We start from the raw sequence: 57,671 nt of genomic DNA, 5'->3' as shown, positions 1-57,671 counted from the left end.
AGCTCTTTAAATGCCTGTATTGAATGAATGTATGTATATTGAAGACATTAAGAACCTCTAACCTTAAAAGTAATCTTGGAAAATATTAGAAATTTACATGTTAAGCGCATGTATTAAGAAAGCCTAACTCGATTTCATCGAGTAAGGCTTTCTATATATAAAAAAAAGAACCTTTGACAAGGTTCTTTTTTACATAAAGTCAATATAGCAATCTATATTATAGTTTAGCAACGTTTGCAGCTTGAGGACCGCGGTCGCCTTCAACTACTTCAAATTCAACTGATTGACCTTCTTCTAATGATTTGTATCCTTCTTGGTTAATTGCTGAGAAGTGTACGAACACGTCGTTTTCTCCTTCAACTTCGATAAAACCAAAACCTTTTTCGGCGTTAAACCATTTTACTGTACCTTGTTTCATAACTGTGAAACCTCCAAGACTAATATTCATTCAATATGCGTTATTCGCATATTACAAAAAATACAATTTCACAGTTTAAGTCTGTTAGTACAATATTCTTTGCAATATGGAATAAAACTATTGCTTGACTAACAGTATAAAGCAATTTAAATAAAATTGCAATACAAATCTGAATAAACTGTTTATTCAACAATAGGTAATTTATAATATACTTCATTATTATATAAAACAATAAAACTATAGAATATTTGTAAATCTTCATCGCAATCTTCACAAAATCCTAAATCGCAATTATTATAAAAAGCATGAATATTATATTTACCAACTAAATAATTATCATAATCTTTTTTACATTTTAAAATGATTGATTGGTATTGGCTTAACATCTCGTTATATGTCTCAAAATTATGTTGTTCTACGATATGATCAGTCCAGTCACTAAATAACCACCAGCCTTCATAATCAGCCCGAATTTTTGCAACTGTCCACATTTTCTTTCACCCTTTCATAGTCAGCTCAAAAATATTTTCAAAACATTTAAATATTATGTTCAAAATTTTAAGCTTAATAGAACAAGTTGATTATACTTATGTATGTCTTCATACATTCACTCTAAATAAAATCCCCCACGTTTATAAATAGATATGAATAAAACTAGTTATATACTTTATATAATTTAATTAGAGTCGCACAATTTGTCTATGAGTAATATTTTAACTAGATAATATACAAAATCAAGTTATCTGACTCATACTTTTGACCTATATACATCAGTTGCTCAAACGTAAATATTAGTTTTGTGGCCTAAAATTTCGTATAATACTAATAAGAGGTGATAATATGCAGTGCAAACATGTTAAAGTATTTGGAATGGTGCAAGGTGTAGGTTTCCGATACTATACACAGAAGATAGCTAGAAAGTATAATATTGTGGGCACAGTTGAGAATATTGATAATTATGTTGATATTTATGCGCAAGGAAATGAAAAAGCATTAACTTCATTTTTAAATGCAGTTATAGACGGTGCGTCACCTGCCTCGCATGTTGAAGATTATACTATAGAAGAATTAAATATTGATGAAACATTAAAGGATTTTAAAACTATATAAAGGAAGATGAAGTTTGAGATATACTATTTCACGTATTTTTGGGACAATTATAGCTTTTCCAGTAGCAGTTATCGCATGGTTTACTAGTGTTTTTGCTCTAGATATTTATGTTATATTTGATTTTCTTATTTCTGCGGTAACGTTTTTGGCAATTTACTTCCCTACTCAACGTTTAACTTCTAGAAAATATTTAAATGAAATTGGTCTGTCACGTCGTGATTATCATTTTGTAAATAGCCAGTTAAATAATGCACAAGATAAGATTAGAAGAATTTTGAAAACATTTGTAAATGTGAGATCTATTAAAGATTTTAAACAAGTGAATGAAATATACCGAATTTCTCGTGCAATTTATTTTGCAGTGAAACAACAACCGGGTTCATTTTTTAAAGTAGAAGGTTTCTTCTATTCACATATTGATAATGCATTGAATTTAATTGAAGCATATACAAGATTGTCTAAGTCACCTAAAAAATCTAAAGAAGAAAAACAAAAATTAGAACAAACAAGAATTACTTTAGACGAAGTGAAAAGAACTTTAGTTGCTGACTTGAAGAGAATTAATAACGAAGACTATAGCCAGTTAGATATAGAGATGGAATTAAACAAAATGGAACAGAAAAGAAATAAATAACATAGAATTAAGAATGGAGAGAAATTGAATGGCTAAAGAACAAGATTTTTTAAGTTCACATCCATTGGACAAATATATTGATGAACAGTCAGCTAATCAAAATGAAATAATCAATAATAAAACACAATATACTCAAGAGGAACAACAAAAAATCGATAAGTTGAGTGAACAAATAAAGCCAATGGATAATGATGGTTTACTGAATTATGGTACACAAGCACAATCAAATATGTCGCAGTTCTCACACCGTATTTTAAATGAAGTTAACACTACAGATGTTGGGCCTGTCGGTGAATCTCTGAATGGTTTAATGAGTAAATTAAAATCAGTTAATCCAGAAGAACTTAATCCAGAAAATCAATCTAAGTTGAAACGCATATTTAAACGCACGAAAGCATCTGTTAATGAAATATTTTCGAAAATGCAGTCTGTAGGTTCTCAGATTGATCGCATTTCTATTGAGTTAGATAAGCATAAAAATAACTTAAAAAAAGATATAGACATGTTAGATGAATTATACAATATGAATAAAGATTATTTTGAAGAATTGTCTTTATATATTGAAGCAGCTAAAAAGAAACAGCATGCCCTACAACAGACTGAAGTGCCTAAACTTAGAACACAAGCAAAAGCGACAGGTAATCAAATGGATGTGCAAGCCGCATCTGATATGGAACAATTTATAGATCGTTTAGATAAACGTATTTACGATTTGCAGTTATCAAGACAAATTGCAATTCAAACAGCGCCTCAAATACGTATGATTCAAAATGTAAACCAAGCTCTTGCTGAAAAAATTCAAAGTTCAATTTTAACGAGTATACCGTTATGGAAAAACCAAATGTCTATTGCGTTAACATTGATGAGACAACGTAATGCTGTATCTGCTCAAAAGGCCGTTACAGATACTACGAATGACTTACTATTAAAAAACTCTGAATTATTAAAACAAAATGCATTAGAAACAGCTACTGAAAATGAACGTGGTGTCGTTGATATCGAGACACTAAAAACAACACAAAATGATATTATCGAAACAATTGAACAGACACTTCAAATACAAGAACAAGGCCGTACTAAACGTAAGCAAGCAGAAACAGAATTAAATCAACTTGAATCAGAATTACAAAATCAATTGTTAGATATGAAAGATAATAAATAAGATTTTTATTAACAAAAAAAGTAGATGGAATTGGGCCAGAAAATCAAAATTAGATTTCTTCCCCATGCCCATCTACTTTTTCTATATGCATTAAAAAATACCATTCTATTAGATTAAACCAATAGAATGGTATTTTAATTTTGAGATTAGAGATTTTATTCTAATCTCCCTATTTAATGCTTACTATCTTCTGTATGTTGAGTTGTTGATTTTTTAATTAAATTATCTGTATCGTCAACTGTGTCTGTAGATTGAGTCGTTACTATATTTTGTTCAACAGCAAGTTTGTGAGCAATTTTCGGTGCTGTCCAAACGACAGGGAGCATTATAATCGATATAGGTACTGCCGTTACGATTATAAAGGACTGTATTGCGCTAATACTGCCCTCGCCAATATTAATAAGAATAATTGAGATTACACCCATAATGGCAACCCAGAATAATCTGATGATTTTAGGTGGGTCTCCCTCGCCGGTAACTGACATAGAAATTGAATATGACATTGTATCGGCAGTTGTTATCACAAATATAAGCGTCAAAATGAGTAAAGCTATAACTAGTACGTTGCCTAAAGGTAATTGTGTAGCAATTGAGATAACTGCTGCAGGTAAACCATTTTCAGATAAAGGATCGCTAATTGAACCGTTATTTTTAGATTCATAAAACAAGCCACTTCCACCTAGAATAGAAAACCAAAAGTGAGAAACCACAGCTGCTACGACTGAAACAAGTATGAAGATTTCTCTAATTGTACGCCCTTTTGATACACGGGCAACTAACATAGCCATCAAAGGACCATAGCCTATGAACCAACCAAAGAAGAAAAGCATCCATGCGCCAGCCCATTGATTATCACCTCTAAAGGTACTGATTTCTAAGAAATTAGTGATGTATGTTCCGTAAGAAGAAATAAATGTATCAATAATAAAGCCACCAGGGCCTATTAATAATATAAAGACGGCAAGCGCTATTGCTAACCATATATTTAGTTTGCTAAGAAACTGTATACCTTTATCTATTCCTGTAGTTGCAGATATAGATACTATGACCATAAGTCCTGCAACAGATAAGACTTGAGTAATAATGTTATCTGGAATACCAAAAATACTATGTAACCAGTAACTAAATTGAAAACCGAAAAATCCAATTGTTCCAATTGTTCCAGCTACTGCTCCTAAAATACAAAAGACATCTATCATTGAGCCTGTCTTTGTATGTTCAATCTTTTCACCAAATACTGGGTATAAAATTGTTCTTGGACGCATTTTCATCCCTTTATTATAATGTGCATACATGATTATAATGCCACTTACAGCACCGTAAACCGCCCATGCTGTAAAGCCCCATGATGTGAAACTTTGGGCCATTGCTGCGGGTATAGCTGCTGTACTACTATCTTTGATACTTGAATCCATAGTTGGTGGCACATCAATAAAATAATACATAGGTTCAGCAGCAGCCCAAAATATAGCGCCTGCGCCTAATCCTGATGTAATCACAATTGCTGCCCATCTGAAGTAACTCATTTCAGGTTTAGAAGCATTTCCGAGTCTCACACGGCCATACTTTGAAAAAGCTAAAACAGCACCTACTGCAAATGTTGCTAGCAATAAAACTTGCCAAAATGCACCAAAATATGAAATTGAAAGTTCAAATCCTTTTTGCACGAAATCCGAAGTTGCTGTAGTAAATAGTGATGACATAATTACAAATAATACAAGTACGCCACCGCTAATAAGAAACACTGGCCAATCTAGTTTATCTTTCCAATAAGAAAATTTAATGTTATTCTACTCCTCTTTTTAGTTTCTCTCTATTTTTCTTTATATTAAGTCTTTTATAATAAATAGTTAGCTTTTTCAATACTTATTGAAATGCTTACGAATATCATTGAATATTGTTTTAGAATTCAAGATTATAAGTATGAAAATGAAATCTCACGCTATAGCAAATGGTGTTTTTGTGAATATGAATACGTGTATTTACCATCTTTAATAAAAAATATGTAAGTCTATTTATGATAGTGACAAGAGACTTACTATAGTCACTGACGAAACACTTGAAGTTAAGATTATAGCCCACTTCTTCTTAGTAATCAATTGGACTTTGCAAAATTGTTATAATTTTTAAGATTAAATAATTATATATTAATCATGCACTTGGAAAATTCACCATCTTAAAAAATGATTTTTTGAATTAAATTAAGGTTCCAACACCAAAATAAAAGTTTTACACATAAAAAATCCCTTCAAAGTAGTCACTTAAAAAAGTGATTACTTTGAAGGGGTTGATCATTACAAAAATGTTGCATTTAAATATTGAGCAGTATCTACTTAAATGAACTTTTTAATCTTTTTCGTAAACGATAGGCTTTTGATTTTTAACCATGGTAGCTACAATATAACCTATAATTGTAGTTACTATAGCAATTGGGAACCATTCTAATGAATAGTCTTTTAAAGGTAAGCTATCAATAAAGCTCATTTTTATCCAGCCTTGTGTGTGTACTACACTTAATATTGAAACAATAGAAACAATCGCAACTGGAATTTGTTGTGCAATTGGCTTAGTTGGTACAAAACGTGCAATCAATATCAGCAATACTGAAGTGATTGCTACTGGATATACAATGCTAAGTACTGGTACAGACATTGAAATTACTGAATTTAGACCTTGGTTTGCTAATATAAAACTAATTAGAGTAAAACCAATTACATACATTTTATAAGAAATTTTCGGTAAAATTCTATGGAAATATTCTGACACTGAAACGATTAAACCACATGCAGTAGTTAAACACGCAAGTGCAACAATAATGCCTAATAAATATTTACCAAAAGTTCCAAAACCTACATCTGCCATTGTAGTTAATAAGTATGTGCCTATGTTTTGATCTTTTGCTGTTAAACTAGCAATTTTTTCTTGTGATACATCCATGTGATTCCCTATAAAACCTAGAGAAATATAGATGAACATTAAGGCAATTGCAGCGATTAGACCAGCTAGCAATGTTTGCTTGAATATCTTATTCGCGTTTGTAACGCCTGTCGCTTTCACAGCATTAACTACAATCATTGAAAAGGCAATTGCTGCAATAGCGTCCATCGTCAAGTAACCATTCGTAAAACCTTGTGAAAATCCAGCAAAGCCAGAAGTAAACGCTTCGGCAGATTGACTTGGAGCATTACCACCAAAATCTACAAATCCTTTAATGATCATTGCTAAAATAGTAACAAGTAGTAATGGTGTTAACAATGAGCCGATACGATTAATCATTTTACTAGGGTTGATACATAAATATAATACAATTAAGAAATAAATAACTGTAAATATAAATAATGCTAAACTACTATTTGTTTGTGCAATCGGTGTAACAGTCATCTCAAATGATGTTGATGCTGTACGTGGAATTGCAAATAACGGACCTATTGTTAAGTATATAATTACTAAGAATACTACTGAAAACTTCGGTGAAATTTTATTTAATGAACCGATGTAGCCTTGTTTATCTAACGCTCCCACGACAACGCCTAACAACGGTAATCCGATTCCAGTTAATGCAAATGCTAAAATGGATGGCCAGAAATATTCCCCACTATCTAAACCTAAATTAGGTGGGAATATAAGGTTGCCAGCGCCAAAGAACATTGCAAACAATGTGAAACCTATAATCCATGTATTTTTATTCATATGACGTTCTCCTTTTAATCCAATAAAATAATATTACCTATTCTATCACGTTTAATTAGATGCCGTCTATATAAATTTCAGAATATTTAAATATATAGCGATTTATTTAAAAAAATTAGTCTAGCTAAAATGATTTTAATAAAAGTTTTTTCAATAATGGTGACAAATGACTTGGCAAATTTTCTACGCCTTCTACAAAGATTGCATACTGACCATAAATATTATGAATCGTTTGTTCAATGTCTTCTGTAATAGGTTCCTGACTTAAAAATACATTGAATACTTCAATTCCCATTTTTCTAGCGGTTTCAACAGCTTCATAAGTGTCTAAAATACCATCTTGACTATAATTATATGCTGAAGGTTCACCATCTGAAAATACAATTAGAAAGCGTTGGTTATGCGAACGACGCATTAATCGTTCACTCCCTATTCTAATTGCTACGCCATCTCTATTATCATCTTGAGGCTCTAATGCCATAATTCTAGGTCCATCTTTTTCTAAGGTTGAGCGGTCGTATGAAATGATTTCGTCAATAATATTAGGTTGATTTGCATCATCAGCATCGAACGCGTCTTCGTTAAATGCAAGTATCTCATGTTTAACATTTAATGATTTTAAAGTTTCATGGAATAGAACAACACCCTTGATGGTTTCTTCCATCTTATCTTGCATACTTGCAGATGCATCAACTAACAATGTAAAAGTAGCATCAAAGGATTGACTTAAATCTTGTTTCTTATAAAATAACTTATATTGATCATCAATAAACCAATTAAGTAGATTTTTCTGTAATCTTCCTTTAGTTAAATTACGACGTTCATCTTGATATTCTCTATCAATTGTTTTCTTAATAATTTGAATTAAATCTTTTGTTTCAAACTGAACCTCAGATTCAACGTTATGATAATCATTGATATATTGTGGTTCAATGTCTGGGATATTCCATTTAATCTCTACATTTTGATTGATACCTTTGAGTGCGAACGCTTGATTATGACCGACAGAACCACCTTCGTCATCTTCAACATTATCAGTAGATCCTTTGCCCTTTTTTGTTTGCATATCAGTCATATCATCGCTCGCATCGCCTTCACGTGCGGTGTCATTATCTCCCATGACATCACTATTTTCACCTTCATGCAATTCCATTTCTAAATAAGCGCCACCTTCAGACGCACTATCTTGATTATTAGATTCCATTTCTTCACTTACAACTTCTTCATCGTTTTGTTCATCAGACTGTCCATCTGAGTTACTTGCATCAGTTCTCGTTAAATCCTCAAAATTAAGTTCTTGTATTGCTTCATAAACTTTTTTCGGTAAATGATAATATTCATTCAACATATCTTCTTTTAAAATACCATCAATTTGATACATGATACGTTCTGCTAAATACATGTTATCTTCAGACGTTTCATTATAGAAGAAATTAGGTAAATATTGATACATATGATTTAAAACATCATCAATTTGAGGGTGTATTTGTGGTACATCATAAAAGTTTTCTGTTAAAAAAGATGCTTCTAGATATAAAAAAAGTAAGTCTGTAAAGGTTGTTTTAGTTTTATAAACTTTGATTTGTGTCTGAGTATAGTTCAATCTGACTTCATTACGCATTTGAATTATAGGTTTTGTAGATGGACGTAATTGTACTATGGTATTTAATACACGTTTGTCTTCTAATAATTTGAAAAGTTGTTGGAAGAATTTAGGATGTTGAAACTCACGATTATGAATGACTTCATTAACAATCTTTTCATCCATCATTTGATAGCCATAAGTAGCAAGTAATACATCTGATTTTAATCCAGTTGATTCTATTTCTTTGCTTCTATGTGACCAAAATGAACTTGTAATTAGCGTATGGTTGATAGGATCATAATATGGAAATTTTTGAATCTTAACATGTGCTTGTTCATTTTTCAGTAAAAGACGAGCTAAATCTTGTAGCATCATGACTTGCTTTGCATCAAGCTGTTCGTCATTAAATTTTATAAAACGATCACTCATGGTTATCCCTCACTAAAAGTTTAATTCTACTGCGTTTTTAATTGCTTGTTGTTCACGTTCATCTTCTAATTTATCTATAATCGTACGTTGTATCGCACGTTCTATTGGCATGATGGTTGCTAAATCACTCAAATCGATTAGTGCTCGAATACTTGCTGCTTCTTCAGAAATTTGACCTTGTTTTGTCATTGTTCTCAAATCTTCATTGAATTTTATAATGCTTTGGATAACAGCATCGTCTTTTAACTGACTTTGATTTTTAATAACGTCACTTAAAATATCACCATCAATATAATCTACTTCAATAACAACGAAACGGTTTTTTAATGCTTCATTCATAGGTAATGTACCAATGTATCCTACGTTTATTGCTGCAATAACATTAAAACCTGGTGCCGCACTTACAACTTCCCCGGTAAATGGATTTGTTAATTTTCTTCGATAGTCTAATACACCATTTAGTATTGGAAGCGTTTCTGGTTTCGCCATATTAATCTCATCGATATAAAGAATATTTCCTTCTTTCATAGCTTGTATGACAGGTCCGTCTATAAAGACAATTTCCTGTGATCCATTTTCATTTGTTTGTATTGTTTTAAATCCTAATAAACTTTCTGCATCTAAATCGACGGAACAGTTAATTTGGTGCATTGGTCTATTTAAAGTTTCACTTAATGTTTCAGCGAGTTTCGTTTTACCAGAACCTGTTGGTCCTTTTAACAGTATATTTTTATTTAATTGCATTAATGATTTGGCATCATTAAAAACAGTTTCATCTCTATTAATATATTGTGCGTTTGTCATTTTTAAATGTCTCCTTTGGCATTTACATGTTTGTCTGATAATTGTTAAAAACCATTAAAAATAGACTGGGACAAGAATACATTATCATATTTTGCCCTAGTCTATTTTTAATAAGAAAATATATAAACTCACAATCTATTGTGAGTAATTGTTCGTTGCTTTCATGGTTCAATACGATATATTTAAAATATTATACTTCTTTAAAATACTCTTTATAATATCCGCCAACTAGACCAGAGTTATCGATGATTTGATAATATTCTTCGGTTTCATTAATAACGTTATATTGCTTTCCTACTGTTAGCATATCAGATACCGTGAATTTTTTCGCTTCCGCATGTTCAACTTCGACTTTTTTAATAGGTGTATTTGTTTTCCAAGTTTCATGTAACATAATTATAAAAACCTCTCTTTATTGTTTTATTTCTAAAGTTAAAATAAATGTGATGCCGCTTTTTTCACTAATTCTTAAAGAACGTTCACCATCTTGATCTAATGTTTGATAAGGAATCCCAATGACTTCAAGTTGTTGTAATGCATTTTGAAAATGTGCTTTTGATTCAGTAGCAAATTCAATTTGTTCAACTATACCATGTTCAGGCATTTTAACTTCATCTTTTGCAGCATAGATATGTAGCTCGCCACCTAGCCCACCGTCTCCAATACGAAATACTTGTACTTTGTAATCGGCATCGTCTGTTGGTACGTATTCAGCAAAATGTATGAGTCCAAAAACTTTAGTTAAAATAGATTGCGTTAATATGAGTTCATTAACTTTCAATATGACAGGTCCTAAACCTTGGATTTGGTGTAACGGATTTACAGTACTTTCAAATGATGGCATACCTAATGGTGCTCCAGTATTATGTTCGTTTGAGTAAATATTAAAAGTTTGATCATTTTGGTCTTTAAAATCAAAATATTTATGACCATTTAAATCTGTAATTCCACCATGGTTAATGTGTTGATTATCTAATACTGATTTATACTCATCCAGACCTTCATCACTTGGTACGCGCAAACCAATATTATCTATATGATTATTATTGTTAATATAGTTAGGTATTTCTACGAAATGTATACGTGTACCAGAATTAAGTTCAGCATCTCCAAAACGTAGCGCTTGCCCTTTGTTTGTCACATTGAGTCCGAGTATATCTTTAAATAAAGTTTTAGTTTTTTCTAAATCATTTGTCCCTGTAGTAACACTTCTAAGACCATTCATTATATTAACCCCTCTATTCATATCTTTTCAACTAATTATAACTTACTTTAAGTATTATTTGTATGATGAATAATGGTTTTACAAAATTATAACGATTATACATTGGACGAATTAAGAAAATGTATTAAAATGTATCTATATCGTGATTTATTATTGTTCATGACAAATTTGAAAATAGATTTATTGAATTAGAAGGAGGTTTTAAAATGTTAACAGTATGGGTTGTATTTGGTATCACTGTGCTTATAGCAGTGTATTCTGGAATTACTTTCTTTTCAAATATAAATAATAAAGCAAAGCAAAAAAATGCTAATGCTAAAAGTGTTAAGAAAAATAATATCTATGGCGTAGTTTTCTTAGTATTTTTAATTCTAGCTATTATTGAGCTTTTTGTGTATATAGCTTAATAAATTTACATTTTTTAAGACATGTAAATTTAATCGAGATTATTGGAGTTAAAATTTAAAATAACATGTAGTTGTTATACTTGAATAATAAAGCCATAGTAAAATTTAAAAGGTTTGGGATAAAATTATCTCATGCTCTATTAGGAAGCCCAAATCTATTAGAAAAACTGATAGATTTGGGCTTCCTATTTAATTTTTAATGATAGTAAAGCGTCTACTTGTTTTCGTATAACTAAACCCTTTTTGTATTAACAACATTTACTTATCTTATTGCCTATTGAAAAAATAATTGATCATTTGAAAAAATATAACTATATATATAAAAGAATGGATGCATAACATTATAAAGTCTAGGTTAAATATATGAATGGAATCCTTATTTAATAGATATAAAATACTGCTTATAGGTGGAAGAGTCCATAATATCCATTGCAAAAATGAAAATTGTTCTATTAATAAATCCTTGGTAAGTGTAACAATTATGATAAGTATTGTAAGAAGCCAATTAAAGTTTTTACTAGCAATTTTTGTATTTGTTACAAAAGAACCTAATAATATCCCAAATAAACCCATTAATATATGTGTGATTAAACCTATGGAAATTAAATTTAATGTAACATCTTTATTAAAAACATGGATTAATAATGGATAGGATAGTGAAAGTAGTATTAATAAACAGCTAACTAGAAAAAGATATAAAACTTTAAGTTTTAAATAATTGTTTTTAGATCTTAATTGGATATATAAAATATAGCGTTCGTTAATAGTATCGTGCTTGAAATTAATAATTGTAAGCCAAGTCATTATAAGAAATAGTACAATTGATGTGGAACCATAACTAGATAATACAGGGACATCTTTATAGATATAGATGCTTATTAGACATAATAAGTAAATAAAAATAGGTGGTATAAAAATATAAGATTTTAAAAACTTTAAATTTTCATATTTTAAAAAAGTAAGTAGCATATTATAAGTCCTTTACTTCTATAATTTCATAATTATAATCTATTAAATTTTGTATAACTAAGTTAGATTTTGATTTATATACTTGTATCGCTAACTTATTGTCGCTAATTTTTATTGTAGAAACTATAGAATCTTCATTATTTGCCATAATTAAGTTGTTGTGATTTTGTTTATGGCTTTGCACAATAATTAATTTCTGCGTATCTTGCTTAGAGATGGATTTAAATGTGTAATTATCTAAATTGAGTATATGAGTGACTACAGTATTTTCAAAATTGTAATCATGCGCTGTTAAAATAATTGTTTTCGTTTTAACTAATTGTTTTAAATGATTTATAAATCGTTTTTCTGATTTATTATCTAGACCTGAAAATGGTTCGTCGAAAATTAAAATGTCAGCATCCGCTAATAGACACTGTATAATATTAACTTTTTGTAATGTTCCTTTAGATAAACGATGCAACTTCAAATCTTGAAATTCAGTTAAATAAAATAAATCCAAATAATTTTGCAGTATAGTATGTACTTGTTTTTTATTAATTTGATCATTTGAGTTAATTATGAATAATAAAAATTGTTTTACTGTTACTTTAATGTTTTTAGGAAATGTATCCGGGGCATAGCTAATTTTAGAATTAGTATAAATATTGCCGTTACTTGGTAACTGTAATTTGGAAATAAGTTTTAATGTTAAGCTTTTACCCACTCCATTTATTCCTTTTACTAAAGTTATGGAATTTTTGGGGATTTTAAAGGACAAATCATTAATGATTAGATTTTGGTTAAGCATTTTTGATACGTTTTTAGCTTCAATCGCTATGTGCACTGAAAATCATTCCTTTTTCTATAAAAGTTTATTATTTACCTTTGCCATAAATGAGCTGTACGACACCACTTTGATAAGTATGTGTTTTTAGCAATGATAAATTCAATCTCTGACTCATATTTTCAAATAATGGTTTTCCAGAACCTAACACTACAGGGTGAATAGATAAACGATACTCATCAATTAAATTATTATCTATAAATGAGGTGATAATACTAGACCCACCATATAACCAGATGTCCTTTGTATGGGCTAATTTGATTTGTTCTACTGACTTGATAATGTCAGGATTATTAATAAATTCAGTTGTTGTTTGATCGGGAATATGTTGACGTGTAAATACATATTTCCTTTTGCTATGAATATTGTCCCATATCAACTGGTCTCCATTGATATTATCATCTGCGTGCGGTTGGAACGTTCCCCATAAGTCATAGCTTTTTCTACCATAAATAATAGCGTCTATTTGGTTTAAAAATGCATTGAAATTCATTTCTGGATCCATGATGCACCAATCAATTTCACCATTGGCCCCTTCTATAAATCCATCTAAAGTTACAGCAAGATCTAATATGATTTTGCTATTATTGATCATAAAAGGCACCTTCATTCATTAAGATATATTATTATATATTAATTGTAATGAAGCTTAAATAAAAAAACAATCATTCTATATTCCAAGCAAACATGTACTTTTAAAATCAAAAATGTTCGAATAAAAAGGAGCAAGGTAAGAAATCAAATTTTGGTTTCTTACCCTGCTCCCACATTGCTGAATTAATACAGACCACTACAGTGAAATATATTATTTACATTTATAAAATAACATGTTGTATTTATGTCCCTTGCGCTGAATAGATCTTTAAGGTAGTGAAAATTTAATCACTGGCAAATGTTACGGTATGATTTGATTCAGAAGACATTTGAATTGCATCTATCATAGCTATGGATGCGAGTGCATCATCAGCATGTACATAATTTTGCGTATCGTAATGTATGCAGTCATAAAATTGATTAATCAGTTTACCATGACTTGGTCCATAATAAGATTTTGTTTTAGGTGCTTTAGCATCTTCTATAACTTGTATTTTATAACCGTCTTCATTTACGCGTGTCAGAATATTATCCTTAATTGTGAATTTTTCATTTTCAAAGATGACTTGAAGCTCAACACTAGAATTTCCAATACTGGCATTTGTAGCGAAAAACATGCCATTTGCTTTATTTTCAAATTCTATATGTGCTGCTGCGGTATCCTCTACTTCAATATCGTAATCTAATAGTTGTGAGACATTGCCTTTAATAGACGAGATTTTGCCGCAAAGTAATTGCATTAAATCAAGTGTGTGAATGGCTTGATTGATTAACACGCCACCACCAGCAGTGTCCATCTTACCGCGCCAAGGTTTCTCTGTATAATAAGCTTCAGGTCTAAACCAAGTTACGAGACCTTTTACGCCGATGATGTTGCCATGTTTACCACTTTCGACGATTTGTTGTAGTGTTTGAAAGGTGTCGTTATAGCGATTCTGAAAGCAAATACCAATTTTTATTTCTGGGTATTTACGTTCTAATTTCACTAATTCAAGTCCTTCTTTGGCATTAATTGCGAGTGGTTTTTCTTGAAGCACATGAACGCCTTTTTCGACACAAGTCGTTGTCGCTGATAAGTGTAAATAGTGAGGTAAACAAATATGAACACAATCTAACGCTTCTGAATCTAACATTTCATTTAAATCTTTATAAAAATGAGCATGAGGCACTTTATTTTTAAATAATTCATTTTCATCACAAACTGCTACTAATTGAGCTTCTGGATTATCATCAATCGCTTGAATATGTACTTGAGCGATATCACCTAGTCCAACAATTCCAATTTTAAGCATATGACCATCTCCGTTTATTTATGCTTTTATGAGTTAATTTATTGTTCTGATTGAATTTTTTCTTGTAATGCATTTTTAAATTCTGTTGGATCTACTGGTAGTGATACCTCTTTGCCTAACCAACTTGAAAGGTAAATGGCATTTACGAAGTTAACACCATTAATACCGTCACTGCCTGGGGCAATCAATGGTGTATCATCGATAATATTAGCTGCAAAGTTTTCTAATACGCTGATGTGTTGTTGACCCCACACACTTTCAAATTCAAATGTTTCTTGATCATAGATATCGTCAAAACCATTGCCAGTGAAAATTTTGGCAGCATCTTCCCACGACATATTACGATTCATATCTGTTTCAGAATCTTTTAGGCGAGTCAGTGTAATTTTTTTACTATCTTCTACTAATATTTTACCTTTATCGCCAGTGATTTCTAAACGGTCTGTTCCGATAATGTCATGTGTACATGTAATGAATACACCTGTTGCTCCGTTGCCATAATCTAATATAGTTGTTACATCATCATCGACGTTTAATTCTCTTTGGTAACCATATTTGACATTTGAAAATACTTTTTCAGGTAAGCCACATAACCACTGGAGTAGATCGATTTGGTGTGGCGCTTGGTTTACTAAAACACCACCACCTTCTCCATCCAAAGTTGCTCTCCAAGAACTTTGATCATAATATGCTTGTGGACGCCACCATGTAGTGATAATCCAATTTGTACGACGAATTTGACCAATTTCACCATCATCAATTAATGCTTTAACTTTTTGATATAAAGGGTTAGTTCTTTGATTAAAGAAAATACCAAATGTTAATTCCGGTTTAGAAGCTGCTAAATCACTAATTTCTTTAACTTTTTCAGCATAGATATCTGCAGGTTTTTCTAAAAGTGCATGAATATCTCTAGACAATGCTTCTTTGCCTATTTCTGTATGGAGGTAATGAGGCACTGTCGTAACGACTGCATCTACATCACCACTTTCTAACATATCAATATAGTTGTCGTAGAATGGTACATCAGGATACTTTTCAGCACTTAACGCTTTTTTCTCTGGATCAATATCACATATTGCACCGATTTCTAGTTTATCTACTTCTCCGCTATGAATAAAACCTGCATAAGTACCACCTTGTGCACCTAAACCAATAATTCCTAAACGAACTTTTTCCATTATGCATTCTCCTCTTGTTCAATATTAGATAGTATTTTAAGTAAAGCTTCATATTGCATTTTATATCCTTCAGCACCATCTTTAGCTACTGTGTTTTGGATTGTCTCTGTGGAATGTTCAAGTTCTAAATCTTTAAGTGAATCAAACACAACGAGATGAGGTTCTAGTGTTAAAAAACCTTCGTAGCCGCGGTCGATTGCTTGTTTAAGTATCGATTCAATTTGACCATCACCCGTGCCACATAAGACATTGACGCTATCTTCATAAACAGCATCTTTAATATGAATATATTCAATATGTGGAGTCAATAATTCATAACATGCTTGTGGATCCTCGTCACATTGAACAAAATTTGCGAAATCAAAGATTGCCTTAAAATGTTCTGAACCGACTTCATTTAAAATAACATTGCAACGTCGAGCAATATCCCCAAAGATATCTTTTTCATTTTCATGAAGTAATATCACATTATATTGTTCAGCAATTTTGGCAAATTGCTTTAATTTAGCAATGACTTCTTTTTCATAATCATCAAAATTATCTTCTTTTGGTATATAAAAACTAAATATTCTAATGTATTTACAATCTAAAGCATTTGATATTTGGCATAATGTTTTTAATATTTCTAATTGTGCTTCAAAAGCGGCATCATCATTAATATAAATTTTACCAATTGGAGATCCAATGGATGAAACACCAATGTTCCATTTTTCCAGCCTTGGTAAGACATCTTTTTGTATGCTTTCAACTGAGTATTTGCTAATATTTTCACCATCAACACCGCGCAGTGAGATATAGCGCATACCTAATTCACTGACAGTTTTTAACTGGGTATCTAATTCTGATGATATTTCATCAGAAAATCCTGATATTGCGATATTTTTCATTATAAAAATACCTCCATTTTTAATAAATTTAAATTAACTTTTATAAAATAGTTAATTGCAATCGCTTACATAATTTTGCTTTAAAAAGCACCTATCAAGGTGTAAATAGACGATTAATTTAAATTAGAACCATGTTTTATAACCTAAATCAATTAAGTGGTCACGACTTGTGATTAAGCAATCATAGGGATCGGCACCGTACAATTCATCTTGCTCAACAAAGAAATATTCACTGCCACTTTCAAGGCCAGCTTCTATGATATCTCGTAAAGGTAAAGTACCTTCACCAAGTTCAGCAAATTGTGTAATCATATGTAGCATATAATATACCTTCTCAACGCCTTCTCCAGGGTATTGGTTCCAGTCAATTTCTCCAATGCGGTAATCTTTTAAGTGAATGGCACGAATACGGTTTGCGTATGTTGGTATGAATTTAGCTGGGTCTATACCAGCGCGCCAAATCCAATGTATATCTAACTCAAAGCCTAAATGTTCAGTATTATCACGCATTAAATCTAACATGAGCTCTCCATTATAACGAACGAATTCTATGTTATGCGCATGATAGTATAGATCGATGCCATGTTCTTTTAAGCGTTTAGCATATTCCTCACAGATTTCGGCAAATTTAAGAGTACTTTCTTTAGAACCCATATAATTCATAGGAAGCATGCCAATACGTAAAATTGTACAATCTACAGCTTTACAATCTGCTACAATTTTATCAAAATCATTTTGTAATGTATCACCTGGGTATTTTTGTTCTTCAGAAATATCTTCAACCCCGCAAGACATTGCTGCGATATTCATGCCAAAATCTTTAATTGCACGTTGCATTTCAGTAATGTTCTGTTCTGTCATTTCTATTTGAGATACTTCAACAGCATGGTAGCCAAGCTCATTTACTTTATTTAAAACGTTGTATATTCCATCTTCAGCTACCTTATCTTTAAGCATCATCATTTGAACTCCAATTTGTGGTTCAGTCATATAAATCATCCTTTCAATTTAATATTGCTTTAGTGTTATAATTTAATTATATATTGAGTGAAAATTAACAACATTGTAAATAAAGGGAAAAAGATTGTTTTTTGAGTGGGAGGTAATTTAATGAAAGATAATGGGGATATTAAGTTTAAATTTGATTCTATCTCGTTACCTTTTGATGGAGAGTATGCAGCATGGCACAGGATAAGTGATGGTCACTTTGGCAATGAATTACATTATCACGACCATTATGAAATATTTTTCTCACTATCAGGTAATATGCTATATACCATTGAAGGTAGAAAATATCAGTTAGACGTAGGTTCTTTATTGCTCATTACGCCATATGAGTTTCATCAATTAAATGAACAAATGGATGGGCATGCCGAACGTATTGGATTAAGGTTTGATGCACATTTATTAGAATATTTGTCTACAGATAAATGTGATTTAAGTGGATGCTTTGACACAAAATCACCAAATTTTAAAAATTTACTACAATTGTCAGAATCGCAAAAAAGAGAACTATATTATTTGCTTCAGGGTTTAATTAATGAACAAAATAGTCAGAAATTCGGGAAGAAATTAGCAGAAGAAGCATTGCTCACTCAATTTTTTATACTTTTAAATAGAGTGTCTATTGCTAATGAACAGGTATCAGTGCTAGATGATCCGGAATCGGAGTTAGTAAGACAAGTATTAGATTACATGGAGTTACATTATGCAGATCCTATTTCATTAGAAGATTTGGAAAAGAAATTCTATGTTAGTCGCTATAAAATTACTCAACATTTTACTCGCCTTGTAGGTTACCCACCTTATCGCTATTTATTACAGAAACGATTACAAAATGCGCAACGTATGTTGAAAAATGGAGAAAGTCCACAACAAGTTGCCAACCTATGTGGTTTTAGCGATTATTCTAACTTTTATCGAAAATTCAAAACGTCTTATGGATGCAGCCCACGTGATTATTATCAAAAACACGCCAAAAATTAAATGCTTATATAGTAGAGAAATGCCATTACTTTAAAATTGTCTCAGCTAGTGAGTCTATAGTGATGGCTTTTTTTAATGGAAAGACCGATTATGAAAAAGTACTTAACATGATAAAAATACATCTATGCTTTTAAAGATACAAAAATTAAGTTTATACTCTAGCAATGTGTAACGGTTAGTAATCATTATTTGAATGGTCAAAAGTAAAATATAATAAGCTAGTTATTGAAATAGAATAATGAACTGTGATCATAAGATTAAATAGAAATATCGTAGCTACTATAGATTTCAAACATGAAATCTGCTGTTTTACGTGTTTAAAACCCAGAATATTTAAATTAATAAATAGTTACACTAACACTGCTATCATAAGGTTTATAGTTTTTATACAATGTCTTTACTACCTCCCCTCTTTAATAAAACGTTATAACGTGTATAATGACGTTATAACGTTTTATGATTTAAAATAAAGTTTCTTACGTTAGATTATAAAAATAAAGGCGGGAAAATCTATGAAAGAAATTAATGATATTATTGCTGAAAACCTTAAGTTGTATAGAAAACAAAATGGTTATTCATTAGAATATTTATCCACTTTGACTGAAGTAAGTAAAACGATGCTTGGACAAATTGAACGTAAAGAATCTATTCCATCGATTACAACATTATGGAAAATTGCCAACGGTTTAAAAGTTTCATTCTCTGAACTTACACAAGAAAATATTGAAAATATTAGAAAGATATCTGCGAATGAGTTGAAGCCATTAACTTCAGAAGATAATAAATATAAAGTATATCCATTTTTTAAGTTTGATATTGAGAAAAAGTTTGAGAGTCATATGGTTATTATAGAGACTGACGGCCTTATGAAAGATTCGCCACATGGTTCTGGATCTATAGAGTACATAACGGTTTATGAAGGTACACTAACGCTTAAATTGGATGGAGACAACTATACGGTTCACAAAGATGAATCTATTAAATTTAACGCTAATATCTTCCATTTTTACTCAAATGAAAATAATTCATCAGTTCGATTTAATATGATTGTGCATTATTAATTTCTTTGCAGAAATATTTAACTGTTTTCAGGTTGTAATAAAAATATAAGTAACTGCATACTAATCGCTCACATTGTAATTTAAGTGCGATTTTGAGTTGATGTCTTATTTTGTGATTAAATATACCTTTTGAGTTATTGTTGTTGTATATGTCCTTTTAAATGAGCATATTTTTATAATTCCATATATCTGTTAAGTATAGTCAAAGACATAACTCGGTTTTCTAATACTATCTATTTTTATTAAATTCATGGTTAAACTTAATAACATCGTTGATTTTAAGTGTTGCCATAATTAGTTTTAGTATTTTTCTTCTAAGACAACGCTCAAAGGCTTCCGGTTATATTTGTTTAACGTGTGGCTTGATAATATTAATCATCGCCTTTATTTTTTGATTAGCTTGGGGCGTGAATACGAAGTCGAATTTTGATTTCATGTTCACGCCCCTTATTTGGATTTTAAAGTAATTAAAATTTAAAAAAATACAACGACGCTTAGCGCCGTTGTATTGGGATTAATAAACTATTTTGTGTTTTGGATTAAGATTCTAATAGTAAATCTTCTGGGTTTTCAATTAAATCTTTAATCATTTTTAAGAATCCTACTGCTTCTTTACCATCAATGATTCTGTGATCATAGCTTAATGCAATGTACATCATTGGACGGTTTTCAATTGTATCTGCATCGACAGCAATTGGACGTGTAATAATTGAGTGCATACCTAGAATAGCAGCTTGGCTACCATTGATGATTGGTGTAGACATCATTGAACCAAAGATACCGCCATTAGTAATTGTGAATGAACCATTTACCATATCGTCTAGGCCGAGTTTTTTATCGCGTGCTTTTTTAGCTAAATTACCAATTTCTTCTTCGATTTCAGCAAAGTTTTTCTTGTCACAATCTCTAACGAAAGGAACAAGTAAACCATCGTCAGTAGATACTGCCACACCGATATCATAGAATTGTTTAGTAATCATATCGTCGCCGTCTATCTCAGCATTCACACCTGGGAATTTTTTCAGCGCTGCAACAGCTGCTTTTGTAAAGAATGACATGAATCCGAGTTTAGTACCATCATGGTCTTTGATGAATTGTTCTTTTTTACGTTTACGTAAATTCATTACGTTAGTCATATCAATTTCGTTAAACGTAGTTAACATAGCTGTATTATTAGAAACTTCTAATAATTTCTTAGCAGCTGTTTTCTTACGACGAGACATTTTTTCTCTCACTACTGGTTTTGATGGATTTTGTTGTGCTGGTTTTTTCGCTTCTTCTTTAGCGGCTGGTGCTTCTTGTTTTGAGCTTGCTTGATTTTGACTTTGATCAACATGTTCTTTTCTTACAACATCATTTGATTGCGCTGCTACTTCAGATAAGTCGATACCTTTTTCACGAGCATATTTACGTGCTGACGGTGTTGCATTAACACGTTGCCCATTGTCTTGATCTTTTTCTTCTGATTTATCATTTTGTGTTTCAGATTGTTGTGGTTGAGCTTTTTCTGATGATGAATCGTCTTTAGCATCATCTTGTTTAGCTGGTGCTTCTGAAGCGTTGTTTCCGCTACCTTCTCCAACGACAGCGATAGACTGGCCTACTTCAACTGTATCGCCTTCGTTTGCAAGTAATTCTTGAAGAACACCTGCTTCTTCTGAAACAACTTCAACGTTTACTTTATCTGTTTCTAGTTCAACGATAGCTTCACCTTTATCTACGTTATCGCCTACTTGTTTTAACCATTCTGCAATGGTACCTTCTGTTATGGATTCTGCTAATTCTGGAACTTTTACCTCTGGCATGCTTGACTTCCCCCTAGTTAATTTTTGTACTTTGTTCGAGTATCATATTTTGAACGAGTTTGTGAATTTCACCATCACCTTCAGCTGGTGCCGAACGTTGTATACGACCATGATAACTTAAATCGTATTTATCTGTAGTTAATTCTTTTAGATATGGATAAACAAATGACCATGCACCTTGGTTCTTAGGTTCTTCTTGTACCCAAGCTACGTTTTCTAAATTCGGCAATTCATTTAATAATGCTTCGATTTCTGTTACAGGGAATGGGTAAAGTCTTTCAACTGCAACAACTAATATAGAATCATTTGGATTTTTAGCCAAATACTCTTTTAAATCAATAAACATTTTTCCTGAAGCTAAAATAACTTTTCTTACAGCGTCTTTTTGATGTTCTTCTGGTAAAATCGCTTCAAATTTGCCCGTAGTAAATTTACTAATAGGATCTGCTACAGTTTTATTACGTAATAAACTTTTCGGTGACATTACTACTAAAGGTCTCATAGATTCTGTACCTAATGTAGCAGCTTGGGCACGTAATAAATGGAAATAATTACTTGAACTAGATAAATTAACGATTGTCGCATTATTTTCTCCTGCAAGTTGCAAGAATCTTTCTAAACGTGCAGATGAATGTTCTGGTCCTTGTCCTTCAAATGAATGAGGTAACAATAATGTTAAAGCAGAACGTTCGCCCCATTTAGCTCTTGAACTAAATAAGAAGTTATCAAAAATCATTTGAGACATATTTGAAAAATCACCATATTGAGCTTCCCAAATTGTCATACATGATTTATTTTGAACGTTATAACCATATTCAAAGCCAACTACTGCAGCTTCTGATAATGGTGAATTTCGTACTTCAAACGTCGCTTTTTGATCAGGTACATGATGTAACGGTGTATACTTCTCACCAGTCTCTGGGTCATGTAATACTGCGTGACGATGACTGAAAGTACCACGTTCACTATCTTGACCTGTTAAGCGTATTGGATTGCCGTTTTGAGTGATCGTCGCAAAAGCTAATTGTTCTGCTTGAGCCCAGTCAACTAATCCATCTTCTTTTTCAAACGGCTCTCTACGTTTCTCCAATACTTTATTAAGTTTCTTCAATACATTGAAATTTGAAGGATACGTAAGCATCGCATCATTAATTTCTTTTAGATGTTCAAAACTTAATTCTGTATCTTGACTTTGAATTGGTTCTGCCAAATCGTCTGGTTTTTGCATATTTGGATTATCCATTTTATCATTTTTATCGATTTTGTCATGAGCTGCTCGTAATGATTTTTGTACTTCATCCATAATATTATTCATTTGATCTTCTGTAATAATATTCTCATCAACGAGTTGTCTTCCGTATAAAAGTTCAACGGAGTCATGTTTACGTATTTCATGATATTGTAGTGGGTTTGTGATTGATGGTTCATCCATTTCATTATGACCATATCGACGGTAACCAACTAAATCAATAACAACATCTTTATGGAATTCTTTTCTGAAAGCCATAGCAATTTCAATTGCTTCAATTGTTGCTTCAACGTTGTCTGCATTAACATGCATAATTGGCACATCATATCCTTTTGCAACATCTGAAGAATATGTTGTAGAACGACCTTCTTCAGGTTCTGTTGTAAAGCCGATACGGTTATTTGTAATAACGTGGAGTGTACCGCCAGTAGAATAACCATCAAGACTACCTAAGTTCATTGCTTCAAAATTGATACCTTGACCAGGATAAGCTGCATCACCATGAATTAATATTGGCATTGATTTTTCGAATTCAGTTGTTACTGCACCAGGTTTATCTGTATTGTCTTGTGTTGCACGTGTTTTACCTAAAACAACAGGCGCTACGATTTCTAAATGACTTGGGTTATTAGCTAATGAAATACGTTGTTCACTACCATATGAACGCGTTGTTTTCACGCCACCAAGGTGATATTTAACATCGCCAGACCATCCAGAAGTTAATTTTAAGCTTCCGTCTTCTGGTAAAAACTTCATTGGATCTGTGTGCATAAATTCAGAAATCATCATTTCATATGGCTTTTCTAAAACATGTGTGAGTACGTTTAATCTCCCACGGTGAGCCATACCAATTTGAATGTTTTGAATACCCTCGTCACTCGCAAGTTTTAAAGTTTGCTGTAACATTGGGACTAATGTGTCTACACCTTCAATTGAAAAGCGCTTTGCACCTACAAAGTTTTTGTGTAGATATTTTTCAAAACCTTCAACATGTGCTAAATTTTTAAAAAGTTCGATTTTTTGATTGTCATTTAAAGTTGCTTTGTACGGTGTTTCAATTCTGCGTTTTAACCATACACGTTCTCTATTATTGTTGATATGCGTGTACTCAAAGGCGATTGGTCCTTTGTAACGTTTTTCCATACGTACAATAGCTTCATAAGCATTGTCATAAATATCTTTGAAATGCTCTGATACAATACCTGCAGAAATAGATTCAAGTGTTTCTTTGTCTAAATTAAAATCTTCAAAGTTTAACTTTGGAACATTTTCTCTTACAGGTCTATTGACGGGATAAATATCTGCTGATAAATGCCCATATTGGCGGATATTATCTATTAAGCGCATAACACGTTTGATTGTGCTATCACCTTTAGTCACATTACTTTGACCTTCCTTATTTGTTACGATGTTAGCTTCACCGTTTTTAATTGTACTAAATAGGACTTGCAAATCTTCTGGGACTGAAGTCGGATCATTTAGATATACGTCATATAAATCTAAAACATATCCAAGATTTGCCCCGAAATTTACAGGTGCCTCGGAAACCTGTCTTTCGTTGCTCATATTACACCCTCCACAAAATAGTTGAAACGCTTACAAATCAATAATAGCATTAAACAAGCGCAAATTAAAGTACCAATAGCCTACTTATATGAAAAAACAGAACCTAAATGAAATAGATTCTGTTACTTTTGTAATATATATAATAATGTGACGTAGGTTTTGCTAAATTTTAACTTTTTAAATGCTAGATTATACGTGTTAAAAAGTGATTTTAAAAGTTGTATATTTACCTATTTCACTTTCAACTTGAATGGTGCCATGATTCAATTCAATTATTTTTTTAGCAATAGATAGACCAAGTCCATTTCCACCTAATTTACGAGATCGTGATTTATCGACTCTATAAAAACGGTCAAAGATAAATTCGATGTCTTCTTTAGGAATACCAACACCATGGTCTGTTATCTCAATAGAAATTTGTTTATTTCTCAGATTGGTTTGAATATGAATATGTTTGTTATGTTGATCATATTTCATAGCGTTATCAATGAAAATAATTAGTATTTGCTCTAATTGATAACGGTTAATTTTAATATTAAGTGGTTTAGGAAAAGCTTCAAATTCAAATTTATAGTCCTGATGTAATTGTTTTAATGATTTTATGCGAGAAGTAATTTCCTGATTGATATCTACATTTTCGATTTCTCCATCACGACTATTATTATTATCTTTTGTGAGTAAGAGAAGTTCTTCTACTAATTTTGTAATCCTCATCATTTCTTCTAAGGAAATGTCTAAAGATTCTTCGAGTATTGCTGCATCTTTTTTTCCCCAACGTTGAATTAAATTTAAATGACCTTGGATAATTTGCAATGGCGTACGTAATTCGTGAGAAGCGTCTTCCACGAATTGTCTTTGTTGATTAAAAGATTCTTCCAATTGGAACATCATTTCGTTAAACGTAACGATTAAATTATCTGTTTCTTCATAGTTTGTATTTAATTCTACTTTTTCTTGGAAACCATCTCTACGTATTTGTTGCATTTTGTTAGACATCAATATTAATGGCTTTGTAATTTGTGATGAGAAAAAGTAACTAACAATGGCAGTGATAAACGTTGCAATGATGCCGAAAATAAGCGCAATAAAATATAAAGAGTTTACGAGTGTATTATAGTCTTCTAATGAATGGACAATGACACTATATCCTTTGAAACTTTGAGAATCGATACGTTGTGTTATAGTCAAGTATTCTGTATTATGGTGATTTTTAATGGACGCTTGATTTGCATCTTTAGTCGCAAAATTGGGCGTGTAGCCTATCGTATTATCATTTGAAGTTTCCATTAATTTGTTGCCGTCGTCATTGTATAGTATCACTTTCTGAAAGTTGCCTAAAGAAGCATTTAAATCTAAGGGTGTTATATCTTCAATTTGTTTAGTTTCAAAAAGATTTACAATATCTGACGAACTACGTTCTGCCTCAGTAAATTCATTGTGGCGTAAACTATTACTCAAGAAGAATATAATAATTAAACTAAAAATAAATATCGTTGAAAACGTTATTGTTGTTGTTATCATCATCCATTTTGTTTTTAATTTTCTTTGCTTCATTGTCTAACCACATAGCCAACACCACGAACTGTTTCGATGTATTTATCTTTACCATAGGGTTTGAGTTTGTTTCTTAAATAACGAATATAAACATCTACAACGTTCGTTTCAACTTCAGTATCATATCCCCAGACATCAGTAATAATTTGTTCTCTTTGTAAAACATGATTTTTATTAACAGCAAGTAAATATAATAAATCATATTCTGTTTTCGTCAAATCTAATGATTCCCCCTCTACAGTGACCTTAAAAGCATCCTTATCTATAATGATACCTTTGATATCGATGACATTCTTTTGTGGCTGTCTACGAAGCATAGCACGTATTCTAGCTAGTAATTCTTCTATATCAAATGGTTTAACAATATAATCGTCAGCGCCATAATCTAAACCTGCGACTTTATCATATGTATCACTTTTTGCAGTAATAATAATAATTGGTGTTGTTTGTTTTTGACGAATTTGACGACAAATTTCTAAGCCATTGATATTTGGTAGCATCAAATCCAAGAGTATAAGGTCGTAATTATTGGATAATGCTTTTTCTAGACCAGGACGTCCATCGTATTCTATATCTACAGTGTAATCTTCGTGTTCAAGTTCAAGTTCTATAAAGCGAGCAAGATTTTGTTCATCTTCTACTATTAATATTTTTGTCATAAGTTGCACCTCAAATTATATTTTAAATGAAAATACATCATGTAGGAAGTTATTACTAATAATTGTATAATATTTGTTGCTTTTATACGAGAAATATTCAAACTAATAAATCATATAATATAGCGCTATGTTAACCTTTTAAAGGATATTGAATTTTGATATATAAGAAATTATAAAAAATACCCAATTCTAATTGACAATAATTCTCAGTGTTGTATAATGTAATTGAAAATGATTATCAATTCCAAACATAAGACATTCCCCCCCACACGAATTTCGATCTTATTGGATTGATCATTTTCAGAAATATCCCCTTTTATATGCCCGTAAAAGACTAACGTTGCGAGACAACGTGAATATAAAGACCGGTTTTACTTTGTAAAATCGGTTTTTATAATAAATTTTGACACAAAAGCAACAAGTTAAGTTATATATCGAGTTGCTAAGAATTTAGGCAAGCCAAACGTTAATATTGACGTTTGGCTTGTTTTTTTCGATTAAATTAAGACAAGATCTTTACAGAATCATAAATAAATAGCTGCCGAAAAGTCACTAACTTTTCGGCAGCTATTTAGAGGATCGGGCATAAATACATGTCTCAGCCTCAATCATTATATTGACAGTGGCTGACTAATTTGAAAGTGTACTTATAGCAAGCTTTTAAAGTACTACTACTTCGTTTATGAAGACAAGTAGTTATTATACAAGCGCTTCAGCTCTTGTATTTCATTTTTTAGTCAGCTGTGCTGTGGGGTGCGACGACAAGAAACTTGTTAGAAACGATAGATTTCTGTCTCATTCCCTGTCTTATTGTTAATAACTATTAATAAACACTAGACTTGTAGTTTATGTCTTAAAATAAGCGTTGGTAGTACGACACAGAACGCGCCACCAATTACACCAGCAATGATATCAGTTGGATAGTGTACACCAAGGTATACACGAGATGATGATATTAGGATGATAAATAATGCAGATAATCCTATCATAAATGCTCTAGATTTACCTTGTAGTACTCTATTAGCGATATACATTGTACTGCCAAAGAATGTGGCGGAGCCCATAGCATGACCACTTGGGAAACTAAACCCAGAAATATCGATGAGCCTTAGCAATGTTGGACGTTCTCTATCAAAGAGGTTTTTTAGCAAAGGGTTTAAAGTGCCAGATAAACTCATTGCAATAGCAAAAAATAAAGCTTCAATATTTAATCGTTTTAGCATTAAATAAGCAATTAATAATAGTGATAAACAGACCATCGCCCATACTTCACCAATCTTAGTAACGCCTAAGAAGAAAGTAGTCGTAATAAAACTTTCGGAAGAATAGATAAATTCATATACTTCATTATCAATCCATTTTCCTAATCTAGATTCATGAAAAAATGCAATGATGCCAAATATTAAAGTGAAAATGATTAGTAATGATATTCGTTTCCATCGACTCATTGCATATGACCTCCCATTAGTTTAGTGCGTCATTAATAATTTTGTTGAATAAATCTTGACGCGTATAGCTTTCTTTATATGTTTGCATTTGTTTAACTATTGATTCACGGTTAGCTTCAATTTCACTGAGCTGTGTTATTAATTGTGTTTCAGTTAACGTATCTTCTGGTAATGTTTTACCAAAACCTTTAGATTCAAAATTCTTAGCGTTATCAATTTGATCACCACGGGACTGATCTAAACCAAGTGGAATTAATAGCATAGGAATTCTAAGTGCTAAAAATTCATAAATCGCATTTGAGCCAGCACGACTAATAACTGTATCAGTAATTGCTAATAAGTCTGTTAAATCATCTTTCACAAATTCAAATTGAGTATACCCCTCTTTATTTGAATATTGTTTTTCTAACAATCCTTTACCAGTTAAATGTACAACTTGATAGTTTTCATTAAGTGCATCTAAATTTTGTCGTATGATTTCATTTAATTTTTTACTGCCTAGACTGCCTCCCATAACGAGCAATACTTTTTTATTCTTAGTAAATTTAGTAAGTTGATAACCTCGGTTTTTATCACCAGTTTTCAAATCTTCACGTACTGTTGCACCAACGAAATCTGCTTTATTTTTAGGAAGATACTGTAATGTATCTTCAAAAGTAGTGTAGATTTTCTTAGCAAATTTGAGTGAAATCTTGTTAGCTAAGCCAGGAGTTAAATCTGATTCATGAATTATTGTAGGAATTTTTAAAGATTTTGCAGCCATAACTACTGGGACCGATACAAAACCACCTTTTGAAAATAATAAATCAGGTTTTTCTTTCTTTAATACTTTTCTCGCATCTAATATACCTTTTAGTACTTTGAATACGTCTTTTATATTGTCCCAAGAAATATAACGTCTTAATTTACCACTAGAAATTGAATGATATTTGATTTCAGGTAATTGAGATTCAATCATCTCGCGTTCAATCCCTTTTTTTGAACCAATGTAAAAGGCTTCATAACCTTCTTCTAAGGCAGTGGGTATTAAACTTAAATTGACTGAGACATGTCCAACAGTGCCTCCCCCAGTAAATGCGATTTTAGTCATATTATAACCTCTATTCTTCTAATTTTTTATAATAGGCATAAAAGGGTTCTCCTTTATTAAAAGGAGGATAATCAATTTCTGCCTCGCCTACTTTTTTAAAACCAAATTTATTAAACAGAACTTGTGCACGCTTGTTTAATGCAAATGTATCTGTCACCAAAACGAGAATATCATGGTCGAGTGCAAGTTTAACGGCAAAGTTAAACAACTGAGTAGCAGCCCCTTTATAAGTTGCTGATCCAGCAAGTCTGTGGATTACATATGCACCACTTCTGTCAATTGGCCATTCTAATTCATCATACCACTCTGATTGTTGTTGGTCGACAACTATAAAAGCATAAATTATAGAATTTTCTTCTAGTACATAAAGTGTTCCTTTTTGTATATCATCTTTAAAATGCTGTTCCAAAGGATATTGTTCATCCCACTGATTATTATTATCTTGTTTCATGATTGCTTTAGCTTCTTTTACAATTTTTAGCACACTTGATAAATCATTTTTGTTGGCAATTCTAATCATAGAAATAGTACCTCACTATAGTTAATTTAATTTTTTAAGAAGTTTTTGTAAAACAGTGTCTTCTTTATTGGCTTTGTTGACAAGCGCTTGAGTGAACTTTTCATTTGTTTTTTTGTCGAATGTGCCATTTACTTCCAAATTATTTTCTTTTTGGAATGATTCAATAGCAGTTTGCAAAGCATTATCAAATTCATTAGAGTTATTATTTACTTTATGGCCCAATGCAGATAATCCTACCTTCATTGTTTTAACATTTTTATCGCTATCCCCTAACTCATATGTTTTATCATTAGGTATAACATTTAAAGTTTGATATTCTGGTTCACTAATTTTCACATCTGGCTTAATTCCCTTGCCATGAATGTAGTGTGAATTTGGTGTTAGCCATTTCATATTGGTAAATTTTAATAATGATCCGTCATCGAATTCATTTGTTGTTTGAACAACACCTTTACCAAATGTTTTAGAACCATAAACCTTGGCTTTGTCATAGTCTTTCATAGCGCCTGTAAACACCTCGGAAGCACTTGCAGAGCCTTTATTAACAAGAATTGATACTTCCATGTCTTTTGCTTCTTTTAACGCGTCATTAGAAGCTGTTATTTCTTCTTTGTGATCGCCTTTTTGAAGTTGTACGACAGTTTCACCTTTATCAATAAAAATATTAGCCATTTTAATTGCTTCATCTAATAAACCACCTGGGTTATTTCTTAAGTCTAAAACAATTTTGCGGACGCCGTCTTTATGTGCTTTGATAATCGCAGATTTTAATTCACCTGCAGTACTATCTTGGAATTTGTTGATAGTAAAAACGCCAATGTCATTTTGTTTTTCATATTCAACGCTTTTTACGTGTATTTTATCACGCTTAATTGTAATATCATGGGCTTGATTAGCTCTTTCAATTGTTAGAGTAACATTCGTTCCTTTTTTGCCACGTACTTTTTTTACGATGGCTTCCAATGGTTGCCCTTTAATAGATTTACCATCAACTTTAGTCACAACATCTTTAGGTTGTATACCTGCTTTTTCAGCTGGTGAATCTTTCATTGGACTTGTAATTTCAATTTTATTACCTTTCTTTTGCATTTCTGCGCCGATGCCTACAAAGTCTCCAGAAACATCTTCATTAAAAGATTTTGTTTCTTTTTTAGTCATATAATCAGAATACGGGTCATCTAATTCTTTTACCATTCCATTAATAGCAGCTTCAGATAATTTTTCGGAATCTGTTTCTTTATAGTATTCATCATTTAAAGTTTTATAAACTTCTTGGACCTTTTGCATTTCTGTTCGTTGATCACTATTTAATCCGCTTTTCCAATTACTAACGCCAATTGTTGCAAATACTGTAATGAGTGCTGTGATAATCACAGTAACTATTATTAATAAAATAAAATGACTGCGTTTGAAATTTAAAAATTTAGATTTATTTTGGTGATTATTATCGTTATTACTGTCGTTGTTATTTTCCTCATATATGTCATTATGATCTGACATTTAATCACTTCCTACTACATATGTAAAAATTACTGTTAAAGTTCAGCTAAAATAAAAAAGCTGGGATTGAACCATATTCGATTAATCCCAGCTACTTATATGACACTATAATATTTTAATATATTTGAATCTATTTACACAAATATTAAGTGATTTAAAATTTTAGCCATTCTGTATATTCTTCATATAAATCATCGAACACAGCCATTGAAATGGGATAATTACCTTGTGTCTCTATATAATCAGATATATTATGAAAATCTTTCTCTTGTCTTGGAAAAGATAAATCATCAAAAATTTCTTCTGCTAATTCACCTTTTTCATTTTTACGACCTCTTGCCGTTAGCACAAATTGATAAAATGAATGATCTTTCATTAGTTCATTGTCACATCAACGATTTTTGTTTCGCCTTTAATAATAGAATTTACATCCTCAATATTAAGAGATGATGTATTATCAGAATTTGTGATAATGATTGGTGATATTACAGATTTCGCATTTTCTTTAATATAATCTAAGTCAAAACGTAATAATGGATCTCCAACGCTTACTACATCTCCACTTTCGACTAAAACTTCAAATCCCTTACCATCCAATTGAACTGTGTCTAAACCGATATGAACGAGTAATTCTAAACCATTATCAGCTTTTAAACCAATAGCATGTTTAGTAGGAAATACATTATCTACTTTTCCGTCGATTGGTGATACGACTTCGCCTTCTGTTGGGTTTACTCCAAAACCTTCGCCCATCATTTTTTGTGCGAAAACTGGATCTGGAATATCTTCGATTTTTACATATTCCCCTGTAATTGGCGCATAAATAACGCTATCCTTATTGACTTCTTTACCTTTGCCGAATAATTTTTTAAACATATCTTGTTCGCTCCTTATTTTTCAAAATGTGATATTAAATCTTCATAGCCTAATTCTTCAAGCTTTTCGAAAGGAATAAATTGAACTGCCGCGGAATTAATACAATATCTTAAACCGCCACTTTCTTTCGGTCCATCATTAAATACATGACCTAGATGACTATTTGCATCTTCTGAGCGTACTTCTGTACGTACCATGCCGAAAGTTTTGTCTACAAGTTCAACTACTTCTTCATCATCTAGAGCTTTAGAAAAACTAGGCCAACCACAATCTGATTCAAATTTTTCTTCTGAGGTGAATAAAGGTTTTCCTGAAATTTTATCGACATAAATGCCTTTTTCATAATGGTTCCAGTACTCATTTTGGAATGGAGGTTCTGTTCCATTTTCTTGAGTGACTAGGTATTCCATTTCATTTAAACTATCTTTACTTTTTTTAATCATTTTGTTCCCCCCAATGTTTTTCTATAAATGCTTTACGTCCTGATCCGCGTTGATATTGCTCATAATGCAGTGGATTTTTCTTATAATAATCTTGGTGTTGTGATTCAGCAGGATAAAAGTTTTTATAAGGTTTAATGGGTGTAATTACCGGATTATTAAAAATAGCCTGTTCATTTAATTGCTGTATTTTTGCCTCTGCAGCTTTCTTTTGTTCTTCATTGTGATAAAAAATGGCTGGTTCGTAGTGTTCACCACGATCAAAAAATTGGCCACCATTATCAGTTGGGTCAAATGTTTTGAAATAAACATCTAAAATATTTTCGAAGGAAGTGATTTCAGAGTTATATGTGATTTGTACTGCTTCTACATGACCAGTTTGGTTCGTGCTTACACTTTCGTAAGTAGGATTATCCAAATGGCCACCACTATAACCAGAAACAACATTTTCGATACCTGGATAAGAAGTAAAAGGTTTAACTAAACACCAGAAACAACCGCCAGCTAATGTCGCATAAGCCATAATATACCTCCTATATCTATTTTGTCATAAAGTTACCATTATTTTAAGAGATATGCTATCAAATTGTTTATAAATAATATAAATACTGTAAATTTTCTTAATAATAGCAACTACGTATATGAATCAAGATTATATTAAGATCTTAAAACAATTAAACCAATTGCACCTTGACCTGCATGTGTTGAAATAACAGGTGTTGTTACATTAGTATCAAAATGATTGAAATTAAATTCTTCAGAAAATTGCTTTTTAACCTTATCTACAAATTCGATGACATTGGCATGAGCAATACCAATAGATTTTATATTCTTATCACCTATAAAGTGACTTATTTCTTTCTTTAAAAATTGAACACTTGCATTTTGCGTACGTGAATTGTGTAACATTTCAAGTTTTCCATCAACAATTGTACCGATTGGCTTAATTTTCATCATATTCCCAATTAAACCTTTTGTTTTACTAATACGTCCACCCTTGATAAGTTGATTAAGTTGGCCTATAACGACATAAAGTTTAATGTTTTTTTGCAATTCATTCAATTTTTCAATAATTTTTTCAGTTGGAATACCTTCATTATTCCAATCTACAACGTGCTGAATTTGATAACCTAAACCAAAAGAAATTGATTTAGAGTCTATAACAGTTACATTGCTATCAGTAATTTGACTGGCTTGTAGCGCAGTTTGATAAGTACCACTTAATCCTGAAGTGATATGAATACTAATGATTTCAGAACCATCAGCACCTAATTCATCATACATCTCAATGAATTTGCCAATAGCTGGTTGACTTGTTTTAACATCTGCATCATCCTGTATTTTTTGTATATATGCTTCAGAAGTGATATCTACTTGATCTACATATGATTTTCCATCAATTGTTAAGTTAAGTGGTACAACATGGATATCATTTTCAACCAAATAGTCATTTGATAAGTCTGAAGTTGAATCGGTTACAATTTTCTTTTTAATCATAATGTCCTCCTATGAATTTTTCTTACGAATTAAATGTAAAAAAGTATGAGGAATTGTATTTTTTTCGTCTAATTCCCCTTTAACTGATGATTCGACTTCCCAGTCTTCGAATGTATAAGGTGGGAAAAATGTATCCCCATTAAATTTATCTTCAATCACTGTGATATACATATCGTCAACTTTATCAATCATTTCTTCAAATAATGATTGGCCACCAAATACGAAAACATGGCCAGGTAAATCAAATATATCCTCCATAGAATGAATGACATCAACGCCCTCATGTTGAAATGATTTATTTCTAGTTAATACAACGTTTCGCCTGTTAGGAAGTGGTTTTCCTATAGAGTCAAACGTTGCGCGCCCCATCACAAGTGTATGGTTAGTGCTTAATTTTTTTACATGCTTAAGATCATTCGGTAAATGCCAAGGTAATGTGTTATCTACGCCGATAACACGTTGTTGGTCATGCGCCACAAGTATTGAAAGTGTCATAAATTTCCTCCTTAATGCTAATATAGCAAGATTTTAACTTTACTTTTTAATATTCATTATATATTAAGCTATTAATCAATTTTAATCGTTTTGTAGATTACACTGCTATTGGTGCTTTTATTGCTGGATGAGAGTCATAATCTATAATTTCCAGATCTTCGTAATTGATATCGAAAATAGAAGCATCACTATTGATTTTTAATTGAGGTGGTTCAAAACCATCACGTGATAATTGTGTTTCTATAGCGTCAATATGATTAGCGTAAATATGTGCATCACCAAATGTATGCACAAATTCTCCCACCTCTAGTCCGCATTCCTTAGCAATTAAATGCGTTAATAAGCTATAACTAGCAATATTAAAAGGGACGCCTAGAAATATATCTGCGCTTCTTTGATAAAGCTGACAACTTAATTTACCCTCATGTACATAGAATTGAAACATCGTATGACATGGTGGCAATGCCATGGTATCTATTTCAGTTGGATTCCAAGCTGACACAATATGACGTCGAGAATTCGGATTGTTTTTGATTTGTTCTATAACAGTCTTAAGTTGATCGAAATGGTTACCATCTTTATCTTCCCAGTCGCGCCATTGTTTACCATATACATTTCCTAAGTCACCAAATTTTTGGGCAAATGCATCATCGTTTAAAATCTGTTGTTTGAACTGTTGCATTTGTTCCTTATATATTTTATTAAATGATTCATCTGCTTGTGCTCTATGTCCAAAATCGGTCATATCTGGTCCTTTATAATCTGATGATTTTACATAATTTTCAAACGCCCATTCATTCCAAATGTTGTTATTATATTGGAGTAAATATTTAATGTTCGTATCACCTTTAATAAACCACAATAACTCCGTGGCAATTAATTTGAAGGATACTTTTTTAGTTGTTAATAAAGGAAACCCTTTCGATAGATCAAATCTTAATTGATGTCCGAATTTTGAAATTGTACCTGTATTTGTGCGATCATTTTTTTGTTTACCGATGTCTAAAATTTCTTCGCATAGATTGTGATATGATTGATCAAAACTATTAAGCATAACAACCACACTCCTTTCTATTATTTATATTTATCTTATTGGAAATCACTAACAATTAAAAGAGTTTACTATTAATAGTGTAAAAAATAAGTCATTTTATACAAAGTATACATTATTTCTTTGAAAACGTTTAAAATGTAGCATTATTTTTAAATTTAAAAAACCAACTTACCATATCTTAAATAATAAGTAAGATATAATAGGTTGGTTTAAAGTAACGTTTATCCAGATTCAATCACCATTACCATTTAATATAAAATAACAGATTATATTAAATTAAGTAACTAGCAATATTCATCGAAAGCATCTTTGATATCCATACAAATATCTTGAATATCTCTACCTTCAATATGTTCACGAGGAATAAAATGTTTTAATTCTTGACCTTTAAATAAAGCGTATGATGGACTTGATGGTACTTGCTGAATAAATGATCTCATTTCTTCAGTAGCTTCTTTGTCTTGTCCTGCAAAAACTGTGACTTTATTACTAGGTTTTTTATCATTTTGTTCAACTACAGTCACTGCTGCAGGTCTTGCTAACCCAGCTGCGCAACCACATGTAGAGTTAATAACTACAAAAGTTGTGTCATTTGCTGCGACATTGTTCATATAATTAGAAACTGCTTCAGCAGATTCTAAACTTTCAAAATCATGTTCTGTTAATTCACTACGCATTTGAGTAGATAACTCATTCATATAAGCATCATATGCATTCATTGATAACACTCCTAAAATTTATCTTTTAATTCATTTTTATCAGTAATTACTTGTTTCTGTTAGCAATTTGTTTCCAAACGGATCCTAAAGCTTCGTCACCATTTTCTATTCTAGAAATTGCCATCTCTATTTGTAATTTGACTTCGTATGCAGGGTCATCTGCATGTGCTCTTAATGATTCGAGTTGTTCAGGACCACCTTCGTCAAAGATAAACATTGCTGCTCTCCATCTGACAATCTTTTGCGAATCATTTAACGCTTTTTCCATTTCTGGCAGCGCTTGTTTAAAACCTAAATCGCTTAAACAATCTCCTGCTGTACGTCTTACTGCAGGACTTTTGTCATTTAAACCTTTAAACAGATAAGGTAATACAGCTTTATCTTCCACCATTCCAAGTAGTACGATAGCTTCACGTCTCAAGGGTATTTTTTGCTCATCACTCACTGCTTCACCTAATAATGGAAAATCTCGTACAGTTGGTGTTGGAAAGGATTTTAACATTCTTAATCGTTCTTTCCAATCATCAGCAGCTTGGTAAGCTTCAAGGGAAACATGTTGATATTGTTTTTCTGGAACAACAATATTTGTAGCTAATGCTTCTTGCACAAGTGTTTTTAATCGTTCCTCAGGATAAATAGCAGTGATTTCTTCAAATACTTCAGACATAATCTCATCTAAATCACCATAGCGCACACCTAAATCATCCCATTTACGAAGAAAGACGATATTATCATTATCTTTTTGTGCAGCTAGCATGCTGTCGATATAAACTTCTGGTAATTGTTTGCGTTTTTCTTCAGAGCTTGTAGTAAGTTTAATTTGGTAAGGAATGCCTTTAAATTTTAATACTTCAGCCTTAACCTCTCCATAATGTTCATCTGGTAAAGGTTCATTTATTTCTTCTTGGTCTTCATTTAACGTTGCAGTTACATTAGGTAAAACATCTTCCCAATCAAATTTTGGCTTTTTGTCCACTGCTAAAAAGTCCATGACATAGAATATAGACTTAACGCCTTCGATTGCTAATACATCATTAATAAAATAAGGTTGTCCCTCGGCAACTGCAGTATACGTATTTGATTTATTATCTTCTCTTTTCTCACTCAAGACAATTTTCATTGTATTTGGACTTGGTGTAGGTTCAACACGAACAATTTCCATCAAGGAACCTCCTTGTTATATTTATATTCTTTCTAACGTTGCTAATATATTCGGTAATACATCATCCCACTCAACATTAGCTAGTTTATCAACTGAAATAAAATCCATAGCTTGGAATATAGATTTTACGCCTTCTACTTCTAATACTGCATTAATAAATTCAGGCTGTCCTTCTTTTACTTTAGTATACGTATTGGGTTTTGTGTCTCCACCTTCAACGCTATATACAAATTTCATTGTATTTGGATTTGGTGTTGCTTCTACATTTAAAATTTCCATTATAAATCCTCCTTATTGTAATTCATTTCCTATTTGTTTGATTTGTTTTCCAATTGAACACTCATTTATACAAAAGTGATGTGCTTGGGTTTTTCCTTCAGTCTTTCTGATATGGTTTTTAAGTAAGCATTCTTTGCAGTAGGTGTTCATTAAATGATCTATCGCATCAATTGCTTCTTTTTCAGAATAAGTTAGAATAAACTTCACTCTCCTGTGTTTCTGTAAATAAAAGTATTTAATTATATTAAGATTTGACGCTTGAAGGTATTATATCATTTGTAACTACGATTGTTTAATATTAAATTTGCAATTAAGATTAATCTAAAAATAAGGTGTATTAATTTTAAAAGTATACTTGCAATTTTTAATTTTTCTGATAAGATTATGCAGTTGTTAAATATGCGGTTTCTAAACACCCGCATCATCAAAATTTAGGAGGAATTTAAATTGTTTAACGAAGTTTTTGGTGTGTTAACGTTTTTAATCACATTTTTATTATTAGTCGCAATGTATCGTTTTTTTGGAAAACAAGGATTAATTGCTTGGATTGCAATTGGTACAATTATTGCTAATATACAAGTAATAAAAACAGTAGATATTTTTACTATTTCTGCAACGTTAGGTAATGTAATGTTTGCATCGATATATTTAGCTACTGACATTTTGAATGAAATATATGGTAGAAAAATTGCAAAGCGTGCGGTTTGGTTAGGTTTTAGTTCAACTTTAGTCATGATTATTGTCATGCAACTATCGTTACACTTCATCCCATCTCCCGTGGACACGACTCAAGGTGCATTAGATACAATATTTAATCTTGTACCTAGAATAGCGTTAGGTTCTGTTATTGCATATATCATTGGACAGCACTTAGATGTACTGCTGTTTTCATTGCTTAAAAAGGTATTCAGTTCAGATAGTACATTTATTATTAGAGCATATGGAAGTACGATAATTAGTAATATTATAGATACAGCATTATTCGTAGCTATTGCGTTTTTAGGGACAATGCCAAATGAAGCAGTTTTTGAAATTTTTATAACAACTTACTTGTTGAAAATAATTTCTACAATATTTAACGTGCCATTCGGTTACTGGGCAAAATCTATGTATCGAAAAGGTAAAATACAAAAATTAGATGAAGGTTACTAAAAAACTCTGAAATTGGTTATATACCAATTTCAGAGTTTTTTTGATTTAAAATAGTGATGATTTGTTCTTTTAAAATTTCAAATGTTTCATAACCATCGCTAGCTAGAAAGTGCCCTTTGTGTGGAATATGAATTGTTTGAGTTCCTAAAGCTTTAGATAATCTATCTGTTGCGCTAATATTAACAACAGGGTCATAATCACTACCGATAGTAATAATATGTTGAGCATTAATGCGATCAAGTTGAACGTTAGTTTGATTGATATAATAATCTAATTCTGGTAAATTCTCTAATGTTTCATTAAAGCCTGAAACTAAAAATAACCCTTTAATATGCGGGTATTGAGAAAGTTGAGATAAATAATTAAGTACGGTTATTACTCCAAGGCTATGAGCGACAATAAGCGTTTCAGAATTCAATTTATGTGCCATACTATTGTGTAATGCTTTGTACCACTGATCTATATCTGGATGATTTGAATTTGGTAAATGTATGACTTCAACTTTATAATCAGAAGCTTTCATTTTAGTAGCTAACCATTGAAACCAATGACTATCAGTATGTGCTTGGTAACCATGTATAATAAACATATTTTTCAAAGTATCAGACCTCTCTTGCTTAACTCCGACTATTCAAGTATAAATTCAATATATATCTAGGATACGAAAAATATATTAAATTTCCAACTGATATGGTTAGTGCTTATATAGTATAAATGAAATAGTTTTGATAAGATAAGATTAACTTAAATAATGTGGGTGAATTTATGGCGAAAATATATTTTGATGCAGCTACTGCCGGTAATCCAGGTGAAAGTGCTTGTGCAGTTGTCATAGTAACAGACAACGAAAGAATTCAGTATGATACTAGTTTGGGTGTAATGGATAATCATAGTGCTGAATGGGCCTCGTTGGTGTTTGCCTTAGAAAGTGCTGTGAAACACAAAGTGACGACGGCGATAGTTTATACAGATTCAAAATTAATTGAAGATAGTTTGAATAAGGGACGCGTAAAAAATGATAAATTCAAACCTTATTATCGTGAAATGTTAAAATTAGAACAACAGTTTGATTTACTTTTTGTAAGATGGATTCCTAGAAATCAAAATAAGGAAGCAAATCATCATGCTAAAAATGCACTGTATAAAATCACTAAAAATAAAAAAGGCAAATAATATAAAATGTGGCTGCTAGCTTTCCGAATGGATTGCTGACAACCACTTTTTTATTTGTATGCTTAACTGAAATGAGTAGATAAGTATTTTCCGGATACGTATAACTCATGTTCGTTACAGATATTTAATATCTTAGTGATATCTGTACCAAATTTCATATCTTGTAATAATGTTGTTGTATCTAAAGGCACTTCAGTGTGAATTTTAGCTAAAGACTTGGAAACCTTTAAGTTTTGCATATCATTATTTATTTTATTCTGTTGACCAGGTGTCAATTCATTTATTGCGTCAACGACAGATTCTACAGAACCATAATTTTGAATAAGTTTAATTGCCGTTTTTTCTCCTATGCCTTTTACGCCGGGATAACCATCTGCGCTATCTCCCATAAAGGCTTTTACATCAATAAGTTGTAACGGATTCAATCCATATTCACTTTGGAATCTATCAAGCGTGTAGCGGTTATAAATGCTGAACCCCTTTTTAGTTAACCAAATTTCTACATTGGGATTGATACATTGTAGTATGTCTTTATCACCAGTTACTACATAAACTTGATTTTCATCAGAATATTGATGTGCTAACGTTCCAATAACATCATCAGCTTCATAGTTCTGAACGCCAATATTAACAAAACCAAATTGATTGGAAACCTCTTTCACATAATCAAATTGAGGGATAAGTTCTTCAGGTGGTGCTGGTCTATTTTGTTTATAACCATCAAACATATCATTTCTAAAAGTGGATTTCCCCATATCCCAGCATACAGCTACATGTGTTGGCTGTATGTCATTGATTGCGCTAAACACGTGACGCACAAATCCTTGTATGCCATTTGTAGGTGTACCTGAAGAATTGCGCATAAATTGTTTGTGAAGACTTGTAGCATAAAAATGGCGGAATAATAAAGCCATGCCATCTATTAGTAATATTTTATTAGACATTTTGTGTACCTCTTTCTTGTTTACAATAGCACTTTTAATTGTGCGTTCGTTTCTTGCAATTGTTGAATCAATGCATCATCGATTTCAAATGATAATAATTCTTTGATTTGACGATGAATATCACTTTCAAATTGCTTGAATTTTGTTTCAGCATTCTCGTTCATAACTAAGACGATTTCATTGAGTGCTTTTCTAAGATCAGCGATACAAGGGGCAAGTAACTTGATTGTTTCTTGTGTAATTTGTTCTTGTAACTCACTTTGTGTCTTAGGTTGCAGGATATTCTTTTTAGAAAGTGATTTAGGTAATGCATCAACCATATGACTTAACTCAACTTTTAAATAAGGTTCATCTAATTCAATATTGTTTTTATCAAATTTTGGTTCAATAAACACATGCAATTGTTCAAGTTTTTGCTTTAACGGTGCAATTTCATTATACAATTGTTCGTGGAAATATTTTTTGACGCGTTCAACAAGTAAGGATTGCTCCAAGTACAAGCGTTGATGAATTTGATCTAAATAAATTTTTGTAGATAGACGTTTTTCTTCGTTGAAATTACTATTTTTTGTCATTTGTCCATTATAAATAGATTTGACTTCATCTTGTAATTGTAATTTCAAGCGTTCGTTTAAGTGATAGATTTGGTCTTCTACCTCATTTGAAGCACGTTGTTCTGCAGTTTGTAATATGTTATAACTCAACACTGTTGATTGTTCATAATTTTTTAATTTTTGTTTACGTTGTTCAATTTGAGCTTTGTTGTTCTTTGTTTCTTCAATCATTTGCTCAAACGCTTCGGAAATGTGTGTGAGTTGTTTTAACATTTGTTGTTGAAGTATATATTTAGATTCAACTTGAGTAAAGTGTTGAATACTCTCTTGTAATTTATCTATTCCTTTATCGCCAGACTTAAGTGCTTCTCTACTGGAAACAGCAAAAATGTCTGAATCCATGTTAACTTGAGTTAAAGCATCACCAACATATTCTATCACAGCATTTAAATCTTCATCAGTTTCTGCTAAGTCAGTAGCATTTATAATCATTTTGAAAGCTTGATTTTCATTTAATTGATTCATTTCTTTCATATGTTCAATAAAGCGTTTGTCATTGTTTGTAAACGAATGATTAAAATAACTGACATATAAGATTAAATCTGAAGATGTTAGTATTTTCTCAGTTTCATTTGTATGACGTTGATTATTGGAATGTAATCCTAGGGAATCAACGATGATTTTATCTTTTAACCAATCGATTGGTAGTTTAAGGTGTACTGTGTTTACAAACGTTGCATACTCATCTTCTGCACTCCATTTTTTAATATCATCTTGTGGAATAGTATGTGTTTGACCTTCTTCTAACATGTGTTTATACATACTGTAATGTTTTTCAACTGCGTTCACAAAAGCCAATTGATTTTTTTCCAAAGTTGCTTTGATTTTATCTGTATTTTTACTTAAAAACGTTTCAATACTATCAAATGCTTTATTTTCAATTTCGAAAACTTGATTTAGCTCGTCTAAAAGTTGTTCAGATGATTTAAGTGTAATCTGACTTTCCTGTCCATAAGTTAATTCAGTCATTGCTGCAGTGGTTGGATTAGGTGAACTGACTAAGTGCGAACCACCCAGTAAGGCATTAATCAAACTACTTTTGCCTGCACTAAATGTACCAAAGACCCCTATTTTCACAACTTTATTTTCTAATCTCGTTAATGTATCATCGATGTCTTTTTTTGTTTGTTCGAATAAAGGTATATCTTGAATTAATTCAAGTGCATTTTTGATGTTTTGCGTATTGTCTTGGTTATCGTAATGTTTCTCAATTGTGTTTCTTTTACTCATCTTGACAGTATCAGTATTGTCTTGTGCTGTGTATTTGATTTCTGTTCGGTCTATTAATTTATCTAAAGAGTCATCCATATGAATGTAATAATGCATATAGTTTTGTGTTTCCAGAGACTCTCTCAAATTACGCATTTCCATAAATTTCACATAATCATTATAATCGTCTTCTTGTTCTGTACCGATATCATTTGCTTGTGAATGTTTAATAGCCTTTTTAAATAATGGGTCAGATTCTTTTGCAATAAATTTTTTAAGTGAAGCCATCAAATCATCTGCAAATGTTAAAACATATTGATTACTAATTGTTATTTGGATTTGATATAAATCAGTTATGAGTTCTGGGTGTATTGTATAATGTTGATTAAGAATGTCGTCATTTACCTCTGAAGAATTTATAAAACGTGTTAAAAATGACATGTCTTCTCTTAGTGGTTGTCTGACTTCTTGATTTACTTTGTCTTGGAGTTGTTCTACAACTGCTGTTAATCTCTTTTGTTGTTCTTCTAATGTTTTTTGTTTTTTATTAAATAAACCGCCGACTTTAAAGTCTTTCGTACGACTTTCTAAATAAATTTTGATTTTTTCTCTAGTATCATGCGTCATGATATATGCATTATCTAAAATATCTTTACGTTTTTGCTTTAAAAAGTCATATAATTCATCAGGGTTATTTAATAACTTGGCTTCTTCACTGACCTCTTGGTTTTGTTGGAAATTGAGATAAGCTTGGTCAAAATCCGCTTCGAAAATATCAAGTTGATCTAAAATATCTTGAATTTCATATTGAATATAAGATAATTGTTCATCAGTAATAAATTCAACAATTCGTTCCACATAGTCCTCGATAGATTCTCTATGGGTGTCTTTTTCAATTAAATAATTAGAAAGCGTGTCAATTTCATTATATTCATGATCATATTTTGAGACATAAAATATTTGATCTAATTCGATTTCCCACTCAGCGATTGATTTCTCTACACGATCTTTAAAGGTCTCGAAAGTAATTTCTTCTTCGCTATGTTTGTCTATTTGATTAATTACAAATACCACTGGCACATTTGCTGCATTTAACTGTTTCATAAATTGGAAATTTAAAGCTGACTGCACATGGTTGTAATCTACTGTATAAAAAAGTACATTACTCGTATACATAAATTCCTCTGTACTTGATTGGTGTGTTGCAACATTAGAGTCTACACCAGGTGTATCTTGTAACGTGAAACCTTTTTTGAATTTATCTGATGGGAATTTTATTTCTACAGATTCTACATCTATGTTTTCACGATTCATTTGTTTAACTTCATCGTAATTATTTAATAATGTATATTGTTGATTGCTTAAGTTTGCGATAATTCCTGGTTCGTCTGACACAGACACAATAGCCGTATTACTTGTTGTTGGTACAGGCGAACTTGGCAAAATACTTTCTTCCAAGAGTAAGTTAATTAAAGTAGATTTACCTGCTGAGAAGTGGCCTACAAAAGTTGCAGTATATTGTTCTAAGTATACCTTTTTAATAACTTGATTGATGATGTGGACAAGACGTCCATTATTTGATTTTTCAACTTCTTTTTTTAGTTTATATAAAATATCGAGTTGCTCAGTATTAGACATTATATGTATCCCCTTTGATTACTTGTATGTAATTAATCTTATTGTATAACAAATTATTGTTTGTCTAAAGGTAGTAAGTGAAATTAAATTTCTTTTAATCCGTATTAATGATAATTTATCTTAATGTTACGTTATGTACGTAGTGTATTCTAATCACTTAGCATGATTATAGAAATGGGTTGTTATGATATAAAACAATCGTAATAAAAAAGTCACTCCAAACAAATTTGGAATGACACCAGCATAAGGTAGTTTATGCTGAACTAATCTATATATACGCTTCAGTATTGATAGTCTGTCTATTGTTTTACTCAGTCTTTATATACCTACTTATTATTAACTCCCTTTAGGTTTATTGTAATCAGTATTCGGCTTATTGATACCTATGTTTTCTTTTAAATAAAGACTTGGATCTTTAGCGATTTTAACAACGACAGCTGCTACACTTTTTCTAGATACTTCTGTACCTTTGAATGATTCGTTCTTTTGAGTAATTTCATAATCAATTTCATTTGTATGTGTTAACCATGCTGGTCTAAAAATAGTATAATCTAGCCCTGAACTTTCAATAATATCAGCTGCTGCTTTATAAACAGGTAATCTATCACCTATTTGTTGTTGAATCCATTCCCCAAACTCTCCTGGGACCTCATTATATATACCTAAAGATGTTACGAAGACTAAACGTTTCACATCATTTGTTTGCATTGCTTTTACAATAGTTGCTGCTTCTTTATCAAGGTCTCCTGATAAACTAGCTAAGACGATATCTACATCGTCCATTGCACTATTAACATCGTCAAAGTTAGTAGCGTCACCTTCTCGCACACGAATTCTATCTGATGCAAAGTCAGGTAATCTATTCGCATCTCTTAAAAATAATCTTAAGGTATAGGATGTGTTTTCTAAAAAAGAATTAATAGCTGCTTTAGAAACTGCACCATTTGCCCCTAGAATTAATACTCTTGTCATCCAATCACTCCAATATTATATTATTGTTTTTAATAACTTTGCTATTTAATCAAAAATATTACTTCGTTTCTTTTCATTACTAAGACTGAAGTAGGCTTATTACATATAATTTGTTTAAACTCACAGTACTATAGTTAACCTCTTTACCCTCATATTAAACTTAAAACATACTTGATTACAATCTGAGTCCTTAATTGGATTATTATAATGTATTGATGATTAATCACCATAGCTATATTAGCGATATGCATTTTTGTACATATAATGTGTGGAATTGTAAAATCTCTAGATATGTTAAGGGAGTGGGACAGAGATTTAATATTTCTAATAAAATTTCGTCGTATGTGTGATCCCGACACAGGTGACTGTAAAATGTAATACAATCGTTGGAAAGCTTGAATAAGAACTACTTGATTACAATAAATAAAGTAGTATTTCTTTAATAGTTTGATATAAGCGCATTTTCAATTCAGTCAGCCACTGACAAAATAAAAAACGAGACTGAGACACGTGATATGTCCCAGTCTCTTAACATCTAGAGATCTAAATGTAATGATAAGCTTAAATTGTTAACGAATTACAGGGTTTTTATCTTTCTTAATTTTAAAGTATTGAGAAATGCTATAGACAATAATACCAATCCATATAAATATGAACGTTACTAACTGGTCAATATTAAATGGTTCTTTAAATAAGAATATCCCTAATACAAACATCAATGTTGGAGCGATGTATTGAATGAAGCCGGTTAATGACAATGGGATTCTACGGGCACCTGCTGAAAACAATATTAGCGGAATCGCTGTAATCGCCCCTGAAAATAATAGCCAAAATGATGAACTATTGACTCCTAGAGAAGAACTTCCTTGTTGCCATATATACCATAGATATATAAAGCCTGCTGGAGCAGTAGCAATACATTCTATAGTGATACTGCTAATGGCATCTATCGGTACTAGTTTTTTAATTAACCCGTATAAACCAAACGAACTTGCTAATAATAGCGAAATACCTGGGAATACACCCATTTTTAATGTCATATAGAGCACACCTATAACTGCTAATGCAATTGCGATCCACTCTAATTTATTAAAACGTTCTTTCAAGAATATGAGTGCAAGTATAATACTTACGAGTGGATTAATATAATATCCTAAGCTAGTTTGCAGTACGTGACCATTTGCTACAGCCCATATGAATGTGCCCCAGTTAATTGTAATTACATAACCTGCTGCAATAATAGCAATGAGTTGAATTGGGTTTGTAAAGAGTTGATGAACATCTCGTTTAAAGGGTTCAGTATTTTTAGTGAACACTACAACAAATAGCATAAATATCATCGAAAGCACAATTCTATATGCTAAAATTTCAAATGCGCCTAATTCTCTAATTAAATCCCAATATATGGGTAGAACACCCCATAAAATATATGCACCAAAAGCAAATACGATTCCCTTTTTAAATTCAGTGTTCAAAAGATGCACCTCTTTCTACTTTTCACTCTATTAAATTTTTAATTTTGAGGTTTTCTCTTACCCCAATACTGATAATACGTACATTCAATATATCCATTAAATAACTTTCTACGCTTAGTTGCCTTCTGGTTAACTAAATGTTCAAATTCTGTACTACTTGTCAAAATATAAGTTGATAGATGAGGATGTTGTTGCATTAGTTCACCTATATAGCGATACATAACTTCTACTTCATCACGGTCCCCAATACGTTCACCATATGGCGGGTTGCCTATAAGTGCGATTGGCTCATCTGTATCTATTGTAAGTGTATTAACATCTTTCACGCTAAATTGAATAATATCAGCTAATCCCACTTCTTCAGCGTTTCTGCGTGCAATATCTATCATTTCTGGATCGATATCCGAAGCATAAATTTCAAGTTTTCTATCGTAATTAGCTTGTTGGTCTGCTTCGTCTCTCATTTCATCATATAAATTGTCAGGCATCATGTCCCATTTCTCAGAAACAAAATCACGATTAAATCCAGGAGCAATGTTTTGCGCGATTAAGCAAGCTTCTATCGCTATTGTGCCAGAACCACAGAATGGATCTATTAACGGTGTGTCACCTGTCCAATTCGCTAAACGAATTAAGCTTGCTGCTAGTGTTTCTTTAATTGGTGCTTCACCTTGAGCTAAACGGTAACCACGTTTATTCAACCCTGAACCAGAAGTGTCTATTGTAAGGAGTGCATTATCTTTTAATATTGAAACTTCTACTGGGTATTTTGCACCTGTTTCATTTAACCAACCACGTTCTTGGTACGCACGTCTTAAACGTTCAACAATTGCTTTTTTTACAATTGCTTGGCAATCAGGCACACTAAACAACGTTGATTTCACACTACGGCCTTGTACTGGGAAATTACCATCTTGTTCAACGATTGTCTCCCATGGTAAGGCCTTTGTTTTTTCAAATAACTCATCAAATGTAGTGGCTTTAAATTGACCTACTACAATTTTAATTCTGTCAGCTGTACGTAACCATAAATTACACTTAACAATTGCAGATTCGTCACCTTCAAAAAATATTCTGCCATTTTCGACAGTTGTTTCATAACCTAATTCTTGAACTTCTTTCGCCACAACTGCTTCTAAGCCCATAGGACATACGGCTAATAATTGATACATTAGTTTGCTCCTTCTTAAATAAAGATTTACTTATATTTTATCAAAAAATTTTTTAAATAGATATGACATTGTACTAAGTTCTAATGCAACTCAGTTTAATGAATACCTTCTATAACTTTAGAAATTAAAAAAGCTCTCCTATGTGGGAGAGCTTGGGTCTAGTGATGATATTTCTGTAAGCCATGTTTTGTACCGTTGTACTGCAATCGTGTACTAGATACACTCGTACGCTGGTGGTAACCATCTGTCTACATGCTTTTAAAAGCATGTCCTATTTATACGTTGAATTCCGTTAAATAAGTGCTCCTACCTAATTTGGATTGCTCACTCGAGGGGTTTACCGCGTTCCACCTTTTATATTTCTATAAAAGCTACGTCACTGTGGCACTTTCAAACTATTTTAACCGTATCTATAAGACTTAGGTTATTTCATTGCCGTCAATTTAATGCCTTGACTTATTTTTTCATCAAGCACGAACACTACAATCATCTCAGATTGTGTGAGCATGGACTTTCCTCTATATTGCTATAGCGATCACCCAAAACACCATCTTTGAAAGTATACCATGCTTTAGACGGCTAAACAAATAAAATAAACCAAGTTTTGAATGAAATCAAAACTTGGTTTTATGTAGATGAAGCTATATCTACGATTTGCACACACTATAATTATTCATTAGCGTGTTATTTTCCAAATACCGCTTTTTCTAAGTTAGAAATTCTTTTTAGAATATCAACATTATTATTGTTATTGTTGTTATTACTCTTAGTTGCAGCATTACTATTGGAAGAGAAATTCTTATTTTCTTGTGGTCTTGACGTCGCTACACGTAATCTAAGTTCTTCAAGTTCTTTTTTTAGTTTGTTGTTTTCTTCGGAAAGCTTAACAACTTCACTATCTAAGTCTGACATTTTTTGATAATCCGCTATGATGTCGTCTAAGAAGGCATCGACTTCTTCCCTTCTATAACCACGTGTCATAGTTTTTTCAAAATCTTTTTCATAAATATCCTTTGCTGATAATTTCAATGAAATATCTGCCATTTTTTCCCACCTCATTCGAAACTTTGTTCTTGAGACCACTGTAAATCATTGATGAACTCAGTTAATTCATCGAACGTCACAATGTCACAAGTATAATTTGTTTTTTCCATAAAATCAACTAACATTTGCTTGAAGAATTTTGGACTTGCTTCTTGCTCCTCATCATATATTAATAATGTTTGATCTGTATGATCTAACATGAACTGATCTGTCTGTTTAAATTGATGAGGTCCTTCGTATGGTGAATGAAACACACTATCTACAAAATCAGCCTTTTGCGTGATATTTTGGTATTTAGCTTGATTTTGTTCGTTCCATCTATCGCTGTGACCATGAAATGGCGTAATAATACCTAATTTAAGTTCTGGATAAGTTGCCTTCAAATCAAGTACTACTTCTGCTGTCCATAACTCTATACCCATCTGTCCTTGTATTAATACCCATTCTAAGCCTTCTTCAATCAATTGATTTAATTTATGTGCTATAAATTTTTTTAAATAGGAAACTTCTGGAGCATCATCTTTGAAAATATTAAGTTCATAAGATTTATAACCTGTGACATAAACTGTTTTTATCATAGATACAACTGACTTCTTTGAATATAGCTTAAATCATATTGAACAGCCTTAATTTTTTCTGTGAACAACTTTCGGCTTGAGCGTTTAAAATGGCACTCCACAGATAATTCTTCGATATTAGAAACTAATAAATCAAATTTTTGTTTGTTCATATATTGCAAGCGAAGTATTTGAGTTTCATATTGAATAAGGGATGTGAGTAATTCATCAATATTGTTCGTGAATGGGACGACAACAGAATAAAAATCATAATCTTCGCCAGATGCTTTTACGGATTCATATTTATCTTGCATAAGCTGTACATCATCTAATAATTGCGTAATTAACTGTTGCATGAAGTTTCCTCCTACACAATAAATTTACCATAAAAGATAATGTGAGTCATTTCTAAAGCGTCGTCTTACATTTATGTTATAATAGCGCCTTAATTAGTTCCAAATATTGTTTAATTATGCAAAGCACGTTAAAATGTACTTGATGTATTTGTAAATACATTGATTCATATTTCAAGGTTTGGAAAAATTTGCCAAAGTCGGGTATAATGGAAAAAGTTTTTGATTTCCAAACTAAAGTGGTGAAAAACAATGAATTACCCTAATGGGAAACCATTTAATAGAAATAAGTCTCAAGTCGGACGAACTCATAAGGGTCAAACGGGTAAAATAGACTATGGTGGCAGAGGTATGACGCTTGAAAATGATATCGAACTGTCGAACACATACTATTTGAACCATGGAATGGCGGTTATACATAAAAAACCAACGCCTGTTCAAATCGTAAATGTTCATTATCCTATGAGAAGTAAGGCTGTAATTAATGAGGCTTATTTCCGAACGCCGTCTACAACTGATTATAATGGTATTTATAATGGACATTACCTTGACTTTGAAGCGAAAGAAACGAAAAATAAGACTTCTTTCCCATTGAGTAATATGCATGAACACCAAGTTTCACATATGGCGTCTTGTTTCAAACAAAATGGGATAGTATTTTTATTAATTCGATTTAAAACGCTTGATGAAGTATATCTCCTTCCCTATTCTAAGTTTAAATATTTTTGGGAAAGACATACGAATAACATTAAAAAGTCGGTAACGGTTGAAGAAGTAAGAAAAAATGGTTACTATATTCCTTATCAGTATCAACCACGATTGAATTACCTCAAAGCTGTTGATAAGTTGATATTAGATGAAAGTGAGGACCGCGTATGACGGAGAAAAAAAGGACTTCCCAATCTAACAAGAAAGGCAAGTCCGATCAAAAAAAGAATAGGAATATTAAACGAACGATAATCAAGATAATTGGCTTTCTTATCATTGCGTTCATTGTCTTAGCGTTAATAGGTATCTTGTTATTTGCTTATTATGCTTGGAAAGCTCCAGCGTTTACTGAGTCAAAATTACAAGATCCAATCCCAGCTAAGATTTATGATAAAGATGGAGAATTGGTGAAAACAATTGATAACGGACAACGACGTGAACATGTTGAATTAGATGAAGTGCCTAAAGGAATGAAGGATGCTGTATTAGCTACAGAAGATAATCGCTTCTACAGTCATGGTGCACTAGACTATAAACGTCTGTTCGGCGCTGTTGCCAAAAATATTACTGGTGGATTTGGTTCGCAAGGTGCATCGACTTTAACACAACAAGTTGTTAAACGATCATTCTTGACAGATAAAAAATCTATTGCACGTAAGGCACAAGAAGCGTACTTATCATACAGATTAGAACAAGAGTACAGTAAAGATGAAATATTCGAAATGTACTTGAACAAGATTTATTATTCTGATGGTGTTTATGGTGTGAAAGCGGCAGCTAAGTATTACTTTGATAAAGAATTGAAAGATTTGACTTTAACTGAAGAAGCATATCTTGCCGGTTTACCACAAGTACCAAATACGTATAATGTTTATGATAATCCTGAAGAAGCGGAATCACGTAAAAACACTGTGCTTTATCTCATGGAATATCATGATAGGATTTCCAAAGAAGAGAAAGAAAAAGCACAAGATACTAAAATACAAGATACACTTGTTCAACGAACTAATGAAGAGCGACAAGTAAGTAAAGATGATTCTAAAAAAGAATATGATTCATATATTAACTTTGTAAAATCAGAACTTATGAATAATAAAGAGTTTAAAGATGAAGATTTAGGATCTGTATTAAATAGTGGTATTAAGATCCATACAAATATGGACAAAGACGTTCAAGAAACATTGCAAGACCGTATTAATAATGGTAGCTACTATAAAAATGAGGATCAACAAGTTGGTTCATCTATTGTAGATAGTGAAACTGGCGAACTTGTTGCAATATCTGGTGGTAGAGATTATAAAGACGTCGTTGATAGAAACTTAGCAACAGACGCACACCCTACCGGATCGTCATTAAAACCATTCTTATCTTATGGCCCAGCAATTGAAAACATGTCTTGGGCAACTGACCATGCTATGAAAGATGAAGAGGAATACCAAGTTGATGGTGTTACATTCAGAAACTATGACATGGAAAGTCACGGAACGGTTAAACTTTATGATGCATTACGTCAAAGTTTCAACATCCCTGCCTTAAAAGCTTGGCAATCAACGAAAGAAAATGCTGGAAATGATGCACCGAAGGAATTCGCTGAAAAAGTAGGATTAGAATATGAAGGAGATATTGGACCTTCTGAAGTACTAGGTGGTTCTGCATCTGAGTTCTCACCTACACAATTAGCATCAGCATTTGCATCAATTGCAAATGGTGGCGAGTACAACAATGCGCATTCAATTGAAAAAGTTGAAAAACAAGATGGTGAAGTCATTGAATATGACCATACAAGCAAAAAAGCTATGAAAGATTCTACTGCTTATATGCTAGCTGAAGTGCTAAAAGGTACATTTGAAGCTTATGGTTCTGCATATGGACACGACATCTCTGGAGTAAACATAGGCGCTAAAACAGGTACAGGTACGTATGGACAACAAACTTACCAACAATATAATTTACCTGATGATGCTGCTAAAGATGTTTGGGTTAATGGTTTCACACCTAAATACAGTATGTCTGTATGGATGGGATTCAATGAAGTTAAACAAGGTGGAACTAACTCCTTTGTAGGAAGTGATGAACAAGAATATCCTCAATTCCTATTAGAAGATGTAATGTCTACTATTTCACCACGTGATGGTGAAGACTTTACGAAACCAGACTCTGTTAGCGGAGACAGTAAAGATAATTTATCAGTTAAAGGTGAGTCTGATGACAATACAACTGATAATGATCCTAAAGGTCAAGGCAATAACAGCGATTCAGACAGTGACTCAGATAGTGACTCAGATAATGATTCAGACAGTAATAGTTCAAGTAATAACAATACTGGTAGCACAAATACCAATAATACAAGTGGTACAAACACTAGTAATGCAAACGGTACAAATACTACAAATGCAAATAGAAGTGGCACTGCTACTTCAAATAGTACACAATAACAAGACTTCAATTTTAAAAGACCCGGTTTCCATATTAATTGGAAATCGGGTCTTTGTTTTTAGTTAAAGTACATTTATACATATTAATTCATCAAATAAATATAATAATGAATAAAAAACAGCGTAATTGTTCTAATTTTGAGAGCTTACACTGTTTTTATTGTTTTAATGTTTGTTTTTTAGACGAATTTGATAAGATGCGTTCATTTTAATAAGTTCTGATTTTAATGTTTTCATTTGGCTGTAACCCATAAAATGATATTTACGTGCTATCATATAATGATATCTTTCTTCGAAATTCATTGGAACGACAGCATATTCATCTAAGTATTTAAAATCAATAATTTCAATACCATTAATTTGTTGAAAGTAAAGTTGAATCAGATTAAAGTATTGATCTAACAATCGTTTTGCTTCTGGTGATTTTAGTTTTTTTACTTTCGCGTATGAATCCAATTCCAGTTCTAACTTTGTAAAATCTTCTTTTGTAATCATTTTGTTCATGCCTCTTTCAAACTTGCCTTATAGCGCTTTTGACCTTCTCTACAATCTTCGAATAATGGGCAAACATCGCATTTCGGTTTACGTGCTAAGCAATGATAGCGACCGAAAAATATGAGTTGATGATGTGTTTTGTTCCATCTTTCTCTAGGAACTACTGTACACAATTTATCCTCTACTTGACGTACATTATCTTTCCATCGACATATACCTAAACGTTTTGAAATACGTTCTACATGTGTATCTACAGCTAATGAAGGTTCTCCAAAAGCTACGCTCATAACAACGTTGGCCGTTTTTCTACCCACACCTGCTAAGCTTTCTAACTCAGCGTGTGTTTGAGGAATCTTACCATCAAATTTATCTAAAAGCGATTGACTTAATTTTTGAATATTTTTGGCTTTATTTCTATATAAACCAATAGTACGTATATCATTTTCTAGTTCTGAAATATCCACACTTAAATAATCTTCTGGTGTTTTATATTTTTCAAATAAAGGTTTCGTAAGTTTATTTACAGAAATATCAGTTGTTTGTGCAGATAAGAGTACAGCAATTGTAAGTTCAAATGCATTGTCATGGACAAGTTCACATTCAGCATTTGGAAACATTTCAGCTATGACATCAACCATTTCAAGTGCTTTTTTATTACTTACCATTTGGATTCTCCCCATTCAGCCAATCAAATTTAGGGACCTTACTAACTGTATGTTTCATTTTAGGTTGGTTAAATTGGCGGCTAATTTTTTTCGAATCTTCAATCGTTTTTACATTATTCTTTTTCCAATTTAGTAAAATACGATCGATATATTTAAAACTCATTTTATTTTGGCTCTCTGCTTCGTTTAAAGCAGCTTGAATGACACTTAAATCATGTTTATCTATATCTAACCATTGATTTAATGTTTCTATCTCATATGGAGATAAAGGTCTGCCAAACGCTTGTTCTATTTTTTGAAATAATGTATTGAACTCTAGCTCAGATTCATGTTCGACTTGTTTTACATTCATTTGTTGCATAATTTCACTTAACCTATCATAGAATTGGTCAAGGTTCATATATTCAGTGAACTTACCTTCTTCGTCCTTATTAACATTAAGTTCTAGTAAATCATGCTGAATTAAAGTTTGAATGATTGAAGTGATTTCTCTTGAATCTAATGCAGATCCTTGCTGTAAAGTTTCAATTGAAGGTTGTTTATTAGATGTTTCAGAGGCATGTAATAATTTGATTAAAATCACTAACTCTGTTTCATTTAAGCCTAATTCATTGTAATGATCAAGTAGTTCTTTTCGAATTACAATAGGTCTTGTTTTTAATTGTTCTCTATCCAAATTAACCCCTCCCATCTTTGATATTGTTATAAAAACGTCCAGCCATTATTTGTGGACTGGACGCTGTTTGTGAATCTTATTATCTTATTTAAAATATTATGGATATAATCGATTAAGTAAGCGTGGGAATGGTGCTGTTTCACGAACGTGATCCACACCGGATAACCAAGCCACAGTTCTTTCTAAGCCTAAACCAAAACCACTATGAGGTACGCTGCCATAACGACGTAAATCTAAATAATAGCTATAACTTTCAGCGTCTAAGCCATATTCATTAATACGTTGCTCTAGTAAGTCAAGGTCATTTATACGTTCAGACCCACCTATAATTTCACCATAACCTTCAGGTGCAATTAAATCTGCACATAGTACAGTATCTTCATTTTCTGGATTCGGTTGCATATAAAAAGGTTTGATTTTTGTTGGATAGTTAGTGATAAACACTGGTAAATCATAATGATTAGCGATAGCCGTTTCATGAGGAGAACCGAAATCTTCGCCCCATTCTATATCGTCAAAACCTTGTTCTTTTAAGAATACTACAGCATCATCGTATGTAATACGTGGGAATGGTGTAGTTACTTTTTCAAGTTTAGATGTATCACGTTCTAATACATTAAGTTCAAGTTTACAATTTGTCAATACAGATTGAATCACATATGTCACATATTGTTCTTGAACTTCTAAACTTTGTGCATGTTCACAAAAAGCCATTTCAGGTTCAATCATCCAGAATTCAATTAAATGACGACGTGTTTTAGATTTTTCAGCACGGAATGTTGGACCAAATGAGAACACTCTACCGTGAGCCATTGCAGCAGCTTCCATATAAAGCTGTCCACTTTGTGATAAGAACGCGTCTTCATCAAAGTATTTTGTATGGAATAGCTCACTTGTGCCTTCAGGTGCACTTGCTGTTAAAATAGGTGGATCAATTTTTGTGAAACCATTGTCATTAAAGAATGCATAAGTTGCACGAATAATCTCGTTTCTAATTTTCATTACAGCATGTTGTTTTTTAGAACGTAACCACAAATGACGATGGTCCATTAAAAATTCTGTACCATGACTTTTAGGTGTAATTGGGTAATCATGAGCTTCTGAGATTACTTCTATTGATTTCACTTGCATTTCGTAACCAATATCTGAGCGATTATCTTCAGAAATAACGCCAGTAATATAAATAGATGATTCTTGTGTTAATTCTTTAGCTAATTTAAATGTTTCCTCAGTTACTTCTGCTTTTGCTACGACGCCTTGCATAAAGCCTGTACCATCTCTTAATTGTAGGAATGCTATTTTCCCACTTGAACGTTTATTAGTTAACCAAGCGCCAATAGTAACTTCTTGGTTAAGATATTGTTTAGCTTCTTTAATCGTTGTCTTCATAGCCAGTCTCCTAATAATATTGTAGTCTTCTTTTCTTTATCCTTATATATTTTAACAAAATAGATGTATAAGTTCTAGTTGTGGGTGCTGAGTTTATTAATTACGTTTGTCCTCTTTTTTTAATTTCTTGAGTATGCTTGAAAATTGTTTGATATCACCTTTATTTTGACGGTAACTCTCTAACGATTGTTCAAAAAATTGTTTGTAATTACTACGAATTAAGCGATCATCAAAGGATACGATAATGCCTTTATCATTTTCACTACGTATCAATCTACCGAGGCCTTGTCTGAAACGCGTTACAGCATCAGGTAATACATAATCTTTGAATGTAGAAGTAAACTCAGATTCCATTAACCAATATTTTGTATTGTTTTGATTCATAAAAGGTAACTTAGCAATCATGACGCATTTTATGCCATTAGATTGAAAGTCAAAGCCTTCAAAAAATGTACCTGTGCCAAGTAAGATTGCTTTATTAAAACTATTAAATTGTTGAACAATCTTATAGTTTTGATTTTGCTGTTGTGTCAAAACGACATAGTCTTCAAATTCCGGCAATTCATTTAATAACTCTTGAACCATATGCATCATTTTATAACTTGTAAATAGTATTAAACATTTAGACTCTACAATGTTAATATACTCAATCACGTAATTAACGATAGAACTCACATAATCATCAATACTTTTATAATTATATGAAGCCACATCATTAGGTATGAATACGGTAGTTTGGTTTGGTGACATTACCTTCGAATCAATCTCATACGTGTTAAAGACGATATCTTTATTAAACCAATGTTTGAAATTTTCAAATGAATGGT

Annotated in this window: 57 protein-coding genes and 1 other RNA gene (1 of these 58 running past the window's edge); 10 read left to right on the top strand and 48 right to left on the bottom strand. The window is 31.8% G+C overall.

Annotated features, from left to right (window positions below; translation table 11 throughout):
• Positions 1 to 217: 217 nt before the first annotated feature.
• The gene (cspA, locus tag NSR03_RS05530) at positions 218 to 418 is read right to left on the bottom strand and encodes a cold shock protein CspA (RefSeq protein ID WP_002507639.1); all 201 of its coding nucleotides are present in this window, start codon (positions 416 to 418) and stop codon (positions 218 to 220) included.
• A 182-nt stretch (positions 419 to 600) separates the two neighbouring features.
• A complete protein-coding gene (gene msaA / locus NSR03_RS05525) occupies positions 601 to 909 on the bottom strand; it encodes a regulatory protein MsaA (protein WP_021339162.1) in 309 nt (102 codons plus the stop codon).
• 349 nt (positions 910 to 1,258) lie between these two features.
• Here msaA and NSR03_RS05520 point away from each other — a divergent pair, with 349 nt between their 5' ends.
• From NSR03_RS05520 to NSR03_RS05510, 3 genes are read left to right on the top strand one after another with little or no spacing between them, the layout of a single operon-like run.
• Positions 1,259 to 1,528 carry an acylphosphatase gene (locus NSR03_RS05520; protein ID WP_021339163.1) on the top strand — a complete coding sequence of 90 codons (270 nt, stop codon included), beginning with the start codon at positions 1,259 to 1,261 and terminating at the stop codon, positions 1,526 to 1,528.
• 13 nt (positions 1,529 to 1,541) lie between these two features.
• Entirely contained in the window at positions 1,542 to 2,162 is a 621-nt protein-coding gene (locus tag NSR03_RS05515) for a 5-bromo-4-chloroindolyl phosphate hydrolysis family protein (RefSeq protein WP_002507636.1), read from the top strand.
• Between the two features lie 28 nt (positions 2,163 to 2,190).
• Positions 2,191 to 3,324, top strand: a complete 1,134-nt coding sequence (locus tag NSR03_RS05510) for a toxic anion resistance protein (RefSeq protein WP_064782939.1) — start codon at positions 2,191 to 2,193, stop codon at positions 3,322 to 3,324.
• A 173-nt stretch (positions 3,325 to 3,497) separates the two neighbouring features.
• Here NSR03_RS05510 and NSR03_RS05505 read toward each other — a convergent pair whose 3' ends face one another.
• From NSR03_RS05505 to NSR03_RS05480, 6 genes are all read right to left on the bottom strand, one after another.
• The gene (locus NSR03_RS05505; protein ID WP_021339165.1) at positions 3,498 to 5,027 is read right to left on the bottom strand and encodes a BCCT family transporter; all 1,530 of its coding nucleotides are present in this window, start codon (positions 5,025 to 5,027) and stop codon (positions 3,498 to 3,500) included.
• Positions 5,028 to 5,670: 643 nt separating this feature from the next.
• On the bottom strand, positions 5,671 to 7,014 hold the full coding sequence (brnQ3, locus tag NSR03_RS05500) for a branched-chain amino acid-like transporter carrier protein BrnQ3 (RefSeq protein ID WP_065367430.1): 1,344 nt from the start codon (positions 7,012 to 7,014) through the stop codon (positions 5,671 to 5,673).
• A gap of 124 nt (positions 7,015 to 7,138) precedes the next feature.
• The gene (locus tag NSR03_RS05495) at positions 7,139 to 9,028 is read right to left on the bottom strand and encodes a vWA domain-containing protein (protein WP_064782936.1); all 1,890 of its coding nucleotides are present in this window, start codon (positions 9,026 to 9,028) and stop codon (positions 7,139 to 7,141) included.
• A gap of 12 nt (positions 9,029 to 9,040) precedes the next feature.
• Positions 9,041 to 9,832, bottom strand: coding sequence for an ATP-binding protein (locus NSR03_RS05490; RefSeq protein ID WP_002507631.1), 792 nt, complete (start codon positions 9,830 to 9,832; stop codon positions 9,041 to 9,043).
• 190 nt (positions 9,833 to 10,022) lie between these two features.
• Positions 10,023 to 10,226, bottom strand: a complete 204-nt coding sequence (locus NSR03_RS05485) for a DUF6501 family protein (RefSeq protein ID WP_021339169.1) — start codon at positions 10,224 to 10,226, stop codon at positions 10,023 to 10,025.
• Between the two features lie 18 nt (positions 10,227 to 10,244).
• Positions 10,245 to 11,057, bottom strand: a complete 813-nt coding sequence (locus NSR03_RS05480) for a VOC family protein (protein ID WP_064782934.1) — start codon at positions 11,055 to 11,057, stop codon at positions 10,245 to 10,247.
• A 206-nt stretch (positions 11,058 to 11,263) separates the two neighbouring features.
• Here NSR03_RS05480 and NSR03_RS05475 point away from each other — a divergent pair, with 206 nt between their 5' ends.
• Positions 11,264 to 11,464 (top strand): hypothetical protein, encoded by a 201-nt coding sequence (locus NSR03_RS05475; RefSeq protein ID WP_002507627.1) that lies wholly within the window; start codon positions 11,264 to 11,266, stop codon positions 11,462 to 11,464.
• 970 nt (positions 11,465 to 12,434) lie between these two features.
• On the opposite strand, the gene NSR03_RS05470 is transcribed toward NSR03_RS05475, so the two are convergent.
• From NSR03_RS05470 to NSR03_RS05445, 6 genes are all read right to left on the bottom strand, one after another.
• A complete protein-coding gene (locus tag NSR03_RS05470; RefSeq protein ID WP_256092615.1) occupies positions 12,435 to 13,223 on the bottom strand; it encodes an ATP-binding cassette domain-containing protein in 789 nt (262 codons plus the stop codon).
• A gap of 67 nt (positions 13,224 to 13,290) precedes the next feature.
• The gene (locus tag NSR03_RS05465) at positions 13,291 to 13,854 is read right to left on the bottom strand and encodes a dihydrofolate reductase family protein (protein WP_069820840.1); all 564 of its coding nucleotides are present in this window, start codon (positions 13,852 to 13,854) and stop codon (positions 13,291 to 13,293) included.
• Positions 13,855 to 14,137: 283 nt separating this feature from the next.
• On the bottom strand, positions 14,138 to 15,145 hold the full coding sequence (locus tag NSR03_RS05460; RefSeq protein ID WP_064782930.1) for a Gfo/Idh/MocA family protein: 1,008 nt from the start codon (positions 15,143 to 15,145) through the stop codon (positions 14,138 to 14,140).
• 38 nt (positions 15,146 to 15,183) lie between these two features.
• Positions 15,184 to 16,326 carry a Gfo/Idh/MocA family protein gene (locus NSR03_RS05455; RefSeq protein ID WP_069820841.1) on the bottom strand — a complete coding sequence of 381 codons (1,143 nt, stop codon included), beginning with the start codon at positions 16,324 to 16,326 and terminating at the stop codon, positions 15,184 to 15,186.
• The gene (locus tag NSR03_RS05450; protein WP_021339176.1) at positions 16,326 to 17,213 is read right to left on the bottom strand and encodes a sugar phosphate isomerase/epimerase family protein; all 888 of its coding nucleotides are present in this window, start codon (positions 17,211 to 17,213) and stop codon (positions 16,326 to 16,328) included. Before NSR03_RS05450 ends, NSR03_RS05455 begins: the two co-directional genes overlap by 1 nt.
• A gap of 123 nt (positions 17,214 to 17,336) precedes the next feature.
• A complete protein-coding gene (locus NSR03_RS05445; protein WP_021339177.1) occupies positions 17,337 to 18,203 on the bottom strand; it encodes a sugar phosphate isomerase/epimerase family protein in 867 nt (288 codons plus the stop codon).
• A gap of 120 nt (positions 18,204 to 18,323) precedes the next feature.
• Between NSR03_RS05445 and NSR03_RS05440 the strand changes: the two genes are divergently transcribed.
• Positions 18,324 to 19,199, top strand: a complete 876-nt coding sequence (locus NSR03_RS05440; RefSeq protein ID WP_065367437.1) for an AraC family transcriptional regulator — start codon at positions 18,324 to 18,326, stop codon at positions 19,197 to 19,199.
• Positions 19,200 to 19,711: 512 nt separating this feature from the next.
• Complete coding sequence (locus NSR03_RS05435; RefSeq protein ID WP_021339179.1) at positions 19,712 to 20,260, top strand: helix-turn-helix domain-containing protein; 549 nt, start codon at positions 19,712 to 19,714, stop codon at positions 20,258 to 20,260.
• A 539-nt stretch (positions 20,261 to 20,799) separates the two neighbouring features.
• Here the strand turns inward: NSR03_RS05435 and sucB are convergent.
• The 19 genes from sucB to NSR03_RS05340 form a co-directional block, all read right to left on the bottom strand.
• Entirely contained in the window at positions 20,800 to 22,065 is a 1,266-nt protein-coding gene (gene sucB / locus NSR03_RS05430; RefSeq protein WP_002507616.1) for a dihydrolipoyllysine-residue succinyltransferase, read from the bottom strand.
• A gap of 13 nt (positions 22,066 to 22,078) precedes the next feature.
• Positions 22,079 to 24,880 carry a 2-oxoglutarate dehydrogenase E1 component gene (locus tag NSR03_RS05425; protein WP_021339181.1) on the bottom strand — a complete coding sequence of 934 codons (2,802 nt, stop codon included), beginning with the start codon at positions 24,878 to 24,880 and terminating at the stop codon, positions 22,079 to 22,081.
• Between the two features lie 198 nt (positions 24,881 to 25,078).
• Complete coding sequence (locus NSR03_RS05420; RefSeq protein ID WP_021339182.1) at positions 25,079 to 26,434, bottom strand: HAMP domain-containing sensor histidine kinase; 1,356 nt, start codon at positions 26,432 to 26,434, stop codon at positions 25,079 to 25,081.
• The gene (locus NSR03_RS05415; protein ID WP_002507613.1) at positions 26,431 to 27,093 is read right to left on the bottom strand and encodes a response regulator transcription factor; all 663 of its coding nucleotides are present in this window, start codon (positions 27,091 to 27,093) and stop codon (positions 26,431 to 26,433) included. The genes NSR03_RS05420 and NSR03_RS05415 overlap by 4 nt, the downstream gene beginning before the upstream one ends.
• Before the next feature lie 833 nt (positions 27,094 to 27,926).
• Positions 27,927 to 28,541 carry a phosphatase PAP2 family protein gene (locus tag NSR03_RS05410; protein WP_002507612.1) on the bottom strand — a complete coding sequence of 205 codons (615 nt, stop codon included), beginning with the start codon at positions 28,539 to 28,541 and terminating at the stop codon, positions 27,927 to 27,929.
• Between the two features lie 16 nt (positions 28,542 to 28,557).
• Positions 28,558 to 29,631 carry an undecaprenyldiphospho-muramoylpentapeptide beta-N-acetylglucosaminyltransferase gene (locus NSR03_RS05405; protein WP_069820842.1) on the bottom strand — a complete coding sequence of 358 codons (1,074 nt, stop codon included), beginning with the start codon at positions 29,629 to 29,631 and terminating at the stop codon, positions 28,558 to 28,560.
• Positions 29,632 to 29,641: 10 nt separating this feature from the next.
• Positions 29,642 to 30,151: a GNAT family N-acetyltransferase gene (locus NSR03_RS05400; RefSeq protein ID WP_069820843.1), complete on the bottom strand. Its 510-nt coding sequence runs from the start codon at positions 30,149 to 30,151 to the stop codon at positions 29,642 to 29,644.
• A 21-nt stretch (positions 30,152 to 30,172) separates the two neighbouring features.
• Positions 30,173 to 31,651, bottom strand: a complete 1,479-nt coding sequence (locus NSR03_RS05395) for a S41 family peptidase (protein ID WP_069820844.1) — start codon at positions 31,649 to 31,651, stop codon at positions 30,173 to 30,175.
• Positions 31,652 to 31,805: 154 nt separating this feature from the next.
• Positions 31,806 to 32,027 (bottom strand): YozE family protein, encoded by a 222-nt coding sequence (locus NSR03_RS05390; RefSeq protein WP_002507608.1) that lies wholly within the window; start codon positions 32,025 to 32,027, stop codon positions 31,806 to 31,808.
• Positions 32,027 to 32,527, bottom strand: a complete 501-nt coding sequence (locus tag NSR03_RS05385; RefSeq protein WP_021339186.1) for a PTS sugar transporter subunit IIA — start codon at positions 32,525 to 32,527, stop codon at positions 32,027 to 32,029. Before NSR03_RS05385 ends, NSR03_RS05390 begins: the two co-directional genes overlap by 1 nt.
• 14 nt (positions 32,528 to 32,541) lie before the next feature.
• On the bottom strand, positions 32,542 to 32,970 hold the full coding sequence (gene msrB / locus NSR03_RS05380; RefSeq protein ID WP_002507606.1) for a peptide-methionine (R)-S-oxide reductase MsrB: 429 nt from the start codon (positions 32,968 to 32,970) through the stop codon (positions 32,542 to 32,544).
• Positions 32,963 to 33,490: a peptide-methionine (S)-S-oxide reductase MsrA gene (gene msrA, locus NSR03_RS05375; RefSeq protein ID WP_002507605.1), complete on the bottom strand. Its 528-nt coding sequence runs from the start codon at positions 33,488 to 33,490 to the stop codon at positions 32,963 to 32,965. Before msrA ends, msrB begins: the two co-directional genes overlap by 8 nt.
• A 134-nt stretch (positions 33,491 to 33,624) precedes the next feature.
• Positions 33,625 to 34,464 carry a DegV family protein gene (locus NSR03_RS05370; protein WP_002507604.1) on the bottom strand — a complete coding sequence of 280 codons (840 nt, stop codon included), beginning with the start codon at positions 34,462 to 34,464 and terminating at the stop codon, positions 33,625 to 33,627.
• A 9-nt stretch (positions 34,465 to 34,473) separates the two neighbouring features.
• Positions 34,474 to 34,959 (bottom strand): dihydrofolate reductase, encoded by a 486-nt coding sequence (locus NSR03_RS05365; protein WP_056935645.1) that lies wholly within the window; start codon positions 34,957 to 34,959, stop codon positions 34,474 to 34,476.
• 97 nt (positions 34,960 to 35,056) lie between these two features.
• Entirely contained in the window at positions 35,057 to 36,013 is a 957-nt protein-coding gene (locus tag NSR03_RS05360) for a thymidylate synthase (protein WP_002507602.1), read from the bottom strand.
• Between the two features lie 284 nt (positions 36,014 to 36,297).
• Positions 36,298 to 36,732, bottom strand: a complete 435-nt coding sequence (gene brxA, locus NSR03_RS05355; RefSeq protein ID WP_021339188.1) for a bacilliredoxin BrxA — start codon at positions 36,730 to 36,732, stop codon at positions 36,298 to 36,300.
• A 46-nt stretch (positions 36,733 to 36,778) separates the two neighbouring features.
• Positions 36,779 to 37,894, bottom strand: coding sequence for a conserved virulence factor C family protein (locus tag NSR03_RS05350; protein ID WP_251470314.1), 1,116 nt, complete (start codon positions 37,892 to 37,894; stop codon positions 36,779 to 36,781).
• A 21-nt stretch (positions 37,895 to 37,915) separates the two neighbouring features.
• Positions 37,916 to 38,173, bottom strand: a complete 258-nt coding sequence (locus tag NSR03_RS05345; protein WP_021339190.1) for a NifU N-terminal domain-containing protein — start codon at positions 38,171 to 38,173, stop codon at positions 37,916 to 37,918.
• Positions 38,174 to 38,185: 12 nt separating this feature from the next.
• On the bottom strand, positions 38,186 to 38,380 hold the full coding sequence (locus NSR03_RS05340) for a zinc-finger domain-containing protein (protein ID WP_021339191.1): 195 nt from the start codon (positions 38,378 to 38,380) through the stop codon (positions 38,186 to 38,188).
• A 240-nt stretch (positions 38,381 to 38,620) separates the two neighbouring features.
• Between NSR03_RS05340 and NSR03_RS05335 the strand changes: the two genes are divergently transcribed.
• Entirely contained in the window at positions 38,621 to 39,325 is a 705-nt protein-coding gene (locus tag NSR03_RS05335; protein ID WP_021339192.1) for a queuosine precursor transporter, read from the top strand.
• A 16-nt stretch (positions 39,326 to 39,341) separates the two neighbouring features.
• Here NSR03_RS05335 and NSR03_RS05330 read toward each other — a convergent pair whose 3' ends face one another.
• Complete coding sequence (locus tag NSR03_RS05330; RefSeq protein ID WP_021339193.1) at positions 39,342 to 39,923, bottom strand: RBBP9/YdeN family alpha/beta hydrolase; 582 nt, start codon at positions 39,921 to 39,923, stop codon at positions 39,342 to 39,344.
• A gap of 167 nt (positions 39,924 to 40,090) precedes the next feature.
• Here NSR03_RS05330 and NSR03_RS05325 point away from each other — a divergent pair, with 167 nt between their 5' ends.
• Positions 40,091 to 40,498, top strand: coding sequence for a ribonuclease HI family protein (locus tag NSR03_RS05325; RefSeq protein ID WP_002507596.1), 408 nt, complete (start codon positions 40,091 to 40,093; stop codon positions 40,496 to 40,498).
• A gap of 62 nt (positions 40,499 to 40,560) precedes the next feature.
• On the opposite strand, the gene NSR03_RS05320 is transcribed toward NSR03_RS05325, so the two are convergent.
• The 9 genes from NSR03_RS05320 to NSR03_RS05280 form a co-directional block, all read right to left on the bottom strand.
• Positions 40,561 to 41,442: a 5'-3' exonuclease gene (locus NSR03_RS05320; RefSeq protein ID WP_021339195.1), complete on the bottom strand. Its 882-nt coding sequence runs from the start codon at positions 41,440 to 41,442 to the stop codon at positions 40,561 to 40,563.
• Positions 41,443 to 41,462: 20 nt separating this feature from the next.
• Complete coding sequence (locus NSR03_RS05315; protein WP_065367445.1) at positions 41,463 to 44,903, bottom strand: dynamin family protein; 3,441 nt, start codon at positions 44,901 to 44,903, stop codon at positions 41,463 to 41,465.
• Between the two features lie 336 nt (positions 44,904 to 45,239).
• Positions 45,240 to 45,875 carry an SDR family oxidoreductase gene (locus tag NSR03_RS05310; protein WP_021339197.1) on the bottom strand — a complete coding sequence of 212 codons (636 nt, stop codon included), beginning with the start codon at positions 45,873 to 45,875 and terminating at the stop codon, positions 45,240 to 45,242.
• 569 nt (positions 45,876 to 46,444) lie between these two features.
• The gene (rarD, locus tag NSR03_RS05305) at positions 46,445 to 47,350 is read right to left on the bottom strand and encodes an EamA family transporter RarD (RefSeq protein WP_021339198.1); all 906 of its coding nucleotides are present in this window, start codon (positions 47,348 to 47,350) and stop codon (positions 46,445 to 46,447) included.
• 38 nt (positions 47,351 to 47,388) lie between these two features.
• On the bottom strand, positions 47,389 to 48,522 hold the full coding sequence (locus NSR03_RS05300; RefSeq protein WP_002507591.1) for a THUMP domain-containing class I SAM-dependent RNA methyltransferase: 1,134 nt from the start codon (positions 48,520 to 48,522) through the stop codon (positions 47,389 to 47,391).
• A 171-nt stretch (positions 48,523 to 48,693) separates the two neighbouring features.
• An RNA gene (rnpB, locus tag NSR03_RS05295) (RNase P RNA component class B) lies at positions 48,694 to 49,069 on the bottom strand.
• Positions 49,070 to 49,206: 137 nt separating this feature from the next.
• On the bottom strand, positions 49,207 to 49,566 hold the full coding sequence (gene gpsB / locus NSR03_RS05290) for a cell division regulator GpsB (protein ID WP_002507590.1): 360 nt from the start codon (positions 49,564 to 49,566) through the stop codon (positions 49,207 to 49,209).
• Positions 49,567 to 49,577: 11 nt separating this feature from the next.
• Positions 49,578 to 50,144 carry a DUF1273 domain-containing protein gene (locus NSR03_RS05285; RefSeq protein ID WP_069820846.1) on the bottom strand — a complete coding sequence of 189 codons (567 nt, stop codon included), beginning with the start codon at positions 50,142 to 50,144 and terminating at the stop codon, positions 49,578 to 49,580.
• Positions 50,141 to 50,479 (bottom strand): DUF1798 family protein, encoded by a 339-nt coding sequence (locus NSR03_RS05280; protein WP_069820847.1) that lies wholly within the window; start codon positions 50,477 to 50,479, stop codon positions 50,141 to 50,143. The genes NSR03_RS05285 and NSR03_RS05280 overlap by 4 nt, the downstream gene beginning before the upstream one ends.
• Before the next feature lie 249 nt (positions 50,480 to 50,728).
• On the opposite strand from NSR03_RS05280, the gene recU reads away from it, so the two are divergent.
• Both recU and NSR03_RS05270 read left to right on the top strand, forming a co-directional pair.
• Entirely contained in the window at positions 50,729 to 51,355 is a 627-nt protein-coding gene (recU, locus tag NSR03_RS05275) for a Holliday junction resolvase RecU (protein WP_002507587.1), read from the top strand.
• Positions 51,352 to 53,619 carry a transglycosylase domain-containing protein gene (locus NSR03_RS05270; RefSeq protein ID WP_069820848.1) on the top strand — a complete coding sequence of 756 codons (2,268 nt, stop codon included), beginning with the start codon at positions 51,352 to 51,354 and terminating at the stop codon, positions 53,617 to 53,619. The genes recU and NSR03_RS05270 overlap by 4 nt, the downstream gene beginning before the upstream one ends.
• 165 nt (positions 53,620 to 53,784) lie before the next feature.
• Here NSR03_RS05270 and NSR03_RS05265 read toward each other — a convergent pair whose 3' ends face one another.
• From NSR03_RS05265 to NSR03_RS05245, 5 genes are all read right to left on the bottom strand, one after another.
• The gene (locus tag NSR03_RS05265) at positions 53,785 to 54,114 is read right to left on the bottom strand and encodes a YpoC family protein (protein ID WP_021339202.1); all 330 of its coding nucleotides are present in this window, start codon (positions 54,112 to 54,114) and stop codon (positions 53,785 to 53,787) included.
• 5 nt (positions 54,115 to 54,119) lie between these two features.
• Positions 54,120 to 54,779 carry an endonuclease III gene (gene nth, locus NSR03_RS05260; protein WP_002507584.1) on the bottom strand — a complete coding sequence of 220 codons (660 nt, stop codon included), beginning with the start codon at positions 54,777 to 54,779 and terminating at the stop codon, positions 54,120 to 54,122.
• Positions 54,769 to 55,455: a DnaD domain-containing protein gene (locus tag NSR03_RS05255; protein ID WP_021339203.1), complete on the bottom strand. Its 687-nt coding sequence runs from the start codon at positions 55,453 to 55,455 to the stop codon at positions 54,769 to 54,771. Before NSR03_RS05255 ends, nth begins: the two co-directional genes overlap by 11 nt.
• Before the next feature lie 96 nt (positions 55,456 to 55,551).
• Positions 55,552 to 56,844 carry an asparagine--tRNA ligase gene (asnS, locus tag NSR03_RS05250; protein WP_021339204.1) on the bottom strand — a complete coding sequence of 431 codons (1,293 nt, stop codon included), beginning with the start codon at positions 56,842 to 56,844 and terminating at the stop codon, positions 55,552 to 55,554.
• A 96-nt stretch (positions 56,845 to 56,940) separates the two neighbouring features.
• Positions 56,941 to 57,671, bottom strand: partial view of a helicase C-terminal domain-containing protein gene (locus tag NSR03_RS05245; RefSeq protein ID WP_069820849.1) — the 3' end only. It continues 1,969 nt past the right edge of the window; only the last 731 of its 2,700 coding nucleotides appear in the window; its start codon lies off the right edge, out of view; it ends in the stop codon at positions 56,941 to 56,943.

Source organism: Staphylococcus sp. FSL W8-1207, assembly GCF_038003745.1.
Lineage (GTDB): Bacteria > Bacillota > Bacilli > Staphylococcales > Staphylococcaceae > Staphylococcus > Staphylococcus equorum.
The sequence above is the reverse complement of the archived record's forward strand: the minus strand, read 5'-3'. Positions and strand labels throughout refer to the sequence as shown.

Excerpts from the sequence above, each read along its gene's own strand:
- NSR03_RS05395 (WP_069820844.1), bottom strand. The coding sequence starts at position 31,651 with ATGTCAGATCATAATGACATATATGAGGAAAATAACAACGACAGTAAT.
- NSR03_RS05325 (WP_002507596.1), top strand. The coding sequence starts at position 40,091 with ATGGCGAAAATATATTTTGATGCAGCTACTGCCGGTAATCCAGGTGAA.
- NSR03_RS05390 (WP_002507608.1), bottom strand. The coding sequence starts at position 32,027 with ATGAAAGATCATTCATTTTATCAATTTGTGCTAACGGCAAGAGGTCGT.
- NSR03_RS05510 (WP_064782939.1), top strand. The coding sequence starts at position 2,191 with ATGGCTAAAGAACAAGATTTTTTAAGTTCACATCCATTGGACAAATAT.
- NSR03_RS05405 (WP_069820842.1), bottom strand. The coding sequence starts at position 29,631 with ATGACTAAAATCGCATTTACTGGGGGAGGCACTGTTGGACATGTCTCA.
- NSR03_RS05360 (WP_002507602.1), bottom strand. The coding sequence starts at position 36,013 with ATGCTTAATAGTTTTGATCAATCATATCACAATCTATGCGAAGAAATT.
- NSR03_RS05475 (WP_002507627.1), top strand. The coding sequence starts at position 11,264 with ATGTTAACAGTATGGGTTGTATTTGGTATCACTGTGCTTATAGCAGTG.
- NSR03_RS05435 (WP_021339179.1), top strand. The coding sequence starts at position 19,712 with ATGAAAGAAATTAATGATATTATTGCTGAAAACCTTAAGTTGTATAGA.
- NSR03_RS05300 (WP_002507591.1), bottom strand. The coding sequence starts at position 48,522 with ATGTATCAATTATTAGCCGTATGTCCTATGGGCTTAGAAGCAGTTGTG.
- msaA (WP_021339162.1), bottom strand. The coding sequence starts at position 909 with ATGTGGACAGTTGCAAAAATTCGGGCTGATTATGAAGGCTGGTGGTTA.
- NSR03_RS05345 (WP_021339190.1), bottom strand. The coding sequence starts at position 38,173 with ATGGAAATTTTAAATGTAGAAGCAACACCAAATCCAAATACAATGAAA.
- NSR03_RS05350 (WP_251470314.1), bottom strand. The coding sequence starts at position 37,894 with ATGGAAATTGTTCGTGTTGAACCTACACCAAGTCCAAATACAATGAAA.
- NSR03_RS05370 (WP_002507604.1), bottom strand. The coding sequence starts at position 34,464 with ATGATTAAAAAGAAAATTGTAACCGATTCAACTTCAGACTTATCAAAT.
- NSR03_RS05460 (WP_064782930.1), bottom strand. The coding sequence starts at position 15,145 with ATGCTTAAAATTGGAATTGTTGGACTAGGTGATATCGCTCAAGTACAT.
- NSR03_RS05485 (WP_021339169.1), bottom strand. The coding sequence starts at position 10,226 with ATGTTACATGAAACTTGGAAAACAAATACACCTATTAAAAAAGTCGAA.
- NSR03_RS05455 (WP_069820841.1), bottom strand. The coding sequence starts at position 16,326 with ATGGAAAAAGTTCGTTTAGGAATTATTGGTTTAGGTGCACAAGGTGGT.
- NSR03_RS05415 (WP_002507613.1), bottom strand. The coding sequence starts at position 27,093 with ATGACAAAAATATTAATAGTAGAAGATGAACAAAATCTTGCTCGCTTT.
- cspA (WP_002507639.1), bottom strand. The coding sequence starts at position 418 with ATGAAACAAGGTACAGTAAAATGGTTTAACGCCGAAAAAGGTTTTGGT.
- msrB (WP_002507606.1), bottom strand. The coding sequence starts at position 32,970 with ATGATTAAAAAAAGTAAAGATAGTTTAAATGAAATGGAATACCTAGTC.
- NSR03_RS05490 (WP_002507631.1), bottom strand. The coding sequence starts at position 9,832 with ATGACAAACGCACAATATATTAATAGAGATGAAACTGTTTTTAATGAT.
- NSR03_RS05450 (WP_021339176.1), bottom strand. The coding sequence starts at position 17,213 with ATGAAAAATATCGCAATATCAGGATTTTCTGATGAAATATCATCAGAA.
- NSR03_RS05420 (WP_021339182.1), bottom strand. The coding sequence starts at position 26,434 with ATGAAGCAAAGAAAATTAAAAACAAAATGGATGATGATAACAACAACA.
- NSR03_RS05265 (WP_021339202.1), bottom strand. The coding sequence starts at position 54,114 with ATGATTACAAAAGAAGATTTTACAAAGTTAGAACTGGAATTGGATTCA.
- NSR03_RS05440 (WP_065367437.1), top strand. The coding sequence starts at position 18,324 with ATGAAAGATAATGGGGATATTAAGTTTAAATTTGATTCTATCTCGTTA.
- NSR03_RS05365 (WP_056935645.1), bottom strand. The coding sequence starts at position 34,959 with ATGACACTTTCAATACTTGTGGCGCATGACCAACAACGTGTTATCGGC.
- NSR03_RS05480 (WP_064782934.1), bottom strand. The coding sequence starts at position 11,057 with ATGAATGGTCTTAGAAGTGTTACTACAGGGACAAATGATTTAGAAAAA.
- recU (WP_002507587.1), top strand. The coding sequence starts at position 50,729 with ATGAATTACCCTAATGGGAAACCATTTAATAGAAATAAGTCTCAAGTC.
- asnS (WP_021339204.1), bottom strand. The coding sequence starts at position 56,844 with ATGAAGACAACGATTAAAGAAGCTAAACAATATCTTAACCAAGAAGTT.
- NSR03_RS05385 (WP_021339186.1), bottom strand. The coding sequence starts at position 32,527 with ATGTTTAAAAAATTATTCGGCAAAGGTAAAGAAGTCAATAAGGATAGC.
- brxA (WP_021339188.1), bottom strand. The coding sequence starts at position 36,732 with ATGAATGCATATGATGCTTATATGAATGAGTTATCTACTCAAATGCGT.
- NSR03_RS05445 (WP_021339177.1), bottom strand. The coding sequence starts at position 18,203 with ATGACTGAACCACAAATTGGAGTTCAAATGATGATGCTTAAAGATAAG.
- nth (WP_002507584.1), bottom strand. The coding sequence starts at position 54,779 with ATGGTAAGTAATAAAAAAGCACTTGAAATGGTTGATGTCATAGCTGAA.
- NSR03_RS05425 (WP_021339181.1), bottom strand. The coding sequence starts at position 24,880 with ATGAGCAACGAAAGACAGGTTTCCGAGGCACCTGTAAATTTCGGGGCA.
- NSR03_RS05310 (WP_021339197.1), bottom strand. The coding sequence starts at position 45,875 with ATGACAAGAGTATTAATTCTAGGGGCAAATGGTGCAGTTTCTAAAGCA.
- NSR03_RS05270 (WP_069820848.1), top strand. The coding sequence starts at position 51,352 with ATGACGGAGAAAAAAAGGACTTCCCAATCTAACAAGAAAGGCAAGTCC.
- NSR03_RS05285 (WP_069820846.1), bottom strand. The coding sequence starts at position 50,144 with ATGATAAAAACAGTTTATGTCACAGGTTATAAATCTTATGAACTTAAT.
- NSR03_RS05400 (WP_069820843.1), bottom strand. The coding sequence starts at position 30,151 with ATGATTAGAATTGCCAACAAAAATGATTTATCAAGTGTGCTAAAAATT.
- NSR03_RS05315 (WP_065367445.1), bottom strand. The coding sequence starts at position 44,903 with ATGTCTAATACTGAGCAACTCGATATTTTATATAAACTAAAAAAAGAA.
- NSR03_RS05320 (WP_021339195.1), bottom strand. The coding sequence starts at position 41,442 with ATGTCTAATAAAATATTACTAATAGATGGCATGGCTTTATTATTCCGC.
- NSR03_RS05470 (WP_256092615.1), bottom strand. The coding sequence starts at position 13,223 with ATGCTTAACCAAAATCTAATCATTAATGATTTGTCCTTTAAAATCCCC.
- gpsB (WP_002507590.1), bottom strand. The coding sequence starts at position 49,566 with ATGGCAGATATTTCATTGAAATTATCAGCAAAGGATATTTATGAAAAA.
- NSR03_RS05465 (WP_069820840.1), bottom strand. The coding sequence starts at position 13,854 with ATGATCAATAATAGCAAAATCATATTAGATCTTGCTGTAACTTTAGAT.
- NSR03_RS05505 (WP_021339165.1), bottom strand. The coding sequence starts at position 5,027 with ATGTCATCACTATTTACTACAGCAACTTCGGATTTCGTGCAAAAAGGA.
- NSR03_RS05410 (WP_002507612.1), bottom strand. The coding sequence starts at position 28,541 with ATGAGTCGATGGAAACGAATATCATTACTAATCATTTTCACTTTAATA.
- brnQ3 (WP_065367430.1), bottom strand. The coding sequence starts at position 7,014 with ATGAATAAAAATACATGGATTATAGGTTTCACATTGTTTGCAATGTTC.
- NSR03_RS05520 (WP_021339163.1), top strand. The coding sequence starts at position 1,259 with ATGCAGTGCAAACATGTTAAAGTATTTGGAATGGTGCAAGGTGTAGGT.
- msrA (WP_002507605.1), bottom strand. The coding sequence starts at position 33,490 with ATGGCTTATGCGACATTAGCTGGCGGTTGTTTCTGGTGTTTAGTTAAA.
- sucB (WP_002507616.1), bottom strand. The coding sequence starts at position 22,065 with ATGCCAGAGGTAAAAGTTCCAGAATTAGCAGAATCCATAACAGAAGGT.
- NSR03_RS05280 (WP_069820847.1), bottom strand. The coding sequence starts at position 50,479 with ATGCAACAGTTAATTACGCAATTATTAGATGATGTACAGCTTATGCAA.
- NSR03_RS05495 (WP_064782936.1), bottom strand. The coding sequence starts at position 9,028 with ATGAGTGATCGTTTTATAAAATTTAATGACGAACAGCTTGATGCAAAG.